This window comes from Pectobacterium araliae (genome assembly GCF_037076465.1).
GTDB lineage: Bacteria > Pseudomonadota > Gammaproteobacteria > Enterobacterales > Enterobacteriaceae > Pectobacterium > Pectobacterium araliae.
Genome location: NZ_AP028908.1, coordinates 807,401 through 865,071 on the forward strand (window position 1 = coordinate 807,401; position 57,671 = coordinate 865,071).

Genomic DNA, 57,671 nt, shown 5'->3' on the forward strand with positions numbered 1-57,671 from the left:
GCTCACGCGCTATGTGTTGAGCGATAACACGCTGATAAAGCTCGATACGCCGATAAATAACGGTGCAGGCTCCACTCATCTGTTGCCGGTTGACGGCGGCCTGATTACCGTTGGCAACGGCATAACCGTGTTGGATGAAGCCTCCAGCCTGCCGATTTACCACGTTGATGGTCCGGCGGTTATCGTCGCGCCAGCGATTGTCCTCAGTGATGCGGAACTGGATGCCCTGAACGGCGGGGCGGGGAATTATCAGGGGGCGTCGATTACGCTACAGCGCGGCGAAACGGCTTCAGCAGGCGATCGTTTCGATTTTACCGCGGGCAATGGCTTCACCTTAGCGAATGGCGTGATTAGCAAAGAGGGACAGGCGGTTGCGACCTTCACGCAGGTGCATGGCAAGCTTACTGTTACCTTCACGGCTGCCCTTTCCCGTGCGGATACAACGGCGCTAGCACGCCAGATTAGCTGGGCGACGAGTGCAGCGTTGACGGGGAATACGACATCGCTGACGCTGGTGCTCAATGACGGTGAAGCCGATTCGGCGGCGCAAACGTTAGGTATTACGTTATCGAGAGAAGTGAACCTGCCGCCGGTTGGTCATGCTGAACTGTTCACTCCGCCTACAGCACAGGCTGGCACGAACTGGGTTTATGCCTTGCCCGCAGGTTTGTTTAGCGATCCTGAGAATGACACGCTAACGGTACGTCTTGACGCTGCACAACTGCCTAACGGGGTGATCTTTGATAGCGCAACCCGTACTCTCAGCGGCACCCCGTCAACGGCGGGAACATTCAACCTGACTATTACCGCCACGGACAGCGCGGGCAACGCGACGGTGCTGTCCGTGGCGCTGACGGTTAATGCCGCTTCGACACCGGTTGATCCCGGTACACCGACCGAGCCCGTCAATCCTGATAATACCGCGGCTGTGGCACCCGTGATTTTGGTGCAGCAGAGCGTGAATCTGCCTATTGATGCGGGTGAAAGAGAACACGAACAGCCGTTGGGGGCGATTGTCGCCGATCTGTCTCGCTCAGAAACACAGCTGTCACCCGCTAACACCAACATCGAACCGATACGCCAGCGCGATGCCGATACGGCACGCCAGTCGGATGCGCCTTGGGTACTCGATCCTGTGATGTCACAACTGATGCCGACGTTGGATCAGGTCAACTTCTCGTCTCGCGATAACACCGCGGTGCGTGACAGTTCGGCAATTTCTCCGGCGGACTCCACCCTGTTCCTGAGCGTACGCGGTCAAACAACCTCACTGGAATCGGCGTTCAGCAGCGTGCAGGGCGCGTTACAACCGGATGCTTCTGGCGCACTCGCCTTTAGCCTGCCGCAGCGCATGTTCAGCGTGCGCGAAGGCAATGCCACGTTGACGCTGCAACTGGCGAATGGGCGTCCGCTACCTGCGTGGGTGCAGTTTGATGCCCGCAGCGGCGTGGTACGGATTACCGATGCCAGTGCAGTGCAGGTGAATCAGATCCAACTGGTGCTGAAAGCGCAAGCCGCAGACGGCACCAGCCGGACGGTGCCGATCACGCTGCAAATCGGTCAGGGCGATGGTGCAGCAATGGCGACCGACCGTGGCGCGAGGCAACTGCCTTCACATGCTACTCAAAACGACGAGGTGGAGCGGTTAGCGCCGGCGGGGAAAACCGCCTTTACCGAACAGTTGCGTCAACATCAGCCGGAACAAGATGCGTTGCTGGCAGCGCTCAGTGAATTGAGCAGCCTGCGTGCATAGCACACGCAGACTGAATATTGAGACGAGATTTTATTTACTTAACCATTAACCCAGGCGCTTGCAGGTGGTAATCAATCCACCGCCTGCAAGAGGAAGGGAACAAACAAATAGAAGATGGGGAGAACCCGGGTGAATCAGCACATAGCGCATTTCTGGGATAGCCAGCAACACGACAGTCAGCAGCAGAACGTTCAACACGAGGCTATACCACGCACCGCAGGTTCCCGAGCGTTACGGATCGCAGTGACCCTCGCCTGTCTGGGGTTGGCTGGCTGCGCCGTCAAACCAGAACCGGTTACGGTCGAGCAGCAGGTTGCACAGGCATTGAGTGACAGAACGCAGATGTTCGCTAATCAGGAGCCGGTACGCGGCACGATTACGCTGGATGAGGCGATTGCCCGTGCGCTGAAATATAACCTGCAACAGCGGGTTGCGCTGATGGAACAGGCAATGGAAGATGACCTGTTAGGCGTACAGAATCTGGATATGCTGTTACCGAAACTGACCGCCCGCGCCGGGTTGCAAACTCGCGATAATGTGGCAGGCTCTAGCAGCCAATCGGTCACCACAGGGCGACAATCTCTGGAAGCTTCCACCAGTCAGGATCAGACCCAGCGCACTGCCGATCTGACGATGAGCTGGAACGTGCTGGATTTCGGTATCAGCTATTTCAATGCCAAAGTACAGGCGAACAAATCGCTGGCAGCGGAAGAGCGTCGTCGTCGCGTGGTGGCGGATATTACCCGTCAGGTGCGGACCGCTTATTGGGAAGCGGCAACGGCACAGCGGTTGCAGCCGGAAGTAACGACTGCGCTGACGCAGGCGCGTCAGGCGCTGGAATATGCGCGTCAGACCGAACAACAGCGTCTGCTGGCACCGGTTGAGGCACTGCGTTTCCAGAAAAACATGCTGGAGATGGTGCGCCAGTTGGAAATCGTCGACAGCGATCTGGTGGTGGCAAAATCTCGTTTGGCGGCGCTGATGAACCTGCCGCCGTCCAGCAAGTACGATGTCGTCGTGCCGAGCGAAAGCAGTCTGGTCGCACCGAAGATGGCTTACTCGCTCGACGATCTGGAAAACTTCTCGATGGTGAAACGCCCGGAAGTACGCGAAGAAAGCTATCTGGCACGTAATAGCGTACTGGAAACCCGTAAATCACTGCTGCGTCTGTTGCCGGGCGTGTCGCTGTTTGCTGGTATCAATGGCGACAGCAACAGCTATCTGGTCAATCACCAGTGGGCGAATGCGGGCGTTCAGGTCAGCGGCAACCTGCTGAACGTGCTGTCATGGTCATCGGTGAAACGTGCCGGACAGGCGAATGAAGATCTGGCGGAAGTTCGTCGTCAGGCGCTGCGCATGGCGGTGTTGACTCAGGTGAATGTCGCGTGGCAGGAGTATCAACAGAGCACGCAGATGTTCGGTCGCTATCAGGAACTGGCGCGGATTCAGCGCGGCATCCTCAATCAGACTACGCTCAGCGTACAGCATCGTGCCGAAACGCAGATGGAACAGGTGCGCGTCAGCACGGAAACCATTCTGACTACCCGCGCACGCGATCGCAGCTTTGCCGATGTGCAGAACGCATTGGGCGCAGTGTATCAGGCCGCAGGTCTGGACGTGCTGCCGGATAACGTGAACGATGTCAGCCTGGCGGCGCTGAGTAACTCGATTGCCCGCACTACGGGGAGTCTTGAAAAAGGCGGCGTTGCGGTACCGCGTCTGTCCTTGGCAACACCTGCTACGCCTGCCACCACGACGGCTTCTACCGCGCCAACATCGTCAACCGCTGCACCAGTGACGAAACCTATCGTGCCCGCAGCCGTTACGCCTGCGGCTAACGCGGGCAAACCTTACCGCGTGGTGAATACGGATATGTGGGATAACCTGCAATCTCTACAGGCGGGAGGCTCGCGTTAATGGCTGTCGGCATCATGCGTCCGCTGTTGCTGGTCAGTGCGTTAAGTCTGCCCCTCTGGGGGCAGGCTGCGACGCAGGGCGATATTCGCGTGCAGCTTAGCGCACAGCGCTATACCGTGTTGTCCAGCGAAATTGCCGGGAAAGTGACGGATATTGCAGTAAAAGAAGGCGAACACTTCAAACAGGGTGACACGCTACTCACGTTTGACTGCACCGTGCTGCGCGAAAAACTGAACTACTCAAACGCGGCAGAGAATGCTGCTCGTAAGAAACTGGCGATTGCCGATCGGTTGGATAAACTCAATTCGATCAGCCTGTCTGATGTCGATCAGGCACGATCGTCGGTGTCGATGGCGCAGGCCGAAAGCGGCGTCAATCGCGCCATGCTGCAACGCTGTGCTATTAAAGCGCCGTTCTCTGGCCGCGTAACGGAAACCAAGGTGAAGCGTTGGGAATCGGTGCCGGAAGGCAAAGAACTGCTGGCGATCTATGATGACAGCGCATTCGAGCTGGAAATGATCGTGCCGTCGCGCTGGCTGGTGTGGTTAAAGCAGGGCAGCGCTTTTCAGGTCACGCTGGATGAAACTGGCCTGAGCTATCCGGCTGAAATCAGCCGTCTCTCGTCGGCTATCGACCCGGTTAGTCAGTCGGTAAAAGTCTTTGGTCGGATTACCCAATCCACCGCCGGATTGCTGCCGGGGATGAGCGGTGTGGCGCAAATTGTGCCGCCTGATGCAGGCAGCGTGTCGCCATGACCGCTCGAAACACCACGACAGCAGCGCAAACCGAACAGGATACCCGGCTGGTGCTGCTGGCTGAGTTGTTACAGTTGCAGAGCCGCGCCAGAGCGCGAGAAACGCTGGATGAACTGGCGTTTTTCATCGTCAATGAAACACACAATCTGGTGAAATATCGTCAGGCGCTGTTGTGGGATAGTGATAAACGGCGTTTGCAGGCGGCCTCTGGGCTGGCTTCGATCGATCATAACGCGCCGTTTTGCACCGAATTTAGTCGCCTGTGCCACCAGTGGCAGGAAGACGGTCGTCAAACGCAGGCGCTCAGTTTTCAGGATCTACCCACGGACGATCGTCAATTGTGGCAGGAGCATCTGCCGGAATTTTTACTCTGGCTACCGCTTCGTTTAGCGCAGGGCGATACGCCGCTGGTGCTGGTGTTAGCACGGGACAGCGCGTGGCTGCCTGCCGAGATTGTGCTGCTGGAAAAATTGGCGGAAGCGTATGCCCATGCGTGGGCGAGTTTGCAGAAACAACGTCGGCGGCAGACGAATACCAGCCCGAAGAAGCGTCGTTTGATTCTGGCCGGGATCGTGGCGCTGGCGCTGATCTTATTGATCCCGGTTCGACAGTCGGTGCTGGCTCCGGCGGAGATTGTCGCGCATCGTCCGGTGATGGTACGCGCCCCTGTAGCGGGTGTGGTGGATGATATTCTGGTTCGTCCCAATCAAGCCGTTAGCGCTAATCAACCGCTGGTGCGACTGGATGTGCGCGAACTGGAAAATCGGTTGGAATCCGCGCGACAGGCTTTTGCGACTGCCGATGCCCAGTACCGTCAGGCACAGCAACAGGCGTTGTTTGATGCCAACAGCAAGGCCAGTCTGGCCGTGCTGCAAAGCCGCCGCGAGCAGGCGCAGAGCGACATGGATTTTCTGCAACGTCAGCAGGAACGTATGCAGCTTGTTTCCCCGCGTGACGGTGTGGCGATCCTTGATGATGCCAGTGACTGGATTGGGCGCTCGGTAGCGGTAGGCGAACGTATCATGATGATCGCCGATCCACATGATGTGGAGTTGGAAATCCAATTGCCTGCGACAGATGCGATTGCGCTGGAAAATGGCGCGGATGTACGTCTGTTCCTCAATGTGGCACCGAACTCAGCACAGGAAGCGCGGCTTGAACAGATCGGTTATCGCGCTGCACCAATGCCGGATAATGTGATGGCCTATCGGCTGCGCGCGCGTTTTACGCAGGATGATCCACAGCAGCGCGTGGGTCTGAAAGGCACGGCCAAGCTATACGGAGAGCGCACCGTGCTGTTTGTTTACCTGCTGCGTAAACCGCTGGCCTCCCTGCGCGTCTGGCTGGGCGTGTAACGATGGCTGGAAGTCCTACACCTGCCGCTGGGCTTAGTCCGTTGCGCGATGAACTGATTCTCCACGCCGGGCCAGCTAACCGCGACGGATCGCCCAGTTGGACGCTGGAAGATCCGCTGCGCGGCCTCTATTTTCGTATCGGCTGGGCAGAAATGGCGATGCTATCGCGCTGGTCGATGGAGAATGCCGCGCAGATCGTCGCCGAGGTTAACCAAACTTCTGCGTTGACGCTGGATGACAGCGATGTGCAGTATTTCAACCGCTTTTTGCAGGCTAACAGCCTGACGCGGGTTTCCGGCGATGAGGCGCTGGCGCAGTTTACTCGTCAGGTGGAACAGTCGCGTGTCTCGATTTGGCGCAAGCTACTAAAGAACTATCTGTTTTTCCGCATTCCCTTATGGCATCCAGATCGCTTTCTGGGCGCGACGCTGCCGTGGATTAAGCCCTTTTTCAGTCCTATTTTTCTCAAATTGACGCTGCTGGTGGCCGTGTTGGGGCTCTTCCTCGCCGGACGCCAGTGGGAAACCTTCAAACATACTTTTCTGCATTTCTTCACGCTGGAAGGGGCGGCGCTGGCAGGTCTGACGCTGTGCTTTACTAAGATTTTGCATGAGTTCGGTCACGCCTACACCTGCAAGCGTTTTGGTGCGCGGGTCGCCACCATGGGCGTCGCGTTTCTGGTGATGATGCCAGTGCTGTACACCGATACGTCCGGTTCGTGGAAGCTCACCCGCCGCCGACAGCGGATGGCGATTGGTGCAGCGGGTATGATGACCGAACTGGCGTTGGCGGCATGGGCAACGCTGGCATGGAGCTTCTTGCCGGACGGCATGCTGCGCAGTGCTGCGTTTATGCTGGCGACGACAACCTGGATCATGACGCTGGCGATTAACCTCAGCCCGTTGATGCGCTTCGACGGCTATTTCCTGCTTTCTGATGGGCTACAGGTGCCAAATCTGCAAAATCGAGGCTTTGCTATCGGACGTTGGCAGATGCGGGAATGGCTGTTCGGTTTGGGCGATGCGCCGCCGGAGCACTTTCCCCGTTGGCTACAACGCACGCTGGTGGGTTATGCCTTTGCGGTGTGGATATACCGTTTCTTTCTGTTTACCGGTATCGCGATTCTGGTTTACCACATGGCGTTCAAGTTATTAGGAATGCTGCTTTTCGCGATTGAAATCGGCTACTTCGTGGTGATGCCCGTGGTGAATGAAGTACGCGAATGGAGTAAACGCCGTAAGGATTACCGTATGAACCGTAACATGACGACAACGCTGGCCGTAAGCGCCGTGGTTCTGCTTTTGCTGATAATTCCCTGGCAGCGCAGTGTGTACGCACCGGCGCTGCTGCGGGCGGAACAGCAAAGCAGCCTGTATATGCCCGTACCTGCGATGATTCAGCGCATTGAGGTGGAGGTCGGTCAGCCTGTGCACGCCGGGCAGACGCTGTTTACGCTGTCGTCTGACGCATTGGTGCATGAACGGCAACAGCTTGAACGCCAGATTGCCACATTGAGCTGGCAAAGCACGTTTCAGGTATTCAACAAAGAAGCCGCGGGCGATCACCAACGGGTGAAGCAGGAGCACGACGCGGCGCTACAAAAGTTGCAGGTATTGCAGCGCCAGTCTGAACAACTGACGGTGCGTGCGCCGATAGACGGTGTAGTGGCCGATATGGCAACACCGCTGGATACGGGCGAATGGCTGGGGCAGGGCGAATGGCTGGCGGTGGTGACCAAACCAACCGGCGGACTGGTAGAAGCCTTTGTGTCGGAGAAAGACTGGCAGCGGCTCAGCACGGGCACAAAAGGCACGTTTTATTTACAGGATGTCAGTCGTTCGTCGCTGCCGCTCACGATTGTGGAAATCGCCAGTACGGCGACCCGCGATCTGAATGCGGCACCAGAGCTTGCCTCGGTGTATGGTGGTGATATTGCCACGCTGAGTGATTCACAGCGCAAGCTGCACCCTGAGCAGGCCGTGTATCGTGTATTGCTCAGCTTGCCTGCCGATTATCGTGCTCAGCCGCAAGTGCTGCGCGGCACGGTGGTGATGGATGGTGAGGCGCAAAGCTTGTTGATTCGCGGCTGGAAAGTGGTGTCTGCTGTGCTGATCCGCGAGCTGTCATTCTGAGTAGTTTTGATTTCTGCGATGTCGATCCTGACTTTCTTCCCGCTATTGCCAGATTCTTGTTGTTGCTGGCAGTGGCGTGAAGGAGGGCGCTTATCTCCTCGATTATGTTGTTCCTGATGTTTCTATCCTATCTATTTAAAATGGCAGGAATTTTTAGATATCTCAGGCTACACCCAATGCCAGATATTAGGGGAAACACGGTGATGAGGTTCCCGCAGGGATGCCTCGCACCGTGGTAGCCCCGTGTATCTCGATATTGCAGCGGCTGTGGCCTGAACGGATGCGATAAACGTTTCTGTCTAACCAGTGGAACACAAGAGGGCTGACTGTGAAGCGATCTGTCTTGTTGTTGGTGGGAGCCATGCTGGCACCCTATGGCTATAGTGCGCAGGATAATGCCGTGTCGTTATCCGTTTCGGGTTTGAATACCGTGCTGGATAATGGCTTGCTGAAAGTCACATTCGGTGAGGATGGCAGTGCGGTGAGCATGGTGACGGGGGGTAAAAATATTGTCACCAACCTGTCCGGTGCGGCGCGTGACCCGAGCAAAACCCGTAGTGCTTACCTCGACTATTACGTTAAAGGCGTCAAAGATTTTGTCCCCGAGCGCGTAGAGGTGCTGCGCAACGATCGTGAGATGGCGCATGTGGCCTATATTGACGATCGCGGCGGACTGCTAAAGCTCGAATACCACTTGATTATGCGGCGCGGCGTGAGTGGGCTTTATAGCTATGTGGTGGCCGAAAATAGCGGAAGTCAGAATGTTAACGTCAGTGAACTGCGCAACGTTTATCGCTTCGATCCTGCGCGGTTAGACCACCTCTACAGCGGTGTTCGTCAGGGCAAACCGCTGCTTTATCGTCAGCTTGAGGCTTCGCCAAAGGTGCAGGATGAAACCTGGAGATTGCCGGATGGCAGCATCTATTCCAAATATGATTTCGCTGGCTACATGCGTGCCGCGCCTTTCTGGGGCGTTTTCGGTAACGGTGTCGGCGCGTGGCTGATTCACGGCAATCGGGAATATTTCTCCGGCGATGCGCTCAAGCAGGATTTACTGGTGCATCAGGATGCGATCATTCTGAACTATATGACAGGTTCACACTTTGGCACGCCGGATATGAAAGCCCCGCCGGGCTGGAAAAAATTCTACGGGCCGTGGCTGCTGTACATTAACCAAGGCGATACCGAGCAAATGCTGGCGGATGCACAGCGTCAGGCGCTGACGGAAACGGTCAACTGGCCATACAAGTGGGTGGATGATGCTCGCTATGCGCTCAAGCGCACACAGGTGAGCGGACGCGTTGCCAGCCAGCAGCCCGTCACCGTCGTGCTTTCATCGTCATTGGATGAGCCGTTTGATGTGCAAACCCGTGGTTATTCGTATCAGGCAACGACAGACTCGCAGGGACATTTTACGATCCCATACGTCCGTCCGGGTAATTACCATCTGGCGGTATACGCTAATAGCGGTACGCAGCCGGGGATTTTGGCAGAGCAAACATTATCCGTTTCCGGTGATAAGCAAGCGCTGCCAGTGATAACGCTGCCTAAAGCTGAACCCATTGTCTGGGCGATTGGACAGGCAAATCGGCAGGCGAGCGAATTCCGTTTTGGTCATGAGGCACGTAACACCCGCTGGCAGCATGAGGTTCCGGCAACTCTGACGTTTGATATTGGCCGCAGCGACTATCAGCGTGACTGGTATTATGCGCAGACCAAACTGGGAAAATGGGATATCCGTTTTGTTTTACGGCCGGAGAAGAAAACCTATTTCCTCAACATCGCGCTGGCGGCGACCAGTAACAGCGGCATGAGTGAACCGACCACACCGCAACTGGCGGTAATAGTAAACGGCAGGACGTTGGAAACGCTGACTTACGAGAACGATAAAGCCATCTATCGTGGCGCGCTACAGAGTGGTCGCTATCACGTTGCTCGTATCCCCGTATCATCCGGTTTCCTAAAAAACGGTAACAACACCATCACACTGCAATTAAAAGGCGGCAGTGTGATGTATGACGTGGTGACGTTAAGCGAAGAATAAATTCAGTTTCAGTAACATGAAGAGAGTGGGCAGGGATAGCCCACGATAAAAAATTATTTCTGTTCGCTGTGGAGCAGTTGTGCCATTTCTTCATCGGATAGCTGGGTAACGCGCTGAACTAATTCCTGCTCCATCTCACTTTGCAGCAACTGGCGGGCGATGTTTAGTGCGCTGGCCTTCATCCCTTCTTGTTTTCCTTCCTGCATCCCCTGCTCAAATCCCCTTTGGTGTAATTGTTGTGCAATGGTCATTGTGTCCTCCTTATGCGTTGACAGGGGCTCAGCCACTGAATCAATGAACCTGTCTATGTCAGATGTATTGCCCACTTTCGCAACGTACAGTAATAACGCGTGCCGCAGTGGCAAAGACAGGTTCCAGTGTTCAAATAATAGCCCGATGTCGTGTGCCAATTCCAGCATATCCCGTGTTCTGATGTGTTTCTGCACGAGCTCCAGCAGTGCGGCACGACGGTGCGTTTTGATCTCTTCATCTTGAATGACGGTCAGGTCTATCAGTGGAAAGGCATGGTGGTAAACCTGTTCCGCCAGCATTGGATCGGTGAAATGATCCAGCCACTGCATACTATACGGATAAGGGCTGCGTTTGCCGTGATAGAACAAGAGTGGAATAACCACGGGTAACGACGGATGTCCTTGAGATAAATGCTGTTGCATCGCATCAAGGCAATAACGTAATAGCCGGAAAGCCATGAGCTTGTCGGGGCGGCTTTGATGCTCTATGACGCAATAGATATATCCAGAACCAGAGCGAGTTTGCAGTGAGTACAGCATGTCTGACAGACGAGAACGTAATGTGTTTTCGATAAACGATGCAGACTCCAACTGCAATGTACTGAAATCGCACTGCTGCTGAATAGCCGTTGGCAAATGGGCGGCAAGAAAATCTCTGGCGATATCAATATCGCTTAAGAACTGTTTGAAGATGGCATCGTGAGGCTGCATCGCATCCTTCCCTGTGATGTGTATGCCGTTACCATAGCGAATCGCGCAGCGCTGGAAAGCGTACGGGTTACTATTGGGAATCCGCCCCGCAAAAAATCGCAGGAGCGATTTTCAACAACGCAAAGCGTTGGGTTCCAAATAAGAACTGGCCCGTATTTCGCGGGCCAGAGAGAAGGGAAATTAGTGGGAACTGCCTTTTGATGCGCCGACGCCGGTTTGTGAGCGGACAAACTGTGCATGGAAGCGTGCGCGTTCCTGCTGTCCGGCTTCGGAACGATCGGTGATGGAGAAGAACCAGATACCGATAAATGCGACCAGCATGGAGAATAGCGCTGGATAGTCATAGGGATAAATTGGCGTGGCGTGGCCGAGGATTTTCACCCAGATCGTGGGTCCCAATATCATCAAAATGACGGCGGTCAACAGACCCGCCCAACCGCCAATCATCGCCCCGCGTGTGGTCAGCTTCGACCAGTACATGGAGATGATAATGATCGGGAAGTTACAGCTGGCAGCGATAGAGAACGCCAGCCCGACCATGAAGGCGATGTTCTGATTCTCAAACAGGATACCGAGCGAAATCGCCACGACACCCAGCACCAGTACGGTGATTTTCGAGACTTTCAGCTCATCGCGTTCCGTCGCTTTCCCTTTCTTGATCACGTTAGAGTAGAGATCGTGGGACACGGCAGAGGCACCTGCCAGCGTCAGCCCAGCAACGACGGCCAGAATGGTGGCAAAGGCCACGGCGGAGATAAAGCCGAGGAAGAAGTTGCCGCCGACGGCATCGGCTAAATGCACTGCCGCCATATTATTCCCGCCGATGAGCGCACCTGTCGCATCCTTAAACGCCGGATTGCCGCTGACCAACAGGATGGCTCCAAAGCCGATGATGAAGGTAAGGAAGTAGAAATAGCCCATGAACCCCGTGGCGTATAACACGCTTTTCCGTGCTTCCTTAGCATCGCTGACGGTGAAGAAGCGCATCAGAATATGCGGCAAACCAGCCGTACCGAACATCAGACCCAACCCAAGAGACAAGGCGGATATGGGGTCGGAAACCAGTCCACCGGGGCTCATGATCGATGCCCCTTTCGGGTGAACGTCTATCGCCTGTTTGAACAGTTCGTTAAAGCTGAACCCTACGGATTTCATTACCATGACGGCCATGAAGGTAGCACCGAATAGCAGCAGGACGGCTTTAATAATTTGTACCCATGTGGTGGCGAGCATGCCGCCAAACATGACGTACATCACCATCAGAATGCCAACCAGCACCACGGCGACATGGTAGTTGAGGCCGAACAGCAGCTCTATAAGTTTCCCCGCACCGACCATCTGTGCGATGAGGTACAACGCCACAACCACCAGCGAACCGCAGGCGGAGAGGCTGCGGATCGGGCGCTGTTGCAAACGGTAGGACGCGACGTCCGCAAAGGTGTAGCGCCCGAGGTTGCGCAGCCGCTCTGCGATCAGGAACAGGATAATCGGCCAGCCGACCAAAAAGCCGAGGGAATAGATCAGACCGTCGTAACCGGAGGTATAGACCAGTGCGGAAATACCGAGAAAGGATGCCGCTGACATGTAGTCGCCCGCAATCGCTAGCCCGTTCTGGAAGCCCGTGATATTGCCGCCAGCCGTATAATAATCGCTACGTGAGCGGGTTTTCTTCGATGCCCAATAGGTGATATACAGCGTGCCGCCGACGAATAGCAGAAACATCACGATGGCCTGAATATTCAACGGCTGGCGCTGGACATCTCCCGTGAGGGCATCTGCCGCCCACGCAAGCACTGGCAGCATCAACAGTCCGAACAGCATCATAAAGCGTATTTTCATTGCTTTACCTCATCCAGTAACTGCTTGGTCAGACGATCAAATTCACCGTTAGCGCGATACACATAGACGCCAGTCAGAATGAAGGAAATCGCAATCAATCCCACACCAATCGGAATGCCGCGGGTAATGCTGGAGCCAGGGCTGATAGGTGTTCCCAGCCAGCCAGGGGCAAAGGCAATGAGCAGAATAAAGCCGACATAAAGCACCAGCATGATCAGCGAGAGAAAAGCAGCGAAACGCTGCCGCTTATTGACCAGTTCTCTGAATAAGGGGTTACTTTCAATCCGTTGATAAATGGCATCATTCATCGTAAGTCTCCAGTAATCTGTAGGGTTGAGTGCTACCGCGACGTCACCGCCTGATTTATCGCCAGCCGCATCCCCGCAAGCCACGTCATGGCTTACGGGAATGAAGAGAGCGGTGGGTCAGGTCGTTATTGAGAGGCGGTACTCATGGCCTGCTTTTCTTCGAGCAGTTTTTCGACGACGCCAGGATCGGCCAGCGTTGAGGTATCCCCCAGATTGCTGGTGTCACCGGCGGCGATCTTACGCAAAATACGACGCATGATTTTGCCGGATCGCGTTTTGGGTAAGGAGTCTGTCCAATGTAGGATGTCCGGCGTGGCAATGGGGCCAATTTCTTTACGCACCCAGTTGCGCACTTCCGTATACAGTTCACTGGACGGCTCTTCGCCGTGGTTTAGTGTGATGTAGGCATAAATGGCCTGCCCTTTCATATGATGTGGGATGCCGACTACGGCTGCTTCGGCAATCTTGGGGTGGGCAACGAGCGCCGATTCGATTTCCGCCGTCCCCAGACGGTGTCCAGAAACGTTCAGCACGTCGTCAACGCGGCCGGTGATCCAGTAATAGCCATCCTCGTCACGGCGTGCGCCGTCGCCGCTGAAGTACATGCCTTTAAAGGTGGAGAAGTAGGTTTGCTCGAAGCGATCGTGATCGCCAAACAGGGTTCGTGCCTGACCCGGCCACGAATCCACGATCACCAGATTACCTTCGGCAGTGCCTGCCTGTGGGTTGCCGAGGTTGTCGACGAGCGCAGGCTGGACACCGAAAAATGGGCGCGTTGCGGAGCCCGCTTTCGCCTCGATCGCACCGGGGATCGGGGTGATCATGAAACCGCCCGTTTCCGTTTGCCACCAGGTGTCGACGATAGGGCATTTTCCATTGCCAATTTTGTTGAAATACCACTCCCAGGCTTCTGGGTTGATCGGCTCGCCGACGGAACCCATGATCCTGAGCGATTCACGCGATGTACCCTCGATCGCTTTATCACCTTCAGCCATCAGGGCGCGGATCGCGGTCGGTGCGGTATAGAGGATGTTGACCTGATGTTTATCGACCACTTGGGCCATACGGCGGGCATCAGGCCAGGTTGGCACACCTTCAAACATCAGCGTAATCGCCCCGCATGCCAGCGGGCCATAAAGCAGGTAGCTATGCCCCGTGACCCAACCGACGTCCGCCGTACACCAGTAGATGTCGCCGGGGTGGTAGTCGAAGACGTACTTGAAGGTCAGTGCAGCATAAACCAGATAGCCGCCAGTGGTGTGCAGTACGCCTTTGGGTTTACCGGTCGAACCTGACGTATAAAGGATAAAGAGAGGATCTTCCGCATTCATCTCTTCTGGCGGGCAATGGTCGTCTGCTTTTTCAACCAGATCGTGCCACCACAGATCGCGCCCCTCTTTCCATTCACCGATCTTTCCTGTACGACGGAAAACGATAACGTTGGAAATAGTGGTGACGTTGGGGTTCTTCAACGCCTCATCAATATTCTTCTTCAGCGGGATCACTCGTCCGGCGCGTATGCCTTCATCGGCAGTGATGACCAGCTTGGCGCTAGAATCGATGATACGCCCGGAAATTGCTTCGGGAGAGAAGCCTCCGAAGATTACCGAGTGAATCGCGCCGATTCTGGCACAGGCCAACATTGCCACAGCGGCTTCCGGCACCATCGGCATATAAATGGCAACGACATCACCTTTCTTGACGCCTTGTGACTTCAGTACATTGGCGAAGCGGCACACAGATTGGTGCAGTTCTCGATAGGTGACCTTCTTACTTTCTGTTGCGTCATCGCCTTCCCAGATAATGGCAGTTTGATCGCCACGCTCGGCCAGATGACGGTCCAGACAGTTTGCTGCCACATTAAGTGTCCCATCCTCAAACCAGCGAATACGGATGTGGCCAGGGTCGAATGAGGTGTTCTTAATCGTTTCATAGGGTTTGATCCAATCGACGATCTTTCCTTGTTCACCCCAAAAGGTGGCGGGATCGTCAACGGACAGCCGATACATATTTTCGTATTGCTGGGCATTTATCAGTGCATTTTTCACAATTGCAGCGGGAATGGCGTGTTTATTATGTTGTGTCATAGCGCTTCTCCTTAAACATGTTAATGCTATGTCAAATAATGGTTAATTGTAGTTAACCTGTTATCTTTGTTTCTTTTTTGCGCGATTGATCACGCAATGCAGGAAAAGCAATGAAATGTTACTTAAAAGATAGTCTTTTGGTTCAGAAAACAGGTTGCTTTTTTTCGGTAGCAAAAATGTGATAAGTGATGTGTGTCACAATATGAAAGTCAGTAGAATTATCCAGGTTGTTATAATGTCATTAACGATCAATTCATTGTTTTCAATAGATTATGTCTATCGTTATCAGGTTTTTGATCGCCCTTTACGATCAAATGGTATAAAGATCCTGCTTATTCAGCCGATAGTAAAAATCCTGTTCAGAGTATATTTCTACCTGAGTCTGCCAGTAGCGCGCTCAACGCTGTTCCATATGTTGATATTTTGTTTCATTTGTTAATTATATGTAGACTATTAATGAAATAGATTTATCTGATTATCAACGGGCAGATAAGTGTGAATAATCTACACTCTAGGAAGTTGCATAGGACAAATGCAGACCTCCTTAAAAAGAGTAAAGATGCCGCTCAGCAAGTTGCTGACAACAAAAAAAGCGAAATGTTATTTTTGTGCCTTATTCAGAAATATCCTGTTTCCAAAAATAAATAACAGATATATACCCAATATCACTGACGCTGAGTAAGGCGGCAGATGTTTGAGCCTTGGTAGCCTAAGAACATGTAAAGGGTTCTGGTTAGTGAATTCGCTTTCTTCATTAAGTGATTTCCTGGGGTAGGGAAGAACACGATTAATCCGGAAATTTTTTGTATTCCGGTAGGTTGATTGCTTATCAATGGTGCACCGTGAGGTCATGGTGTGCTGTGAGATATCTTTTTACATAGCATGATGCAGAGGAAACAATGAGTCTGATATTTGGCCGGAATGAGATTTTAGGCATGCTTTCTCAACCAGTTCAGAATGATCGGCGTGCTGTGGCAGTGATTGACGAGAAATGTAAAGTCGTCTGCGCAAATTCTGCCTTCAACGCCCATTTTGGATTGCGTGCTGAAATGAATACGCCCGTCTCAATTGATGATGTGCTACCTATCAATGTAAAGTTTGCTTATCACGATTTTATGACGAATGCGAATGTGTTGAGTACACGCGTGGTGTCGGATCTGTTGTCTGATGGCTTTACTAAAAAGCAACTGAGTACGCTGTCTTTTTCTAAGCTGAACGTTGAAAACCGGGTGCTTTCTTTGCTAATCCTGAACCAGGATACGGCTGAACCCTCAACAAATTTGGCTTCATAAGTTTGAAGAGTCGTAGATTATCTGGCTGGAAGAATAGACTCGCGTATTTTCCAGTGGGAAATAATAGCAAAAGAAAAACTGTTGTTATTAATAACGCCATTATTACGAATATAGGTGAATTTTATCAATAGCAAACGATTGCTTCCCTGCACGCGTTTACGGCCAGTAAAGCGATAAAACAGCAGCTATTTTCCTCGAATGGAGAATAAAGGCCTGCTTCATTAGTCAAAGTAATGTGAAAAACCAAGTTAAAATAAAGGGTTAACTATTTCATAGTATGTAGCATGCCTTTTTAAAATAAGCAGCGAAACGTTTCGATTTCATCCTGTTTTCCTCTCTATTCCCTTGAGCTTGTTCATGAATTATTCCTTTAAGCATCACTGTTTATTAAATACGAATCATAGGTTCTTAAAAACTTCTTCATTTTTAGCGTGTTGAACCCGAAATGGCGGTAAGTGACATAAGTAGACTCTCGTCTACTTGTTGATGTAATTAAGCTTATATAACCTTTCCGACCATGCAGTACATGTTGATGAGAATGACGTTATTTTTTTGCTAGCACAGGTATGGTTGACCAATATTGACAACGCGTTTCCGGTAATAATTTTATTCATAATCTATCATTTCAATTATTTTTCGATTTTTAGTTCCCTTTCTTGCCCGCTCAAGTGGCATAGCTTCTGAAAACAAGTGTTTCTTATGCGATAGGGGATAAATAATGGTCAAATTTCGTACCCACCTGTTGGCGCGTACTTTACGTGCCGGGGTACTTGGGGCATCGTTTGCCTCAGTGCTGCCAGTGGCAGCGGTCTATGCGGCATCTGCGGCATCTGTCCAACCATACGCGGTGTCATCTGGTCCGCTTAATCAGGTACTCAATCAATTTGCGCAACAGGCTGGGGTATTACTGTCTTACGATCCGGCATTAGTCGCGGGTAAACGTGGCGCGGGGTTACGGGGGGACTACAGCGTTGAGCAAGGTTTCCAGCAGATTCTTGGCAGCAGTGGCCTAAGTGCACAGTACAGCACCGATGGCAGTGTGACGTTAGTACAGCGTACGGCGAGTGAACCCGTGCCAGTTTCAGCGCCCATTACTGCTAAAAACGATCGGATCGTTGTCACCGCGCCACCAAATACTGCGATGAAGCTGGATGTGCCGATTTCAGAGACCCCCCGTGCGGTTTCGGTCGTAACAGAGCAGCAGATCGAAGAACGCGGTGCGCAAAAGATCGATCAGGCGTTGCGCTATAGCAGCGGTATTCTGGCAACGACATACGGGCCGGATAATAAAGCTGAATGGGTGACCATTCGTGGATTTAGCGATCAGTCCCGGTTCCAGAATGGCCTGGCTACGCTGAATGAAGATGGGTTCTATGGTCAGCAGATTGAGCCATTTGGCGTCGAGCGTATCGAAGTGCTGAAAGGCCCAGCTTCTGTTCTGTATGGGCAAAATCCACCGGGTGGCCTGGTTAACGTCATTACTAAACGACCTACGCGTTTGCCGCAGGGAAAAGTGGAGCTGGAATACGGCTCTAACGACTATCGCCATTTGGCCGTCGACAGTGCGGGTCCGTTAAACGATGACGGCTCAGTGCTGTACCGCGTTGTCGCGCTGGCGCGTGATACCTCGGGCGAGATGGATTTCTCGAAGAGCAAACGTTTCTATTTAGCGCCAAGCGTCACGTTCCTTGGAGAAAACACGGAGCTGACCGTGTTAGCCAGCTACATGGATACAAAGTCTGACACGACCAACGGCTTTAAGCTGCCGTACGGTACATTACATGGCACGCCGTTTGGCAAAGTGGGCTATAAAACGTCGCTGGGCGAGCCGGGTATCAATCGCCACGATACCCGACAGTTCAACCTGGGCTATGAGTTTACGCATCATCTGAACGATACCTGGACGTTCCATCAGAACCTGAATTACACCTATCTGAATTTGGATTTACGCAATGCTTATGCAATCGGTATGGTGGATGAACGCCGCGCCAGCCGCGGGCTGACCTACCGCGATGGCTTTGCGCAAAACTGGGCTACGGATAACCGTTTAGTGGGCGAATGGCAGTGGGAAAATATTGAAAATACCCTGTTGCTCGGTTTCGACTATCGCCGAGCCAATGCACAAAGCCGCGATGCGAACCTCTCCTCTTTTGGCCAACCTATTGACATCTTCAATCCGGTTTACGGCAACTATACGTCGCCTGACAGCCAACTGTTCGCTCACCGCTCTGGCCGTCATCAGACGGGTTACTATATTCAGAATCAGATCAAATATGATGAACGTTTGATCTTTTTATTGGGCGGACGTTACGACGTGGCGAAGTCTCGTGACCGTAATTTTTCATCAGGCGCGGATACTCGCACCGACGATACCAAATTTACCAAGACTGCTGGGGTAATGTACCTGTTTGATAACGGTATTTCTCCTTACATCAGTTACTCCGAATCCTTCCTGCCGGTATCGGGTCGTGATGGTTACCAGCGTCCTTATGTACCGGAAGAAGGCCAGCAGACGGAACTTGGTGTGAAATATACGCCGGAAGGTTTTAACGGCTATGCTTCTGCTGCCCTATTTAATCTGGAACAGAAAAACGTTAAAACGACAGATCCTAAAAACCCGAATTTGACTATTCAGGCGGGTGAAGCGCGTTCACGCGGCCTCGAACTGGAACTGAGCGGTGAGGTTTATCGCGGTCTGACGCTGACAGCAAACTACACATACAACGAAGTGGAGACGACCAAATCCGGTTCAGTGGGTGAGGTGGGAAAACGCCTACTGGGCCTGCCTGAACATATTGTGTCTGGTTGGGCAACTTATGCCTTTAATGGCACGCTGGAAGGGTTAAGTATTGGAAGCGGTGTGCGCTATGTGGGCAGCGCTTACGGTGATATTGCTAATACAGAGGATATGAAGGTTCCGGCCTATACGCTGTGGGATGCGATGATTGCCTATGATTTCAGTAAAGACTGGCGGTTGCAGGTTAATGCCACCAACCTGACAAACCGTGAGTATGTCAGCGCCTGTAACTATTGGTGCTACTACGGCGAAGGCCGTAACATCAATGCAAATATCAGCTATCGCTGGTAATCTTCCTTCTCGACTCTCACTGAAAGAAGCCCTCGGGCTTCTTTCTTGTTGCATGTACGCCATGCAGCGCCCTCCTTTTTACCGTAATCGGCACGATTGGCGTGAATAGTCGTTGACTTTGCTGTTAATGATAATGAAAATCATTTCATTGCTGTCACATTGAGCGAATACCGTGAAGAGTCCCGCTGCTGTTTGCCCCAATCAGCCTGAAACCTTAAGCGTTCAGCAAATTTACCATGACCACAATGCCTGGTTGCAGGCATGGTTACGTCGGCGTTTGGGGTGTTCACAGCAGGCGGCGGATTTGGCACAGGATACGTTTCTACGTTTGATCTATCAGCATCAGACCGATCGCATCCGTGAACCGCGCGCCTGGCTGACGACCGTAGCCCACGGGCTGATGGTGAACCACTGGCGACGCAAAGATATTGAGCATGCCTACCTTCAGGTGCTGGCAGAGCAGGAATTTACCTTTTCGCCCTCGTTGGAGCAGCAGGCTATGGTCGTTGATGCGTTGCTGGCTATAGAACAGATGCTGTCGACGTTGCCGGGTAAAGTGCGTCAGGCATTCTTGCTGGTGCATCTTGACGGCTTGACTTATCGACAGGTGGCTGAACAATTAGCCGTTTCCGAGCGGATGGTGAAAAAATATATGGCACAGGCAATGCTGAATTGTCTATTGTGTCAGGACTTATGATTTCCTCTATCCCGAAAGACGTTCTGTATGCCGCCGCTGAGTGGTATGCCACGCTGTATGACGAAAACTGTTCCGAACACGATCGTCATACATGGCAGCATTGGTTACATCAAGATGAATCCCATCGTCTTGCCTGGCAGCAGGTTGAACAGATTCATGCCCGCTTCCATACGGTAGATAGCCAACTAGCCTCCTCGGTGCTGAGTAAGCGCGGCGAAGAACGTCGGCGTATGCTCAAATTATTGGTGATTACCAGTATCACTGGTGGCATTGGCTTTAGTCTGCCGTGGGAAAGCTATGCGGCGGATTACCGAACTGGGACGGGAGAAACTCGTGAACTTAGCATCGAAAAGGGGATGACCCTCTGGCTCAATACAGACTCGGCATTGAATCAACAGGGCAATCCTGCGTTGTCTCAGCCGCTGACGTTTCAATTGATCAAAGGTGAGTTGATGTTGGATAACCAAACGCCCCATGCTGTCAGGTTGACCACGCCGCATGGCGATCTCGCTGCTGCGGCGCACTCCTGCCAATTGGCACTACGCTATACGTCCGCCCACTGCGTTCTTTCCGTTTTTCGCGGTGAGGTTTTGCTACAAACATCAGTACCCGCCGCGCCGCGCGTGACGGCAGGGCAGCAGGTTATCTTTACCCGTGACAAGTGCAGTGAGCCTGCGCCCGTTGAGAATTTCCGCCAGAGCTGGCGCAAAGGACAACTGGTGGCGGACAGTATGCCGCTAGGGCAATTCATCAATGAAATTTCCCGTTATCACAGTGGGTATTTTCATGTTGATTCTGCTGTGGTGAATCTACGGATTTCGGGTGTTTTTCCGCTACAAGAAACCGATCGCTTGCTTGATGCAGTGACACGGACGCTACCCGTGAAGGTGACAAGGCGTTTTTCCTGGTGGATTGATATCCGTCCGAGCTAAAACACCGCTGGCATTTCGCTGATAAAACACCAAAAATATCCCTCGTTTGTTATCTGGTTGGTTATCGCTCGCAGAATAGACATAAATCTAGCGCATATATATCAATCTGTTGATGCTGAAAAAGGCGTAGCATACTCCACAAAGGGTATTCTCGGCGTTGCCTCTTCATACAGGATGTCATCATGCAGTTACTGAATCTGAAACAAGCTCGCCTGCTGAGCTTTTTCTTTATCATGGGTGGCCTGTTTATATTGCTGCCTTTACGCTTGCTAGCCTGTTTTATTGCTGGCTTTTTGGTGTATGAAATTGTCAATTTGCTGACCCCCTATTTTCAACGGGTCATCAGCGGCAAACGCGCCCGCTGGATTGTGGTCGCAGTAATCAGCACGCTGGTTGTCAGTTTGCTGAGCCTATTGTTCGGCAGTTTGGTCGGGTTGTTGATGCAGGAAATGAAGGATACCGCTGCGTTCAACGTGCGTATTGGTTATATCCTCAATGATATCCAGCAGCAGATAGTCCACTACTTACCGGGATATTTGCCAGTCAGTATCGAAGAGCTTCAGCATGAGTTGCTGCAATGGGTTCAGGCGCACATTGTGATGTTGCAGAACATGGGGAAAAGCTTCCTGCATGGGTTTGTGACAATGCTCATCGGTATGGTACTTGGGGCGATTGTCTCGCTTTATAACGTCGATCAGGATACGGAAAAACCACTACTAAAAGCGGAGTTGATGCGCCGGGTTTCACTGTTGTCGGCATCGTTTCGCAACATTGTTTTTGCTCAGGTAAAAATCTCTGTGGTTAACACGACCCTGTCTGCCATTTTTATTCTTGGCGCTCTGCCGCTATGCGGTATCCATCTGCCGTTTGCCAAAACGCTGGTAGTGCTCACCTTTGTGTTTGGCCTGCTGCCGGTGATTGGCAACTTGATCTCTAATTCGATCGTTTTTCTGTCTGGCTTATCCCTTTCGTTGCCGATCGCGTTGGTTGCGCTGGTGTATTTGATGCTGATTCACAAGCTAGAGTATTTCCTGAATGCACAAATTGTCGGGACGAGGATCAAAGCACACGCGTGGGAAATTCTACTGGCGATGCTGGTATTTGAAGCGGCATTTGGTTTGTCCGGTGTGATTGCAGCCCCGATATACTACGCTTACCTGAAAAGCGAATTGAAAGAAGCCTCGTTGATTTGATCCTGCATTTTGGCAGGCGATTGATGCGATCGTCTGCCATATCCTGTCTGCTCTGTTAATCAAAATACGAAGCTCTAAATAAATCAGCCCAATACGAGATTGGGCTGATTGTTTTTAGTTGATGATAACTTTTAGTTGATGCCAGTTTTCAATCGATGCTTGTTTTCAATAAACGATCGTCTTCGATTAATGCTGTGCCGTTGCAACCTGAGGTTTCGTTTCTTCTGACTGAACACCTAACGGGTTGTTGCCCCAGCACTTCTCATATTCCCAACCTGTCAGTTCTTCTGCGACTGCACGAGCATGAGCGGGGATATCGGCAATGGCGCCGCCCGCTTTGATGCGTGCAATTTCTTCCAGCAGAATGGCGTGGTTCTTACGATCCAGTTTCATCTGCGTCGTGTAGTAAATCGCAACCAGTGCAAGAGCGATAACGCCTAGTGAGAACACGCCAACAATCGCCTGTACGGCAGATTCCGGCTGTACTGACTGCCCGGAGACAAAGCCGAATTGGCTCAGCGTCCAACCCATAGCGAAGACAATGACGGAACGCACCATTTTGCCAGCAAAGGTCATTGCACCTGCGTAAATACCTTCACGACGACGTCCAGTCAGTACTTCATCCACATCGGCCAGGAAGGTATAAACCGTCCACGGAATGTAGTAGATACCGCCCGTGCTCAGACCAAATACAGCAGTAATGGCAAACAGGACGAAGATGGTCATGTCTTCTGACCAGTTTGCAAAATAGAGTGCGGCATAGGCCAATACGCTGACAATCACCACCATCAGTGCCAGACGGAACGGCCGTGCAAAGCCCATTTTCACGCAAATAGCGATAAAGGCGGCGGTAGAAATAAGCTGCATAACGGAGCTGAAACTGTTGAGGTGTGACACGAGCGCCGTGTTTTGTTTCAGGCCAAAGACGATGAAGTAGGTAAACGCGGAAGCGAAAAGCCATTCAGCGCCGAAGCCAAACAGGTACATCCCCAGATGCTTGCGGAAAATACGCAGGCGGAAGGTGGAGGCCATATCCACGCTTAGCTTTTTCATGGCCTGCCACAGGCTGGATGTGCTTTCACGTACGATTTCGTTTACCGGACGCTCCCAAGAGGTCATATACAGTGCGATCATCGCCGTACACATAATGGCGCCGTAGACCAGCCCGGTATAGAAGAATGGCGTTGCAGAGTCTTTACCGTAGATGGCAATAAACTGTCCTGGAATGAACGCGGCCAGGAAGTTGGCGATTTTACCGAAAATGGCTTTAGAACCTGTCAGCTTAGAGCGCAGTTTGAAATCGGAAGTCATTTCGGTAGCCAGCGTCTCATACGGCACCATGATCGAGGTATAAATCAGCTCGAACAGCACGTATGTTGCCAGATAGTACCAGAAGCCAAAGCCTTCAACCCACAGCATGGGGTAGACCAGTACCAGTGGTGCACCCAGCAAGATAAAGAAGCGGCGGCGACCAAATCGGCGACCAATACGGGTGTTGTAGAAGTTATCGCTGATGTAACCCATGATAGGGTTACTGATAGCATCAATGATGCTGGCGACGGAGAAAATAGCAGCAGCCTGAACCAATGTTAACCCACAAAATGTGGTGTAAAAGTACATCAGCCATGCGCCGCTGATAGCGAGCGCGCCACTGCCAAGCAGGTTTGCGCTGCCGTAGCAGAAGGTGTGTTTAAAAGAGATTAGTTTATTCATGATCAGCCTAATTACAAAAATGAAACAATATTTCAGTTCGAATGAACTGTCATTTCTTTATAATTTGCTCTATTGAAAAGAAAGTAAACTGACGATCACGCTTTTGAGCGCTTTTAATGACGATCTGTCAGGTTGATCATGAAATTAGATATTTTAATTTGCTTTTTATTATTTTTTGATTTCTCGTTTGTGTTCTTAATTTACAAAATGTGTAGATTTATTACGCTGAGGGGCATTGGCGTGCAAACGGGTGACGAGGCAATATTGAGCGCTGCCCCACAAATCGATAACGTGGTGTGCAATAACGCATTGACCTTATAGAGGAAATGTCGTCATCATCCCGAGCCGTGTGCTTTATCGAATTCCCTCATCAGGAGCTGTAGCGTGAGTCATTTGCTGGTCTATGCCATTATTTATGTAATTTTTATTGCCGTGGTTGGGTTGTTTGCTTTTCAGGCGTGGTTACCTGCATCCGCACCGCGTGGGTTGAGAGATCGTGCGGGTATTTTGGTCGGGGTATTACGCTGCGTTACATTTTTCCTTGTGGTTTCTGCGTTGCAAATTCTGTTTCCCAATTCGCTGCTGGATAAGCTTGTCTGGCTGATTGCCGTTGCGATGTTGGTCATTGCGGTTATCGGTGGGGGAATGAGCTGGTCAGCGCTGCCGTGGCTGGATGACACAAAAGGTAAAAGCCGCACTCTGGCATTGGGTGCCCAAAGTGCGGTATATCTTGCGCTGCTGGGGCTTATCGTTATTTAACGTCTTGTATCAGCGCAGCTACGGTGTTCTTGGCACCGTGATCGCGTAGTTTCAGATAAGCCTGTGCGATAGCGTTAAATACATCGTGGTTTGCTGGCAGATCTTCGCCGAAAATAGGGCGAAGATTGAGAAACGCACTGACCCGTTCGGCGCTATCTGAGGTTTCCGCAACGAGGTGCTTGAGCTTGTCAGCCAGCGGATCGCGAATTTCGATCGGGTTGCCCGCATCATCTTTTCCGCTGACGTAGCGCATCCAACCTGCGATCCCCAATGCCAATGCACGATAGTCTCCTCCATTGCGCACATGCCAACGTAGTGATTCCAACATACGTTGAGGCAACTTCTGTGAACCGTCCATCGCGATCTGCCAGGTACGATGCTTGAGTGCCGGATTGGAAAAACGGGTAAGTAATTGCACGGCGTAGTCTTTCAGATCGATATCCACCACGCTGAGCGTCGGTGCTTGCTCCAGCAGCATCAGGTGGGACACGACCCGGCGATAGTTCTCGTTATTCATACAATCGCTGACGTGATCATACCCAGCAAGATAGCCAAGATAGGCTAAAAATGAGTGGCTGCCGTTCAACATGCGCAGCTTCATTTCCTCAAATGGCAGGACATCGTGCACCAACTGTACGCCTGCCTTTTCCCACTCTGGTCGTCCGGCAGTGAAGTGATCTTCAATCACCCATTGGATAAAGGGTTCACAGGCTACCGCACAGGGATCGGCGACGCCAAGGTGATCGGCAATTTCCTGCAACGCTTCAGGCGTCGCAGCAGGGACGATGCGATCCACCATTGTGTTGGGGAAAGAGACATTCGTGTTGATCCAATCGATCAGGCTCTGATCGTTGATCCCCGCGGATTCCAGCACGGCGGCTTTGGCCGTTTTACCATTTTTTGGCACGTTATCGCAGGAGAGTACGGTGAACGGCGCAATCCCACGTTCGTGGCGCAAGCGCAGCGCTTCCGCCAGTAACCCCGGTACGGAGGCAGGATGGCGCGGATCGACAAGATCCTGTTGAATCAGTTTATTGGTACGATCCAGCTTGCCGCTCGTACCGTCCATGCAATAGCCTTTTTCGGTAATCGTCAGGGAGACGATGGCCGTTTCTGGCGCAGCAAGTTTCTCAATAATGGCGTCAATGCCTTCTATTTTGGCATGTAACGATTCGCACACGGCACCGACGACAATCGCTTGATTGCCCGTTGCGGCTTTTTCCAGCACGGTAAATAGATGGTCCTGCTGACGAAGTGCATTGATCATGGTGTCGTCGCTGAATAGCACGACTTCACAAATCCCCCAGTCTCCTCCCCCCATATTCAACACGCGATCGGTGAGCAGCGCCTGATGAGCGCGATGAAAAGCGCCAAAACCAATATGGACGATACGCGGCTTCAACACCTTACGATCGTAGTAGGGGAATTGGACGCTGGCAGGCAATTCGCAGGCAGCGATATTTTTTATTTTATCAGTCATTTATTGCGCTTTCGGGTGGGGAGAACCATGACGTTAAAAGTAGCTGTGATTTGCAAGCGGTGCAATACGCGACGCACAGATAGGTTATGGTGCGCACGTTTTTTTCTGAACAAATTTTAGTGTTTTTTCAGATTCGGTTCAGCGGCAGCACGCGGTTGTGTGAATTTATCGGGGAATCCGGCGGGAAATGAATCAGCACCCTCTGGTGACGTGAGTGAACTATGGCGCATTGCCGGATAGCCATACAAAGCGAACTGCGACAAAATTACTTCAGGTAAGGCCGAGATTATCAGCTTTGGCATTAAAGGTGGGAAAGCGTCGGGCGTTTGAGAAACGCGTTGGAAATCTGAATCGGTTTCCAACGCGTCACCGCGATTACGAACGGTTGGCGTTGGCCTCTGCCGTCGTCGTTTGTGACTCAACTGGTGCGGCATTTTGATCCGCATTAAGGCTATCTTGCTGCTGTGCTTCTGGAGCGATTGGCGCAGCAACCGATTCAATGGGAATCGCAGGCGTGGCTTGTTCGATCAAACCATTGATTTTGGTTGGCATACCAGAACGTCTCTGGATTGCCTGATCCACTTCGCTGGTGTTCACGCTAGCATCAGCCAGAACTTTGCTCACTTTTGGCGTCATGCTGATTGGTGCCGGAGAAGCAGAATGGAATTCTTCTACCGTGCGGGACAGTGGGTTGTGAACTTCGACATAACGTGAACCATCAGGCTCAACGGTGGCTTTCACGGGTTCATTGATGAACTGAACGCGTGTACCCACTGGAACGGTGTTGAACAGATATTTAATATCGTCTGCACGCAGACGAACACAGCCGTGGCTGACGCGCAGGCCAATACCGAAATTGGCGTTGGTGCCGTGGATGGCGTACAGGTTGCCGATGTACAGCGCATACAGTCCCATTGGGTTATCTGGGCCTGCGGGGAAGACTTTTTGCAGTGTTTCACCGCGTGCCGCATATTCTGCGTGCATCTTGGCGGTTGGCGTCCAGGTCGGGCCTGCTTTCTTGCGCTGAACGGAGGTTGTCCAGTTAATCGGCGTATCTTTACCTAACTCGCCAATACCGATTGGCAGCACGACCACAGTCTTAGAGCCTTTCGGGTAGTAGTACAGACGCATTTCCGCGCTGTTGATGACAATGCCTTCACGCGGTGCATCTGGCAGAATTAACTGATGAGGAATCACCATTTTGCTGCCAGGAACAGGCAGGTAGACGTCCGCATCTGGGTTAGCTTCCATCACGTTACTCAGCCCCATTTGGAACTGTGATGCAAAATGCTCCAACGGCTGCGTGCTATCTTCCGGTACGGTGATTTCGATATTCTCGCCTATCAATCGGCTGTTAGCCGCAGGCAGAGGATAAACAACGGCAAAAGCGGCCTGGCTAAATGCGGCAGCTGCAAGAACTAAAGTAAAGATCGCGCGAATACTCATTTTCATTTCTTTATTTGAGTGATAAATGCGCCTCCGAACAGGGAGGCCGGGCTGCTAGGGTCGATAAAGACCGGATGCGCATTATATGTGCAGAATGGTCTTCTAGGGAAACAACATGTGTAACTAATCACACTTTTTGACGCGTCATGAGAGATCCAGCTTATCCAGTATATCGCTGACTCAGTTTTCTCCTTCCAGCATGGGTTTTTGAAAGCGTCGATTAGCGAGTACCGGAAGAACCTGACGGGCGTGTGCCAGCCGTTCTGGCTGAATATTGGCATAGATGAGTGCGGGGGTTTCCGGTGCCTGAACCACAACAACGCCTAAAGGATCGACGACCATACTGTTGCCGATATTCTTGACGCCGCATTCGCCAACGGCAACGAGATATGTGGTATTTTCCAGTGCTCTTGCGCGCACCAGTAGCTCCCAATGCGCTTCTTTCAACGGCCCCTTAATCCAGGCGGAAGGGAGAACAAGTACATCTGCGCCGTCCAGTACCAGGCGGCGTGCAAACTCAGGGAAGCGAATGTCATAGCAGGTCATTAGCCCGACGTTCAGTCCGGCGATGGTCAACAGCGGTGGAACTTCTTCGCCGGGCAGAACGTTTTCCGACTCTTGTACGGAAAAGGCATCGTACAGATGCAGCTTCCGGTATTGCGCAATAATCTCACCGCTACGCAGTGCTAGCAGCGTATTCCAAACTTTCCCTTCGCCATTTGGAATATGCACACACAGCATGGTTGTCATGTCATTGCCTTTGCTGGCCTCCAGCAGGTACGACACAAACGGGCCATCAAGCGGTTGAGCGGCGGTGAGCACCATATTGGGATTGGTGATATCGCGCGCCAGCACACCCTCAGGCAGCACCAGCAGATCGGCACCGTTTTGCTGTGCTGCCGACATAAACTCAGCGATTGTTGCGGCATTCTTCTGCCACTCGCGGTCAACGGCGAATTGTCCCAGCGCGACTTTCATTTTTGCTCCTTGGCTGCCTGATTAATCACGCTTGGCTGGCATCATACGCAGTAGCGTGTTGTCTTTCATAACATAGTGGTGGAACAAGGCGGCTGCGGTATGCAGTGCAATGAGCCAGTACCCTAGCGGTGCCAGCGTTTCATGCCAGCCAATCAGCGTTTCGGCCAGTTCGAAATTCGGCGTACTTGACGTTGGCATACCGAGACCAAAAAGCATCCAGTCCCGGCCATTATAGTAGCGTGAAGCAACGCCTAAAATCGGCAGCGTGATAAACAGGAGATAGATGATAGCGTGGGTGAGTGAACCCAGCGCACTCTGCAAACGGGATGGCGGTGGCGTAATCGCGGGGGCAGTGTGCTGATGGCGTAACAACAGGCGAGCCAGCATCAGAACTAATATAGCTACACCACAGCTAAAATGCGTAACAATCATTACGGTGCGTAGCAACGAACCACGTTCAGCAAATCCACGTAGCTCTATCGTAGCGTAAGTGATAGCAAGCAACATAAAAACCAGCCAGTGCAGTGCAATCTGTGAGGGGGCGAACTTTCCTTTCATGTTTCTTCCTCTGCGTCTTTGAAGGTGTTTTGACACCGTAATGAGCGAATAATCTTATAAAATATAAGGTAACTCGTTTCTTGTCAGCCCCTCTTTATCCTGCCTGACAAACTGGTTATCAGCGTTGGGTTCTTCGGTATTAACCCTTGTTGGATAGGGGGAACCCGAAACGGCCCGTAAGGGGGGCGGCCAGGAGTAGCACGCCATAAAAAAACCGGCCGAAGCCGGTTTGGAGGGACAGGTTATTCCTGTGGGCTTTTATCTGCCTTGCCTGCCATCATGGTCAGGAAGTCAAAGCGGCGGCGCAGATCCAGTTCAGCCTCTTCATAGAGCTGTGCGGTTTCTTCCGGCATCATGCTATTCAAGCGGCGGAAGCGTTGCTCTTTCAACAGCGTTTCACTCAGGCTGCTGGATGGCGGACGAGAATCTGTCACCAACGCGGCTTTACCTTCTTCGGCGCGGCGCGGATCGAAGCGATAGAGCGGCCAGAAGCCGGTTGCCGTCAACTGGCGCATCTGATCGTGGCTGAATGCCAGATCGTAGCCGTGTTCTTCACATGGGCTGTACGCGATAATCAGTGATGGACCCGGCCAGGCTTCGGCTTCCTGAATCGCTTTCACCGTTTGGTTCAACTGAGCACCCAGTGAGATCTGCGCAACGTATACGTGGCCGTACATCATGACGTTGATGCCCAGATCTTTACGCGCTTTACGTTTCCCTTTCTCACCAAATTTAGTCACTGCGCCTAGCGGGGTGGCTTTGGACTGCTGGCCGCCAGTATTGGAGTAACACTGCGTATCCAGTACCAGCACGTTGACGTTTTCACTCAGGCTCATCACGTGATCCAATCCGCCGTAGCCGATGTCATACGCCCAGCCGTCGCCCCCGATGAGCCAGATGGATTTATCGACAAAGTGGTCGGCTTCGCTCGCCAGCACGTTGGCATCGGTATCATTGATGGCTGCCAGTAACCCACGTAGCTGCGCAATTTGCTGACGGCGCAGATCGGGCGCGATAGACGCTTCCTGCAACGCGTTCACCAGATCCGGCGGCAGTTGCGGTGCCAGTTTATTGAGCAAGCGCACCGCACGCTGGCGATGTTGATCGACGCTCAAGCGGAAGCCCAGACCGAATTCGGCGTTATCCTCGAACAGCGAGTTAGCCCAGGCCGGGCCACGACCATTGGCATCGGTCGTCCACGGAGTGGTGGGGAGATTACCGCCATAAATAGACGAACAACCTGTGGCATTCGCCACCAGTAGACGATCGCCATAGAGCTGCGTCAGCAGCTTGATGTACGGTGTTTCACCACAGCCGGAACAGGCACCAGAGTACTCGAATAGCGGTGAAATCAACTGAGAGGTACGAATATCGATACGTTCCAGTGTGGACTTGTCGATCTCCGGCAATTGCAGGAAGAAATCAAAGTTCTCTTTTTCTGCCGTCAGATTATCAAGACGGGATTCCATATTGATGGCTTTGATTTCTGGGTTCTGACGGTCTTTGGCCGGACAGACTTCTACACACAGATTACAACCGGTGCAGTCTTCTGGAGCGACCTGCAACACGTATTTCTGGCCGCGCATGTCGCGTGCTTTTACATCCAGCGATTGCAGTGAGGCTGGTGCATTTTCCATTGCGTCTGGCTGAACGACTTTGGCGCGGATAGCCGAGTGCGGGCAGGCGGCAACACAATGGTTACACTGCGTACAAAGCTGCGGCTGCCATAGCGGAATCTCTTCCGCGATATTGCGTTTTTCCCACTTGGTGGTGCCCGTCGGCCACGTGCCATCGGGTGGCAGGGCAGAAACGGGTAGCGTATCGCCTAGCCCAGCTAGCATCGCGGCTGTGACGGTCTTGACGAAATCGGGTGCGGCGTCGGACACCACTGGTGGGCGTTGCGGGCTGTCTGGGTTGACGGCTTCTCGCGGAACGTCTGCCAGTGCTTCCAGCGTGGCGCTTAGCGCCTGCCAGTTACGCTCAACCAACTCCTGACCTTTACTGCCGTAGCTCTTGGCGATGGCGGTGCGCAGTTTTTCTACCGCGACATCCGCTGGCAAAATCTGTGACAGGTGGAAGAACGCCATCTGCATAACGGTGTTAATACGCGCGCCCAGATGGCATTCGCGGGCAATCTTGGCTGCGTTGATGCAGTACACGCGGGCATTGCGCTGGTTAAGCCCCGCCTGCACTTCCTGTGGCAATCGGTGCCACAGGTCGTCGCTGGTATACGGCGAGTTAATCAGGAAAATACCGCCGGGCTTCAGCCGTTCGACCATACTGTACTTGTCGATAAACTGCCACTGATGGCAGGCGACAAAATCGGCCTGATCGATCAGATAAGCTGAATTGATCGGATGCGGGCCAACACGCATGTGGGAAACGGTCAGGCTACCGGCTTTCTTCGAGTCATAGACAAAGTAGCCCTGTACAAACATCGGCGTAGTTTCACCGACAATTTTGATTGCGTTCTTGGTCGCAGAAACGGTGCCGTCACTCCCCAAGCCGTAGAACAGGGCTTCGAGTGACGCACTGCTTGGAAAGTGCTGTTCCGGCAGCGGCAGAGACAGGTTGGTGACATCGTCATAAATCCCGACAGTGAAGCGCGGTCGTGGGTTAGCAAGCGCTAACTCATTAAAGATGGCCTGTATGCACTGCGGGGTAAATTCTTTGGAAGACAGCCCGTAACGCCCGCCAATCACCCGTGGCATAAGTGAACGCTCACCAGCGGAGAACGCCTCGGCCAGCGCAGTCATCACATCGAGATATAGCGGTTCAGCCAGCGCACCCGGTTCTTTAGTACGGTCCAGCACCGCGATGCTCTTCGCCGTTTGCGGAATGACGGCCAGCAGATGCTTGGCAGAGAACGGACGATACAGGCGGATTTTCACCACGCCGACTTTCTCGCCGCGCGTCAGCAGCGTATCGATCACTTCTTCGCAGGTGCCGACGCCGGAACCCATCAGGACGACGATTTTGGTCGCTTCCGGGTGGCCGTAGTATTCAAACGGCTGGTACTGGCGTCCTGTGGCTGCGGCGAAATCGTTCATCGCCTGCTCAACGTGCTCATAAGCTGCGTCATACCAGCGGTTGGTTGCTTCACGCGCCTGGAAGAAAGTATCTGGGTTAGATGCCGTACCACGAATCACCGGGCGTTCTGGTGTGAGTGCTCGCTCACGGTGTGCATCAATAGCCTGCTGTGGTAGAAGCTGGTGGATAACCTCATCACTCAGTGGCTCAATTTTATTAATTTCGTGTGAGGTACGGAAACCGTCGAAGAAATGGATAAACGGTAGGCGACTGTTCAAGCTGGCAATCTGTGAAATCAGCGCGAAATCCTGCGCTTCCTGCACATTGCTGGCGCACAGCATGGCGCAGCCCGTCTGGCGTACAGCCATGACGTCCGAATGATCGCAAAAGATGGAAAGTGCATGCGTCGCGACCGTACGGGCAGCGACGTGCAGGACGAACGGCGTTAACTCACCAGCCAGCTTATACAGCGTGGGGATCATCAGCAGCAGACCCTGCGATGAGGTAAACGTGGTAGCGAGTGTGCCCGTCTGCAATGCGCCGTGGACGGTAGCGATCGCACCGCCTTCCGATTGCATTTCAACAACGCGGGGCGTGTCTCCCCATATGTTCAGCCCTCCGTCGCTCGACCAGGCGGCCGCGTGTTCAGCCATGCTGGAGCTGGGAGTGATGGGGTAGATGGCGATGACTTCATTGCTTCGCCACGCCACAGAGGCGACTGCGTTATTACCGTCGGTGGTGATCATGACTTATAGCCTTTTTGCTCACTAAACCCTTTATTTTACATGGTCTTTTCAGGCGATGAAAATGACTGGGCATAAAAGAAAATACGATTTTTATCGGCGGATTATCGCATTTCAGGAAAAAAGAGGGTGGAACGATGTGTGCGGAGTTGTATCAAACTGTGTTTTATCCCCGTCATACTTCAAGCGATCTTTCTACGTGTGGCTTTCGTATGAGGGAGAGCCTGCGTTTCCTAAAATTGGGCATATTATACACCGCTGAGCGGGTTGATGTCTTTTTGTACCTATTGAAGGGGGAACCGCCGTATGATTTTGTTTGCTCATTACTGCCATGACAGGTAGCGTTCTTATACTAAAATAACATCTGGAATCAATGAATGTATGAAGGAACCGAACGATGGCAAATGATGAAATAAAAAATAAACTGGTTTCCGTACTGGCTTCACAACAGGCGCAGGGAAAAACGCCAGAACAGGCCGTCGAACACATCCTTAAGGCATTGGGGGGAAGAGCGGGTGATGTGTCCCGTATTTCGGTTTTGACGTCGACATTAATTGCCGATGTGCTTTATACCGTGTATCAGGAGGCGACCACACATCAGCAGATTGCGGTAATTTTACGCAAGTTGTGTTACGCCGCTCGCGACATTGCCGTGGCATCACACGGCATCTATCCGCAGCTAACCGTTCAGGAAATTGGCCAGCTTTTGCAGAGCCCAGAGATTTATCCGACGATCGATCGCACCGCATTGCTTGATGCGCTGACCTACGCGAACTTTTCCAAAGTGGAAAGTGAGCAGGCTGCGGATAATCTCGGTGTTTAAAAGAAAAAAACAGCCAGATTGATAACCTTCCTATCGCCACTCTCGTGCTATTGAGTGAGAGCGGCGAGCTTGACATTCTCAACCTAACGTATTTCCTCCTTCTCTCTATGACTGAAGTCGTCATGTCGTTGTGTAACTGATTTTAAATCCGGTAGCATGGCAAGCTTTGGTTATTGTTGGCATTGGAAAAATTAGCACAGGAGAAGAGAGCCCTTATGAATACTGCTTCTATAAATATTGTCATCCGCCCCGCCCAGAAATCAGATGCGAGCGTGATTCTGGATTTAATTATTGAACTGGCCGTGTACGAGAAGGCACGCCACGAAGTATTAGCCTCGCTTGAGGATATTGAGAACTCGTTATTTGGTGAGGGGGCGACGGCTGAAACGCTGATCGGTGAGATTGATGGCAAGCCCGTCGGCTATGCGATTTTCTTCATGAGCTATTCAACCTGGCTGGGGAAATATGGCATCTATCTGGAAGATCTCTACATCGCGCAGGCGTATCGTAATGCAGGCGCGGGCAAAGCGCTGCTGAAACAGGTTGCATATCTCGCGCAGGAAAGGCAGTGCGGACGGCTGGAATGGAGTGTGCTGGACTGGAACCAACCCGCGATCGATTTCTATAAAAGCATTGGCGCGAAGCCGCAGGATGAGTGGGTTCGCTATCGGCTGGATGAGAAGGGTATTGCCGATTTTGTCACGGCATCGTAAAAACCGTTGCTCCTGTTGGCCTGAAGGCGGCAGGAGCCATGTTTCTTAACGCGTCGACGCTGCCAGTGTGGTGCCTGCCAGAATAAAGATCCCACCCGTTGAGCGGTTGAACAGCTTGATGCGGCGTTGATTGGAAAACAGGCCTGATAAACGGCGGCCAGTGCAGGCATAGATAAACATGATGCTGAAATCGAAGAAAGCCCAGGTCACCGCCAGAATGATGAGCTGTAAGGCGTGCGGGGCGCCAGTATCGATAAAATTTGGGAACAGAGCAGCGAAAAACAGCAGATCTTTAGGATTGCTGATCCCAACCAGAAAGCCCTTTCGGTATAGCGAAAACCAGCCTGGAGCCCCTGTTTCCTGCACATCCTGCTCCGCGGTGGTCATATCTTTGGAACGCCATGATGCGATACCTAACCAGATGAGATAAACCGCACCAATAATTTTTAATACGATAAATGCGGCAGTTGACGCGGCGAGGATGGCACCTAGCCCCAATGCTGAACAGGACATTAATATCATTGCCGCGCTGACGCCGCCGAGCACGGTGGCCGTTGCGCGTGAAGCGCCGTAGCGTAAACCGTGGGACATGCTTATGAGGGCAGAGGGGCCCGGAATGGCAATCAGGGCGATGATGATACCTGTATAAGCCAGCCAGAGGTGAAGGCTCATGATTTCTCCTGCGTGTCGTTCGTTGTGAAAGCGTGCTTGAGAGCGGCGATGTGATGCGAGATATATTCACATACATACCGCTATTTTCCAACGCGCGATAGTAACAGAAAAGGGGACTGACGGCGCCCCCCTTCTTATCAACATTCTGTTGCTAACGCAGGTGTGAGTGGAATATCACTCACTGCCAGGCTATGAGGAAACATTAGTTCTTAAACACGACCTTTTGTTCATAACCGTTTTCTTCGATCACACAGTACGTGGTTTCCGGTGGGGTCGCTATGATCGTATTCACTTTTGTCAGCGCACAACTTTCTTCATAGCTGACTTGATATTGCAGTTGGTCAAAGAAATGTCGCAGCAGTGGCCTGATTTTCCCAATGACGAATGGATCAGTGCTTTTTATGTAAAAGGGGGCGATATCTAATTGCTCCGTCATTCCAACATGGAAATCGACAATGAAATAGGTGTCGGGGAGCGAAGCAGAACGGTACACCCAAATGTCACCCTGACCACAGACGACATCATCAAAATAGTAATCGCACAGCGAGCACAGGTTCACATCAATATCTAACAAGGTTAGAACGTCCTGCATGATTGGGTTGGGAACAGCAATATCATCATTGTTTGGATAAATGACGAGAGCGCCAATACAAGTGCTAATTGAAAAAACGATTACGGGTATCGTCTGCATTTTCTTACCTGATTAACGTGCTGGCGTATAATTAAAGACAAGCGATTTTCATCCTACAGTACATTCAAAATGACATGAGCGAAAAAAATACTGAAAGTGAGGTTATTCAATATCTCATGGAGCATTACCTTATTAGGACTCATTGGTTTAAATCTGGTATTCGGCAAGTCACTAAAGACTGGACATTGCAGGACGATTATCAGTTTCTGCCGGAAGATGCGCACGATTTTCTGCTTGATGTATTCGGACACTTTACTATCGATTATTCAAATTTTGAGGGAAGAAATTATTTTGCATACGAGTACCCAATCTGGCAAAAAAAACCACTACCGGAAGCGTTAAAACCGCTCACTGTAGGGATGATTATTGAGTCAGCTAAAGCAGGGAAGTGGTTATACGATTAGAGGCATCCAATCATTGACGTCGTATTGCTGTGTTAGTTTGACGCGAGCTCACACTTTGGCAGCCTGTCGGCATCTGATTCGTCTTTCAGCTCAACGCTAGTTTGTATACTTTGTTTACGACTAATCGTCACTGAATCTAGCCGGACTATTTCGGACAATCACAGACACAAAAAAGCCCGCGCTGGGGGAAGTTGAATTTATTGCCTATAATTTTGATTAGATGGTTTATTCCTGATTCAATTTTTGTTTTATGGGCCTAAGTGTGGGCCTAAATATTTTTTGCTGGATTAAAGTGGAAACTGTGGGACTCATTTGTGACATGAGTGGCAAAAAGATTTTCAACCGAGGAATCGAATTATGTGTTTTATAGCCATATTGATGTGCTCTCCATAGATTAACACAATACCTGCTTCTCGTACTCAGTTGCCAGCAAAAGTTCCATCTGGCGGCTATGAGCGAGGGGGGGGATTAGTATTAATCAGCCACCTAAAAAATGACTATCTTAGCTGTGGCAATTCAACTGACTGGAAAAAACCCTCTGCTGAAGAGGGCTATTTTTGATATAGGCTTGTTATTATCTCACTTAATTCCAAGTGAATCGAGCTGGCTTTTCAAGCCTTCTAACTTAATCAAGCTTTGAATCAGCATATCTCTAGCACAAGAAATACAGTAGTAAGATTCACCTTGCGTTGGGTTCTTTACACTCAACCTGAATTCACCTTTGGTAATTACGTGCTTTTTGTCGTGTTTACAGGCAGTTTTTCTAGAAGCAACCTCAAACTTAGCACCAACAATAAGAGACTTGAATTTAGCCATTAGACCATTCCTGCCTTATGTCTTCAGCTAAGTTGGGAATTGCCGATTTAGCTTCTTCAACCTGTTCTAAACTTAAATTTTCTCTATCACCGCTATTACAACCTATGTGCTCATTAACGAGATTATGGAGTTCTCTTACAGCCCAAGCATAGTTATCTTGAGACTTATTAAAATTTCTACCTTTTGTCTTAAATCCAAGCTGGTTAATGAGTAACCCCGCATGATGATTAACAAGATCGTTAATAGCCTGTCTTCCTGCTCTTCTCTGGTCTTGCTTACTCAACCTAGATTTGCGTAAAATCTCTATGGCTTCATTCGTTGTCATACCTAAAGCTGCAAGTTCATTTTTGAGCTCCTGAAAATCCCCAATTGGATCTAATTCGGAAGCTATTACACCATCAGTGCTAGTAATCTCTACAGGAATAAGCCTGTTGTATCCTCCAGTTTCATCAGGATCTCTGTCACTTGTTCCATCAGAACCAAAAGATACATCTTCAACTTCTGGTAGCAAGTCAGCGAAGAAATCCTGGTCAGCTTGGCTGAAATTCCTAAAGTCACTCCACCTATTGGCAATATTTGCACCAACATGAAAAACAACCACACCTCTATTAACTGAATCTCCAGGGGCGTTCTGTTTTACGACACGCATAACTCGACCAACAAACTGAACAAATGGACTTAGATTAGAAAAAATGCTACCGACCATAGCCACGGATAAGAATCTATGGTCGAAACCTTCACCAAGCATTTTGGATTGAATTATTACATCCAATTCATGATTTTCTAATTTAGAGAAAACCTTATCATTAACCGAACCATCTTCATTAGAGTGTACGTAATCAGCACGTAAATTTCTGGCAAGGAATGCTTCTTTTATCTGGATGCAATGTCCATAATTAATAGCGGATGCAATTATTTTTAATCGTTTCTCTCCAGACTCTTGTCGCAGTCTGTTTAGCTCCTTGATAGAAAGATCAACCAATGTACTAAGAGTCTCATCAGACATGAGAACACCACGTCTGAATGATGCTTCTTCTTCACCTAAACGCTTAATTTCATCAGGGCTTGCTAAGGTTATTTCAGTACCATCGCTATTAACATAAACTAATTTTGATGGACTAATCATTTTTGCATGAAGTCTTTTTATATAACCCTCCCTGATTGCTTCAACAACAGGAAAACTATATATAATCTCTCCACTCATCAATTGACCGTCACTCCTCATAGGCGTAGCACTGTAGTTTACTACTTTAGCCCTTGGGAATTTTTCCTTAACCTTAATCCATGTGTTTTCTTTATTATGATGGGCTTCATCAACAATAATAAAATCAAAGAAATCGGCATCTAATTGCTCTAACCACTTATTATCATCACCAGCTATTTGTTGAATATTTGAAACGACAATATCACTAGATCTTATGTCATGGATATTAGTCTTGCCGCCAGATTCAATTATACAGACCTCTGGGTAATCATCCACCGAATCAAAAAAATCACATTTATTGTAAAAGTTATCAGGTTCACTAAATTTCATATCTTTAGCCAACTGATCTCTTATCTTTTTGCCAGGGGCAATTATAAGAACTCGACTAGATTCTGTTGCATATGGAGTGATTGATATCAAACCAGACTTTCCGCAACCAACAGGAAGTATTATCCCAATCTCATTCAAACTTTTATTTTCGTAGTGTTCTCTTATCTTACCGAAAGCCTCAATCTGTGGCCTTCTTAATTTACTTTTTGCTGTAATATCTTTTTTTTTAAATGGCACTTTAATTTTCCTTTTTTATTGGTAGATCGACTATTACCCATGTCTAACCATGGCTCCTGAATTCAATAGTTTTAATCATCTACATATCTTCTGCTACCTTACTCTTTCTCCCAATTCGATCTCTAACTGATTAGATGTAAGATGATCGAATTGTCTAACAATATGAAAAAAGACGATTTTTACAAATTTTTATTAGTCCACTTAGCAATAATTTTAGCCAGACCACTCACTTCATTTCATCCAGAAGTGTGGAGAAGTACATGTTGTAGACGCTGACACACTCGTAGCAAGCTTACAGTCACGGATCACACAAACGGTGGCCCTGACGGATGACATGCTACGACTACTTGCGTGTTTTATCGAACAGAGTGCATTCTCACGCGATCCTATCCGCTTCTGGCACATAGCCGCCTGCTGGATTAGATTGCGCTCAGATCAGCAAAAGAGCCAGATCGAGCATGGGTCAGTGCACGCCGATTTATTCAACGACGCTCTACAGCGCTTTCCCATAAACCCGCTCCACATACCGTCCATCACCATGTCCTAAATTCATCGACACCGGAGTACTCGCTTCCTGATTTTTGGAATTCTGTCACCAGTAACAACGCATCGGATACTGCGACCAAACATAATGCAGTATATGTGGTGAGTATTGCCCCTTTAGCTGCCCAGTGTCGTTTGTGAATATCTGCGATTTAGCGTGTTTTTCTGATAATACTAACAACTATAGATTGTTTTCCTACCTCTCGCCTCATCACGTCGCCCCATGTTCTCGTCCCATGGTATAGGGCGAACGGATGAGGCGAGAACATGGGGCGAAAGAGCGTGGTCGTTTTACGACCATGAGCCGGAAAGTATACTTTCCGGCACGAACGACATGAGCCAGTTCATGCGGGCTGAACGCCCTAATTGCCTGGCTCATGGGGGTAATGTCGCGGCTGGACGCCACGCCAAAACCCCCAAGGTCAACGGCGGCACACCGTCACGCGCGACCAACCCCTTTAAGACGCGCGTTTTAGCCTGTTATTTCGCTTCCTCGCAGGCTCGGTGCGGAATAACGGGAAACGCAGCTTTAAATGGGTTGGTCGCGCCACGCTACCGGCTTATGGCCGGAGACTTAGCGGCGACGGTGTGCGGGGCTAACGCCCCCCAAATAAACCGACGCGTGGGCGCGTCTTTTTGCTCGCTGGGGCGGCAAAATTTATTCGGCTCCCCCCGACCAGCTCGGTTCACTTGGGGTGAACGCTCGCCAGTGGGCTCGGGCGACGCAAATTAACAATTTCTGCGAAATTGAATTTACTCGCCTTACGCCACTTTTTAATCCATGCCGGATGCATGAATTAAAAAGCCTAAAGTCGTTACGTTCTGTGCGAGCCTACCCAGATACTACTCAACTTTTTCGTGTGGGATGATTGTATTTACTATGCGGTGAGTTCTTTTATTACATACAACAAAGAGCCTGCCGTTATATGCAGCAGAACGGCAGGGTAATCTTCGCGATTGCTATCATCCTCTAATCTGAAATTCCATTTCTGTATTTCCTGTGCTGCCCATCGTTATACCGCGAAGGCCAGATCTCTTCAGGACGTCTATGCAAGGCTTCGGCAATTAAACGTTCTCCTTTAGGCCAATGTCGTGTTAGTGCGTTTGCCAGTGTGGATGATGCGAGTCCCGCCTCTCTGGAAACCGCTGCCAGCGTTGTACCTCTTTTTCTTAAACCAGCGATGATATCTGCTGGATGCCAGTCTTGTTCAATCATCGGAAGTTACCCACGGTTATAGCTTATAGATAGAGCCAGAGAAGAATTCTCTTCTGGTCTGCCTGTGCTTGCTTCTTCTTTAGTAACTCTAAAGATAATGAATCTTAAGGAATGCTAAAGATGCTGTCAACTTAGTCATCAGTGGCAGATCCTTATGATCCCTGAACGTCTTAAAAATGCGAGGCTACGGGCTAATCTGACGCAAGAGCAGCTTGGCGTATTAGCTGGCATTGGAGAAGAGACGGCCTATTCTCGTCTCTCACAGTATGAGAGTGGAACGCATACGCCCTCGTTTAAAACGGTTTGTGCTTTTGCGCACGCATTGAACGTGCCGGAGAGCTATTTCTACACGGTGGACGATGACTTTGCCGAGGCGCTTCTGAAGTTGTATGCCGGTGATACCGTTCAGTGGCAACGCACACCAAATGGCAGATAAAGGGTAAACGGCACGAAGTTCGCAATCATCTTTATAAACTCTAAAGAAAATTCATATTGAGGAATGCTAAAGATTACCGCAATACATCAACTGCCGGTAATAACTGAATGATTCCTAAGCGTTTGAAGGCAGCCAGATTAAGAGCGAATCTCACGCAGGAGAAGCTTGGTGTACTGGCTGGTATCGAAGAGGCGACCGCCTATTCACGGCTGTCTCATTATGAAAATGGCACGCATAAACCCACGTTTGAACTCGTCTGCGAATTTGCCCGTGTGCTCAATGTACCGGAGTGCTACTTTTACATTGTTGACGATGAGTTTGCGGAAGATGTGCTGAATTTGTACCTTGATCGAGTTCGTCGCAAAGAAAAATAACACGTCTCCGATTTCACACCATCACTTGCTTATGGTGTGAAATCGGAGAGAAACACGGCTTCATATTATCACCCAATCGCCTTCAGTCCTCGGATTCCGCCTTCCAGCACACTGCCATTATCCGCCGCTTTCACAAAGTCAGCCCACCATTGCATCATGGGGCGGCGTTGTTCAAGGTAGTCGCTGCGATTATAGGCTCGGCGTACTTCATTCTTATCCACATGGGCGAGGGCGGCTTCGATAACATCGGGCGGAAAGCCTTGCTCATTGAGAGCAGTGCTGGCGATTGAGCGCATTCCGTGTGATACCAGAATGCCGCCCAAGCCAGCACGTTTTAGTGCGGCATTGACTGTCTGACTATTCATTGGCTGTAACGGCTTAATACGGCTGGGAAACACATATTCCCGATGGCTGCTTAAAGGCCGCATAAGTTCCAGAATAGCTAATGCCTGTTCTGAAAGTGGAACGATATGTATCCGCTTCATTTTCATGCGTTCTGCTGGAATACGCCATTCTCTAGCGTCCAGATCGATCTCTTGCCAGCGTGTATCGGACGCTTCAGCAGGACGGGTAAGGGGGAGGAGTTGCCACATGAACAGACAGCGGGTTGGTAACTCGATATTTGCCAGCCGCATCGTTTGCATCAGTTGCGGTAGTTGATCCGGTCGGATGCTGGGCATGTGTTTTTTCTGCGGTTTCTCGAATGCTTTGCTGATGTTGACGCTGGGAGCTGCATCGATCAAACCAACGTTCATGGCATAGATCATCACCTCATTAATCCGCTGACATAAGCGCCTTACTGTTTCCAGTGCGCCTCTGGCTTGTACAGGTTGGATAGCATGCACCAAGGTACGTGCTTTAATGTCTGTAATACTCATTTCACCGATGGCAGGAAAGATATCCTTTTCGAGTGAGCGCCAAATATCTGAGGCATAGTCAGCGGTGATGCTGCTCTTTTTTAACTGTAGCCATTGTTCAGCAACGATCTTAAAGGTGTTAGATTTGGCTTCTAGTGCTTGCTTACGCAGGGAATGTTGGTGTTCGTAAGGATCGATATCTTTTGTCAGAAGGGTTCGAGCTTCGCGGCGACGTTGCCGGGCATCGGCTAAGGTGACTTCGGGATAAGGGCCAAACGTAAGTTTGGCTCGTTTTTGGGTGAAAGGGCGAAAATAGCGGTATTGCCAGACTTTCTTACCGTTGGTTTTGATCAGCAGTTGCAGGCCATCACCATCATGTAGCGTGTAATCTACTTCTTTAGGCTTGGCGGTTTTTATCTCTGTATCCGTGAGCGGTTTTGTCAGACGAGCCATAGGTACCTCTACGATTTAGGTACCCGATAGTTAGGTACCTAGCTGCTGGGTACCTAACAAGGTACCTAAAGGCACCGGAAGTCACAAGACATTCGAAGATGTCTAAGGACACAAAAAAGCCCGCAGGGCTTGTGCCGTGCGGGCTTTCTGGATTTCACCGGACGTATCCGGATCATAATGTGGTGGAGCTGGGGGGATTTGAACCCCCGTCCGGAACCACTCTACCGTCGGTACTACATGCTTAGTCTATCTTTACATTCGCTTGCCAGCTGCGAATAGACACGCCACTAACAAACTAGCCTGATTAGATTTAGTGCTTCAACCCCAGGCAAGGCATCCACACGATCTCTTTTGGGTTTGACCTCTCTTGATCCCCGTCCTAAGAGCGGAGGCTAGGGAGAGAGGGCTATAAGCAGGTTATTAAGCTGCTAAAGCGTAGTTTTCGTCGTTTGCGACTATTTTTTTGCGGCTTTTTACGAGGCAAACCGCCCCTCGGCATGCACCTTGGGCTTTGCAAATCCCGTCGAATCCAGAATCAGCCCCCAAGAAACTGTCATTAGTATATCAGAACTTACTATTGTTAAGCCAGTAGCTTAACGATTGGCGTTCTTCATGATACGGGCTTTATCTAACTTCCATTCACGTTCTTTAATGTCATCACGCTTGTCGTGATCTTTTTTACCTTTCGCCACGCCGATTTTGACTTTGCTCCAGGCATTTTTCCAATACATGGACAGCGCGACGACCGTGTAGCCATCGCGACTGACTCGACCAAACAGCGAATCCAGTTCGCGTTTGTTGAGTAAGAGTTTACGCGTGCGGGTAGGATCGCAAACGACGTGTGATGAAGCCACATTCAGCGGCGTGATGGTTGCGCCAAATAAGTAAGCCTCACCGTTCATGAAGGTGACATAGCTGTCGCTGAGGTTTGCTTTGCCTGCGCGCAGTGATTTGACTTCCCATCCTTGCAGTGCAAGACCAGCCTCAAATTCTTCCTCAATGAAGTATTCGTGACGGGCGCGCTTGTTCTGCGCAATGGTGGCGGAACCGGGTTTGTATGCTTTTTTCTTTGTCATAGTACCGTCATTATACTGGATGTCATCGGGAATGAAATCCCCGCCGTGCGTCCGTGTCGTGGTTAATGATATCGTGCGATCTGCTTCGCAGAATTTTTGTCTGTTGGCCTATCAGTGCTATTATTTTGCGCGTTTTATGAATCTCGGAAAATAGTATGCCAAAGATAAGTCGTTCAGCACTGGTGCCATTCAGTGCTGAACAGATGTACAAGCTGGTGAATGATGTCGCTTCCTATCCCGCGTTTTTACCGGGCTGTACGGGGAGTCGCGTGCTCTCCTCGTCAGAAAGGGAGATGACTGCCGCAGTCGACGTTTCCAAAGCCGGTATCAGCAAGACATTTACTACACGTAATTCGCTGACGCACAACCAGAATATCAATATGCAATTGGTCGATGGCCCATTCCGTCAGTTAGGGGGCGACTGGCATTTTACGCCGTTGAGCGCTGATGCCTGCAAAGTCGAGCTGCACCTGGAATTTGAATTCACCAATGCCTTGATTGAACTCGCTTTTGGCAAAGTATTCAAGGAACTGGCAGGAAATATGGTGCAAGCTTTCACGCAGCGAGCAAAAGAGGTCTACCGTGTCCGCAGTGCAGGTTGATGTGGTGTACGCCTTGCCAGAACGTCAGTACCTACGCACGGTGAAACTGGAAGAGGGCAGTACGGTTGAGCAGGCTATCATCGCATCGGGCCTGCTCGAACTGCGCCATGATATCGATTTGCAGGTGAATAAAGTTGGGATTTACAGCCGTGCAGCGAAACTGGCTGATGTGGTGCAGGATGGTGACCGCGTAGAGATTTACCGTCCTCTCATTGCCGATCCGAAAGAGCTACGCCGCCAGCGGGCGGAGCGTTCTAAGAGCAAATCCTGAGTTATGTCATTAAACGACATAGGGTGTTTCCACCGATTGCCTTAGCCGATATGTCCTTACAAAAAAACACAGGCAAACCTGAACGTTTCAGATTTGCCTGCTGTTATTCCTGCCATACATCAAACGGTGTATGCGCCGATTTCCCTAAGAACGCTGCCCCATTGTGGGCTTCGTCTTAACGCGTTAGCTGGCTGCCAGGATTGCTCATCTTGATTCAATTGAGCTGCGTGGAGCGTACTAATTCAGCGCAGGCTTGTTGTTTATGTTGGTCAGAACACCACTGCCGCCGAAGGTGAGCGTCAGCGTCTGCTGTTTTACTGATTCATGACCAGGCTGCTGGCGGAAAACGTAAAACCAGGTGTCGCTGCCAAACGGGTCCTGCATCATAGGTGTACCCAGCGTATAAGCGACCTGTTGTTTGGTCATGCCGGTGTGAATTTTTGCAACGTCAGCCGGTGCCAGATAGTTTCCCTGATTGATGTCCGGCCGATAGACCACCTTTTCCAGTGTGGAACAACCGGCAGTCAGCATAACAACCACCGCGGCGACGACAGTCAGCGTTTTACAGCGCATAGTGATTACATTCCTTAAGGGCATAGGTTGCCGATGATAATAGACCTTGCAGGACTTGGAAACCTACAAGGCGATTGTATGACCTCAGGAAGGTAAAAAAGTTGAGCTTTTTTACCTGTGATGCGTCTTTCTCGTCGTTGTTGGCGGTGAATTTTAGGCCGCCAGCAATTCTTTGGCGTTCGCCAACGTATTTTTGGTCACGGCACTGCCGCCCAGAAGACGGGCCAGTTCCTGTAACCGTGCGCGTTTATCCAATGACTGCATCAGGGTTTCCGTTTCTGCGCCATCTGTTTGCTTACTCACGAAGAAGTGCTGATGACCGCAACCTGCGACCTGCGGCAGGTGCGTCACACACATAACCTGCGTGGATTCGCCGAGCTGACGCAGCATCCTGCCGACGATGGCGGCAGTTGGCCCGCTGATTCCCACATCGACCTCATCGAAGATCATGGCAGGGGTATCCATTTTCTGCGCGGTGATGACCTGAATAATCAGCGCGATACGCGACAGTTCGCCGCCTGATGCCACCTTCGCCAGCGTCTGGTGTGGTTGACCGGGGTTGGTGGTGACGCGGAATTCGATACTGTCGGCACCGGTGGCCGTCAGGTTGTCCGGCGTAAACTTCACATCAATGGTGAAGTGACCGTGCGGCATTGCCAGCTCGCGCATATTCGTGGTGATGAGCTGCGCCAGCTCGCTCGCATGGTGCTGACGACGCACGTGAACCTGTTGTGCCAGATGCAGTGCCTGCTGGTGATATTCGCCGACGGAGGCGCTGAGCGCGTCATGGTCGCTTTCCTGCTGTTCCAACTGTTGCTGTTCTTCCAGTAGCTGCTGATGGAACGCTGGAAGCGCCTCTGGAGCTACATGGTGTTTGCGTGCCAGCGTAAGCTGGCGCGACAAGCGTTGTTCTAACTCATATAGCCTAATCGGGTCGAGATCCATCTGTTCGCTGTAGTGACGCAGTTCATCGCTGGCTTCGCTAAGCTGAATGCCCGCTTCTTCGATCATGGACAGCACGCCGGACAGTTTGTCATCCATATTGATGAGTTCGCCAAGTTGGTGTTTTACGCTATGCAGCATGCTGATGATGTTCTGCTCGTCGTCTTCGCTCAGCAGTTGCATAGCTTGTTGGCTCATCGTCAGTAGCTGACCGCTATTTGCCAGACGCTTGTATTCAACGTCAATCTGCTCGTATTCACCGGGCTGTGGGGATAATTCATTCAGCTCTTTTAATTGGTATTGCAGTAGTTCCCGGCGGGCTTCTCGCTCAATAGCCGCCTGTTGCAGCTGCGCCAGTGCGCGGCAACTTTGGTGCCACTGATGCCAAACCTGCTGCATGGCAACGAGCAGTTTCGGTTCATCGGCATAGGCATCTAGCAGGTGTTTTTGATGATCGGGACGCAGCAAGCGCTGATGAGCATGCTGACCATGCACTTGAATCAGGTGCTGGCCAAGTTCACGTAATTGAGACAGCGGCACGGCGGTGCCGTTAATAAAACCCCGTGAACGACCATCGGCGCTAATGACGCGGCGTAGCAGGCACTCGTTGCTGTCATCCAACTGGTTTTCTTCCAGCCACTGACGTGCCGTCGGGGTATCCGCCAGCGCAAAGCGGGCACAAATGTCGGCTCGGGCAGCGCCCGGCCTGACCATGCTGGCGTCAGAGCGATTTCCCAGACATAAGCCGAGGGCATCGATCGCAATCGATTTCCCCGCACCGGTTTCCCCGGTGATAACGCTCATCCCTGACTGAAAATCGATCTCTAATTCGCGCACGATGGCGAAGTTACTTATAGTGAGTTGCGCCAGCATGATGGTTTTCCTGTATGAGAACTGTGTTTACATACAGTATAAACTGGTTTTATATACAGTAAAGTAGATTAATAGAATCTTAGAATAATTTTTTTGACCAGCCGAGTTTTGAACTTAGTGTATTGAAATAACTGTAATTTTCTGGATGAATCAAATTCAGATGATGTTCGCTGCGGCGAATCAGGACTTCTTCGCCCTCTTGCACTGGTAGCGCAATCTGGCTGTCGCAACTGATTTCCAGATCGTTAGTGATGCAAGAAAATTTCAACCGAATGGTGCTGCTACTGTTGATGACCAGCGGGCGGGCAGACAATGTGTGTGGGAACATGGGTACCAGCGAAATGGCTTCCAAAGATGGCGTTAAGATAGGGCCACCAGCGGAAAGCGAATAGGCGGTTGAGCCTGTTGGCGTGGCGATAATCAGGCCGTCTGAACGCTGGGAGAAGGCGAATTTGTCGTCAATATAGACTTCAAATTCAATCATGTGTGCGACTTTTCCGGGGTGAAGCACCACCTCGTTAATGGCGGTACTGATGCTATCGGGCTGGTTTGCGCGGCAAACGTGCGCTTCCAGCATGAAACGCTGTTCGCTCAGGTAATGGCCGTCGAGCACGTCAGAAAGCTGCTGCTGGGCATGATCGGGATCGAGATCGGTTAAAAAGCCGAGATTACCCCGGTTTACGCCGATTACTTTGATGTCATAGCGCGATAGCACGCGTGCTGCGCCCAGCATGTTGCCATCACCGCCGACCACCACGGCCAGATCCGCCTGCTGACCGATGCCGGCAAGGCTCGCTGTCGGTGCGTCTTTCAGGTTAAGTTCCCGCGCAATCTGTTGTTCGATCAGAACGGAGTAACCTTTTTCGGTGAGCCAATGATAGAGCATCTCATGCGTTGCCAACGCCGTTGGGTGGCGCGGGTGGCCGACAATGCCAATACAATTAAACGGCCTGTTCATTGTAAGCGGTGTGTTCATTGCTGTTTTGTCCTCAGCGTGGTGTATCGGCAGCGGTGGGAACCAATATATGACAGGTTCCCTTGAATCCCCGATTTTGATCCCCATAATAAGCAACTAGCGAGATTAATGCTAAACCGCGGAGAATTTCATGAGTAGTAAAGAACAGAAAACGCCTGACGAGCAAGTCCTGGATCAAAAGGAAGCAGCAAAAGGGCAGCAAGCGGATGCCACGCCAGAGACGGCAGACGTAGCTGACCCGCGTGATGCGCGCATCGCCGAACTGGAAACCCAGTTGAGCGAATTGCAACAGCGTGAACGTGACAATATGCTTCGCGTCCGTGCTGAAGCCGATAACGTTCGCCGCCGTGCGGAAATGGATATCGAAAAAGCGCATAAGTTTGCGGTAGAGAAATTTGCCAGTGAAATGCTACCAGTTATCGACAATCTGGAACGTGCGCTGGATATGGCGGACAAAGCCAATGAATCACTGGCTGCGATGATTGAAGGTGTCGAACTGACGCTGAAATCGTTGCTGGATGCCGTGCGTAAGTTTGGCATCGACGTTGTGGGTGATGTGGGTGTGCCGTTTAACCCAGAAGTGCATCAGGCGATGACGATGTTACCTTCGGCCGATCATCAGCCGAACCATGTCATGATGGTAATGCAAAAAGGCTATACGCTGAACGGCCGTTTGCTGCGTCCGGCGATGGTTGCCGTATCAAAAGCACAAGACTGATACACGTACTTTACAACGTATCTTTATTCCGAACCCCATGCCCACCACATGGGGTTTTTTGTTTATATCTTGTTAAGATTTGTTTGATAAAAAAGATGTTTTTTAAGTTTTGAATGACTCATCATCTTTAACTATCAAAAGAATTGGTATCACCACTCTAAATGCACTTGATAATCATTATCGTTTTTGTGAGAGTAATAAAACAACAGTGTTAGAAGGGTCATACTATGCCGGGTAGCCGTGTTATTGAGTCAACAAGCCGTACATCAAGGAAGGTCAAACTTTCTTTGATGGGCCCGGCGTTTATCGCGGCGATTGGTTATATTGATCCGGGTAACTTTGCCACGAACATCCAGTCTGGCGCAGCCTATGGCTATACGTTGTTGTGGGTGGTGGTGTGGGCGAACCTGATGGCGATGCTGATCCAGCTGTTGTCTGCCAAATTGGGGATCGCAACCAGTAAGAACCTGGCTGAGCATATCCGCGATCGCTTCCCGCGCCCGGCCGTTTGGGCATATTGGGTGCAGGCCGAAATTATTGCGATGGCGACCGATTTGGCCGAGTTTATCGGTGCGGCAATTGGTTTCAAACTGCTATTGGGCGTGTCGTTACTGGAAGGCGCGATTCTCACCGCTATCGCTACTTTCCTGATTCTCATGCTGCAACAGCGTGGGCAGAAGCCGTTAGAAATGGTCATCGGCGGGCTGTTACTGTTTGTGGCAGCAGCGTATATTGTCGAACTGGTATTCTCTCAGCCTGAGCTGTCCGCGTTAGCCAAAGGCATGGCAATCCCAAGTCTGCCTACCTCCGATGCCGTGTTGCTGGCCGCCGGTGTGTTGGGGGCGACCATTATGCCGCATGTGATTTACCTGCACTCTTCCCTGACGCAGCATGAGGGCAACCACACCCGTGCCGAGCGTTATTCGGCAACGAAAGTCGATGTCGCGATTGCGATGACCATCGCCGGATTCGTCAATCTGGCGATGATGGCAACGGCTGCGGCGGCGTTCCATTTCAGCGGCAATCAGGATATTGCCGATCTGGATAAAGCCTACCTAACGCTGGAGCCGCTGCTGGGTAAAGCGGCTGCGGTCATTTTTGGTCTGAGTCTGGTGGCGGCGGGTCTGTCTTCTACCGTCGTCGGTACGCTGGCGGGGCAGGTGGTGATGCAAGGGTTTGTGCATTTCCATATTCCACTCTGGGTACGTCGCACAGTGACTATGTTGCCATCGTTTATCGTGATTCTGTCCGGTATGGATCCGACGCGAGTGCTGGTGCTGAGCCAGGTGGTGCTGAGTTTCGGGATTGCGCTAGCGCTGGTTCCTTTGCTGTCCTTCACCGGTAACCGTGAATTAATGGGGACGATGGTGAACGGAAAATGGGTACAGCGCATTGGGCAACTTATTGTTGTACTGGTGGTTTCCCTGAATATGTATCTGCTGATGGATACGATGTTGGGGATATAAAACGGGTGCCACTCAGGTGGCACCATTTCACTATTTACTGGCTTTTCTCAGCTCCGTCACTGGCACGCCGCCGATCCCCCAGTTGTCCGTTTCAACTTCATCAATCACGACCACGGTGGTTTTTGGGTTTTTGTTTAGCACATCAACCAGTAACTGAGTGACGCCTTCAATCAACTGACGCTTTTGTTCAGCGGTGACGCCTTCATTGGTGATTTTGATGTTTACGTATGGCATAGATTCTCCGGTATTAGGGTAGTGGTCGACGGTAGGGGAAGCAAAGCCCTGCCGCGATGAAAAGAGCTGCTGCGCTACACAGGATCGCTGGCGCGACAGCGTTGGTATTCGTCAGGGCGCTGGTGAGCAGTGGGCCAAGAATCTGACCTATGCCATAAGTGAGCGTCACCAGCCCAAGCAGGTTGATACCGTGTGGTGCATGTAGCCGTTTGGCTAAAGGCATCACCAGCGAGGTGGTTCCCATAAAAGTAGCACCAAAGCCGAGGCAGCTGAATATCAATGCCACGGGGGAGTGGTTGAATAGCGTTAACAGGACGCAGCCTCCCTGAATCAGCAGGTTTGCCGTCAAGCAGGGCAAGGTTCCCCAGCGGCTGGCGGCCCATAGCCAGAAAAAACAGCCGGGAATAACCGCCAGCCCAACCAGCGACCATAAATGCAGAGATAAATGCGGTATGCCGAGCGACGTCACCATCAGCGGCAGATAGGTAGCGATGATGATATATCCAAAGCCTGCGAGACCGTACAGCAGCGAGAGCCGTCGCCAACCAAGGTGCGGCGGTTCATCGACATTGACCATGTGTTGCTGCACTACGGTTGATTTATGCGGTGAAAGGATGAGTAAGACGAGTAGCAGTAGCACGGCGATCAGCGCCGCACCCCACCACAATAGCTCGGCGGTGAGGGCGTAATGTTGTCCGATGATGATGTATTCATTGCCTAATACGATTCCTACGCCAACCCCGGCATAGAGCGAAGCGATAACGCGAACATGCCTTGTGTGGTGCAAAATAGTCAAAGAACCGAAAATCATCACCGCCGCGCTGGCTATCCCTGCAATGAAACGAATGATCATGACCAGCGTAGTATGGGTGGTCAGTGCCATCGCGAAGAGCAAAACGCCCGTTGCGGCTGCGGCGATAAACAGCAGGAACACGGGTTGATTGGTTGAGGTGCGACGGCTGAAAGAGAAAAACAGACTGCCGAACAGGTAACCTGCGTAGTTTGCGCTGGCAATATAGGAAAGCTGACCGAAAGTGAAGTGACCTTCCTCCAGCATCACGGGTAGCATCGGCGTATACAAAAAACGCCCCAGTCCCATTCCTAATGCCAGCACGATCGTCCCGAAAAGGGCAAGCATTAGCGTATCAGATAGCGCGATAAAGCGAGGGTGTTTCGTCATTCGATGGCTCAGGGTTGAGAGAGTATGCCGCTATCCTGCCCGTTTTCTCATCAAATGAAAGTGAATAGTAATGAGTAGGTTGATGACGCAGAGAGAACGTTTTCTGGCAGGAATACGGTAGGGATAGGTGTGCTTGTTACATCAAGCCCGACTCCATTGCGCAGATCTCGCTGGAGTCAGGCTTTTTACCGCGGCTGCGATTAACTAATCGTTTTGCTGAATGCATCGACGGCGACAATGGCGTGGGCGACATCTTCTGCCGTTAAACTGCTATCCAAATTTTTCAAGGTATCGGCATCACTGCATGCCAGTTCACCCACTTTGACCAGATTGTCAAACGACTCATTTTCCAGATGCAGATCTTTTAGCAACGTTGGCATGTTAATCGCGCGGTAGAAACGAATGTAGCGTGCGATTTCCTCATCAGGACGTTGCTCCAACACCATATGTGTCAGCGTGCCGTAGGCGACTTTTTCCCCGTGTGTGAGGTGGTGAATATCGCCCTTGATCGCGGTAAATCCGTTGTGAATAGCGTGAGCACCCGCCAGTCCGCCATTCTCGAAGCCCAAGCCGGAAAGCAGCGTGTTGGCTTCCACCACGGATTCTACCGCTGGCGTTACCGCACCTTTTTCTACTGCTTTGTAAGCACTGTAACCGTAGGTTAGCAGCGTTTTCTCGCAGGTTTCGGCAATCGCCATGCCCGCCAGCGTAGGTTTACCGCCCAGCATGGAAAGTGCGTGAGAGCGCAGAACCGCCTGCGCTTCTACAAAGGTTGCCAGGCCATCGGCAATGCCGGAGGCGAACAGGCGTGCGGGGGCTTGCGCGCACACGGCGGTATCGACTAGCACCAGATCGGGGTTCTTATCGTAAAAGCGGTAGGACTCAAACACGCCTTCGTCGGTGTAGATGACGGACAGCGCGCTGCATGGTGCATCCGTTGACGCCACCGTTGGGACGATAGCGACATTGTGTTTCAGCTCATCGGCGACAGCTTTCGCCGTATCCAGCGTTTTACCACCGCCTAACCCGACGACAATGTTTGTGCCCGCGTCGCGCGCCAGCTTGGCAAGGCGGGTGATTTCGTTGCTGGATGCCTCACCGTTAAAACGTTCGTAATGGTGGCCGATGCTTGCCTGTTTGAGGGACGCATCAACGCGCTGGCCGATAATGTCCCAAACAATGCCGTCCGCCATCAGAAATGCTTTCGTTCCCAGCGGCTTGAGTTGTTCACCCAGTTCATCCAGCACGCCGCGACCCTGAACATATTTTCTAGGTGAAGAGAAAATGAAATGGCTCATGTTATCTACCTCGATGATGTGGTTTGAGAAGTGATGCGGTATTGAATTCGAGTGAATCATGGAAGGCGGTTGCGGTAGCGCGTCATGAGAATTGACAGTGGTGATGGGAAAAACGAAAGCGCTGCGCGACTTCCTGAAACGTGACTGATTTAAGGTATAGCATAGTCGATAAACGAAAGATGGACGAAAAGAGCGGAATGGTATAAATGATGTTATTTTATATAAATCATGTGGTTAATATATTTTTTCGCCATGGATTTCGTTTAATACATGCTTCCTTATCCGTTTATGCCGCGGTTAAAAGGGGATATGATAAATTCACGTTTGTATAAACGAGCCTTCCCTCTAGCCATCGATCACCGAGGTGTTTGCATGTCGTCTCCCATTGATATCGTCGAAAAGAAGCTGCTATCCGATAACTGGTACATTCTGAATAAATATACTTTTGATTTAAAAAGAAATAATGGCGGCATCGTTCGCCAGGTGCGTGAAGTTTACGACCGCGGTGATGGCGCGACAATTTTGCTGTACAACCGGGCGAAAGGCACGGTGATTCTGACACGGCAATTCCGTATTCCCACCTACGTTAACGGCAATGAAAGCGGCATGTTGCTGGAAGCCTGCGCCGGTTTGCTGGACGATCATTCGCCTGAAGAATGTATCCGCAACGAAGCAATCGAAGAAACCGGCTATGCGGTCGGCAACGTGGAAAAGCTGTTTTATGCCTACATGTCGCCGGGTAGCGTGACGGAGCGCGTGCACTTTTTCGCTGCGGAATACGATGAGTCGCTGCGAGATAATCCGGGCGGCGGCGTGGAAGATGAAGATATCGAGGTACTGGAGCTGCCATTTAGCGAAGCCGTTGCAATGATGAACGATGGCCGGATTAAAGACGGTAAGACCATCATGCTATTACAGCATGCGATCATTCGCGGCTGGTTTGCCTAGGTGGCAGTGTATTTTATGGCACACAGGCATCTACGTGTGCCGCTTGATTTGTCGTGGTAACGTTTTTATTTCTGGGTAATACCGTGATGGTGGTGTGATGATGGCTACGACTATTTGAGTAAACTTTTTATTTATTTTCTTATGATTGGTTTTTTATTTTTATTTCAATGCTATGAATTTATTTTAGGTTGTTTTTTAGTCTATTTTATCGATCAGATAGGGGTTTTTTCTGAGGAAATTTTTCCTAAATTTTTTGTATTGAGATCGAATATTTAGTTATTTCTCTCCTTGTTGTGTGACCCGTATCACTGGATAACAGAATGTAAGCGGTGTAACTCGTTGCTTCATTATGCAGTAACTCACATTCTCTCTTTACAAAAAGTAAAGAAGGGCTGCTCTGATGAAGATCAAGAATAAAGTATCTACCCTATTTGCAGTTTCATTCCTCACGCTGGGTCTATCGAGTCAAAGCCTGGCTGCTGAAGTCACCGTATGGGTCTGGGATCCTAACTTCAATGTTGCGGCAATGCATGAAGCTTCTTCGATATATACAAAAGCCGATCCAAGTTTTAGTCTGAAAGTGATCGACTCAGGTAAAGAAGATATTGAGCAGAAACTCAATACGATGTTGGCTTCGGGTGTTAAATGCACGTTACCACTGGTTCAGTGGGGACGGGCGCTGTTTTACTCTGGAGTGATGCGGACGATATGGATAATCAGGTACAGCATTTCATCGTTAGAAATGTCGATATTGAGCAGGTTATGAATATAGTCTTTGATCAGTCGACTGCACTTATAGGCATCGGGATATTCTTTGGTGACTTGCTCAAAAATAAAGTCATCATTTGAATGAATCAGGCTATTTTCCAACAGACGCTGAATAAAGAATTGCATGTGCGTTAGGAAGCGGGAGTAGTTAATCGACTCTTTATCAATGACGATATGGAAGTTGTACTGGATGATATTAAAGATATCTTTCAGCATCTTGACCGACTGGAGCGTGTTTTCCATATTCTGGACGTCGGTTTGAGCGTTGACTAAATGAAAGGCGATATTGCCCGCTTCCTCTTCGGGCAATTCCAGCATCATCTGCTGGTTAATGTCGTTGAGCGCCCGCGAGGCAATCGCGAATTCCTGCGGATAAAACCGCTTTACCTCATAAAGCAGACGATTTTGTATGCTGATGCCTTTGCGATAGCGCTCAATCGCAAAGCTGATATGGTCGATCAGCGTAAAAAAGACCTGCTCGCTCAAGCGACCATGAAGCTGCCGGTTCGCATCATCAATAATCTTATTCACGATGTGAACATATTCTTCCCCAACGTGTTCAATCAGACGGGCAAATTCGCGTGGCGATGTGCCATCCTTGAGAATAAAAGTCTTCTCAATTTTAGCCGGATCGAGAATATCTCCGGTCTTGCTGTTAAAGCCGATTCCTTTCCCCATAACAATGATTTCGTTGTTATCTGCATCGGAAGATAACACCAGGCTATTGTTCAGTATTTTTATTGCTTTTATCGGTTCAGCCATCATGCGTTTCTTGAGAGAGTCAGTGGGAAAATCAGTGAGATAAACTCGCCCTATGATTTATCACGTTGCGGGATAGAGGCGTCCTGCAACGTGATATATCCGGCGTCGTGCTCATCCCTGTTTTAACAACGTGTCGTACTGGGTATCGGTATCACGGGACGCTGGAAAATAAGCGTGCTCCATTTGATTCTATGACACCTTGATACCAGTAAAAACTTTTCTTTTTGATGCGGCGTAGATCTTTCAGATCGAATTCGTCGCGGTTCACGTAAATAAACCCGTAGCGCTTACCGTAGCCCTGATGAGTGCTCACTACATCGATCGCCGACCACGGACAATAGCCAATAAGATCAACCCCATCGCTGATGGCGAGCTGCATCTGTTCAATATGACGGGCAATAAAATCGATGCGATATTGATCGTCGATTGTACCGTCTGCCTCGAGCTTATCCGGCGCGCCCATGCCGTTTTCCGTAATCAGGATCGGCAGATGATAGCGCTCGTAAGTTTTCCGCAGCGTTAAGCGCAAGCCAATAGGATCGATCACCCAGCCATAAGGCGTTTTATCAACGTGTGGGTTTTCCGCTGCACGATAAACACCGGGTTCGCCCAGCATGATTTGCTGATCGCCCGCGCGGGCGCTGACATCCGACGCATCGCCTTTGCTGGCAGCAATGGTGGCGGTGGAGTAGTAGTTGATCGCCACGTAGTCGGGCTTGCCTGACTGTAGGATATCGTCATCGCCGGGTAATGTTTCCGGAGTCAGACCGCGATCTTCCAGATAACGCCAGGCCAGCGCGTTGTAGCGGCCGTGCACGGCAACATCCAGAAAACTCCAGCAGCGCAGCGTTTCCCAGTTGTGTGCGGCGATAGCATCTTCCGGTTTGCTGGTGGCCTGATACATAGACGTGGTGTTGATCGCCGGACCAATCAGGCCGTTGGGCGCGAGTTCGTGACACAAGGCCATGACCTGAGCCTGCGCCAACATCATGTGGTAGTTTTGCTGATACAGCACTTTTTTAGACGGTAAAACGCCACCTTCCGGCAGGCCAATCGCGCCGGGATGCAGAATCATGGTGTTCTGCTCATTGATTGTCAGCCAATATTTTACCTTGTCGCCGAAATGCGTAAACAGCGTGCGGGCGTAGTGAACAAAGGCATCAATCGTGGCGCGATTTTGCCAGCCGCCTTGTGCCTCAAGGCAATAAGGCAAATCGAAATGGTAGAGCGTGACGACGGGCTCGATATTGTGCGCGTTCAACTCATCAATCAGATTGTTGTAAAACGCGATACCCAGCGGATTGATGGCACCAGTGCCATCGGGAAGAATACGTGTCCAGGCGATAGAGAAGCGATAGGCTTTCAACCCCAGTTCAGCGAAAAGCTGCACATCTTCTTTAAACCGATGGTAGTGATCGCTAGCCACGGTGAAGTCAGCTGTGCTGTCCGGGTGCTGGCATTGATCAATGATCGACGGGCTTTTCCCATCGGCCAGCCAGCCGCCTTCTACCTGATAAGCCGACGTCGACGCTCCCCACAGAAAACCTGCCGGGAAGTGTTTTTGCTGTTGATAGTGCATATTTTTCTCACATACAGGGAGACTGAAAAGCATTGGGCAGGGTGCCCAATGCTTTTATGGATCGTCAGGCGTTCACTTTAATGATGGTATCCATCGGGGCGATCGGCTGCGGTGCGGTGCAGACGATGCTGGCGTACTCATCGCTATTGATAATCACGACTGGCGTAACCGGGTCATAACCCAGACGCGTGATTTCATGCAGATCGAAGCTAATTAGCCTGTCGCCAGCGGTGACACGGTCGCCCGGTTTGATATAGCCGGTAAAGTGCTTGCCGTTGAGGTTCACCGTGTCCAGACCGACGTGAATCAGCAATTCCAAACCGTTGTCAGCCCGGATGCCGATGGCGTGTTTAGATTCAAGGAACGTGATGATTTCGCCACTGACGGGCGCGACCACTTCACCGTTGTCAGGAATAATCGCCACGCCTTGTCCCAGTAATCCCTGAGAGAATACGTCATCGTTGATGTCACTCAGCGCGACCAATTTGCCGGACAGCGGGCTGAGGATAGTTTGTGGTTCCGCGCGGTTTTCTGCTGTCTGCGATTTTTGCGCGGTATAGGCTACTGGTGACACT

Annotated in this window: 49 protein-coding genes and 1 other RNA gene (2 of these 50 running past the window's edge); 22 read left to right on the forward strand and 28 right to left on the reverse strand. The window is 50.8% G+C overall.

Annotated elements, in window-relative coordinates:
* From AACH44_RS03665 to AACH44_RS03690, 6 genes are all read left to right on the forward strand, one after another.
* A protein-coding gene (locus AACH44_RS03665; RefSeq protein WP_338659507.1) for a beta-propeller fold lactonase family protein crosses the window boundary here: on the forward strand, positions 1–1,753 show its end. It extends 3,554 nt beyond the left edge of the window; only the last 1,753 of its 5,307 coding nucleotides appear in the window; its start codon lies off the left edge, out of view; it ends in the stop codon at positions 1,751–1,753.
* A 129-nt stretch (positions 1,754–1,882) separates the two neighbouring features.
* On the forward strand, positions 1,883–3,670 hold the full coding sequence (locus AACH44_RS03670) for a TolC family protein (RefSeq protein WP_261847200.1): 1,788 nt from the start codon (positions 1,883–1,885) through the stop codon (positions 3,668–3,670).
* On the forward strand, positions 3,670–4,425 hold the full coding sequence (locus AACH44_RS03675; RefSeq protein ID WP_261847201.1) for an efflux RND transporter periplasmic adaptor subunit: 756 nt from the start codon (positions 3,670–3,672) through the stop codon (positions 4,423–4,425). The genes AACH44_RS03670 and AACH44_RS03675 overlap by 1 nt, the downstream gene beginning before the upstream one ends.
* Positions 4,422–5,780 carry an efflux RND transporter periplasmic adaptor subunit gene (locus AACH44_RS03680; RefSeq protein WP_338659508.1) on the forward strand — a complete coding sequence of 453 codons (1,359 nt, stop codon included), beginning with the start codon at positions 4,422–4,424 and terminating at the stop codon, positions 5,778–5,780. Before AACH44_RS03675 ends, AACH44_RS03680 begins: the two co-directional genes overlap by 4 nt.
* A 2-nt stretch (positions 5,781–5,782) precedes the next feature.
* Positions 5,783–7,912: an HlyD family efflux transporter periplasmic adaptor subunit gene (locus AACH44_RS03685; protein ID WP_338659509.1), complete on the forward strand. Its 2,130-nt coding sequence runs from the start codon at positions 5,783–5,785 to the stop codon at positions 7,910–7,912.
* A gap of 328 nt (positions 7,913–8,240) precedes the next feature.
* Positions 8,241–9,956, forward strand: a complete 1,716-nt coding sequence (locus tag AACH44_RS03690) for a polysaccharide lyase family protein (protein WP_261847204.1) — start codon at positions 8,241–8,243, stop codon at positions 9,954–9,956.
* Positions 9,957–10,009: 53 nt separating this feature from the next.
* Here the strand turns inward: AACH44_RS03690 and AACH44_RS03695 are convergent, their stop codons facing one another.
* The 4 genes from AACH44_RS03695 to acs form a co-directional block, all read right to left on the reverse strand.
* Positions 10,010–10,918 (reverse strand): Rpn family recombination-promoting nuclease/putative transposase, encoded by a 909-nt coding sequence (locus AACH44_RS03695; protein ID WP_261847205.1) that lies wholly within the window; start codon positions 10,916–10,918, stop codon positions 10,010–10,012.
* Between the two features lie 180 nt (positions 10,919–11,098).
* Positions 11,099–12,757 (reverse strand): cation/acetate symporter ActP, encoded by a 1,659-nt coding sequence (actP, locus tag AACH44_RS03700; RefSeq protein WP_261847206.1) that lies wholly within the window; start codon positions 12,755–12,757, stop codon positions 11,099–11,101.
* Positions 12,754–13,065, reverse strand: a complete 312-nt coding sequence (locus tag AACH44_RS03705; RefSeq protein WP_107170383.1) for a DUF485 domain-containing protein — start codon at positions 13,063–13,065, stop codon at positions 12,754–12,756. Before AACH44_RS03705 ends, actP begins: the two co-directional genes overlap by 4 nt.
* Positions 13,066–13,190: 125 nt before the next feature.
* The gene (acs, locus tag AACH44_RS03710; protein WP_261847207.1) at positions 13,191–15,152 is read right to left on the reverse strand and encodes an acetate--CoA ligase; all 1,962 of its coding nucleotides are present in this window, start codon (positions 15,150–15,152) and stop codon (positions 13,191–13,193) included.
* Positions 15,153–16,051: 899 nt separating this feature from the next.
* On the opposite strand from acs, the gene AACH44_RS03715 reads away from it, so the two are divergent.
* The 5 genes from AACH44_RS03715 (at position 16,052) to AACH44_RS03735 (ending at position 22,354) form a co-directional block, all read left to right on the forward strand.
* The gene (locus AACH44_RS03715; protein WP_261847208.1) at positions 16,052–16,444 is read left to right on the forward strand and encodes a transcriptional regulator; all 393 of its coding nucleotides are present in this window, start codon (positions 16,052–16,054) and stop codon (positions 16,442–16,444) included.
* A gap of 718 nt (positions 16,445–17,162) precedes the next feature.
* Positions 17,163–19,532 carry a TonB-dependent siderophore receptor gene (locus AACH44_RS03720; protein ID WP_261847209.1) on the forward strand — a complete coding sequence of 790 codons (2,370 nt, stop codon included), beginning with the start codon at positions 17,163–17,165 and terminating at the stop codon, positions 19,530–19,532.
* A gap of 172 nt (positions 19,533–19,704) precedes the next feature.
* Positions 19,705–20,229, forward strand: coding sequence for a sigma-70 family RNA polymerase sigma factor (locus tag AACH44_RS03725; protein WP_261847210.1), 525 nt, complete (start codon positions 19,705–19,707; stop codon positions 20,227–20,229).
* Positions 20,226–21,161, forward strand: coding sequence for a FecR domain-containing protein (locus tag AACH44_RS03730; RefSeq protein ID WP_261847211.1), 936 nt, complete (start codon positions 20,226–20,228; stop codon positions 21,159–21,161). The genes AACH44_RS03725 and AACH44_RS03730 overlap by 4 nt, the downstream gene beginning before the upstream one ends.
* A 182-nt stretch (positions 21,162–21,343) precedes the next feature.
* On the forward strand, positions 21,344–22,354 hold the full coding sequence (locus AACH44_RS03735; RefSeq protein ID WP_261847212.1) for an AI-2E family transporter: 1,011 nt from the start codon (positions 21,344–21,346) through the stop codon (positions 22,352–22,354).
* Between the two features lie 186 nt (positions 22,355–22,540).
* Here AACH44_RS03735 and AACH44_RS03740 read toward each other — a convergent pair whose 3' ends face one another.
* Positions 22,541–24,067: an MFS transporter gene (locus AACH44_RS03740; protein WP_261847213.1), complete on the reverse strand. Its 1,527-nt coding sequence runs from the start codon at positions 24,065–24,067 to the stop codon at positions 22,541–22,543.
* A gap of 384 nt (positions 24,068–24,451) precedes the next feature.
* On the opposite strand from AACH44_RS03740, the gene AACH44_RS03745 reads away from it, so the two are divergent.
* Positions 24,452–24,826: a hypothetical protein gene (locus AACH44_RS03745; protein WP_261847214.1), complete on the forward strand. Its 375-nt coding sequence runs from the start codon at positions 24,452–24,454 to the stop codon at positions 24,824–24,826.
* On the opposite strand, the gene AACH44_RS03750 is transcribed toward AACH44_RS03745, so the two are convergent.
* From AACH44_RS03750 to nifJ, 6 genes are all read right to left on the reverse strand, one after another.
* On the reverse strand, positions 24,819–26,306 hold the full coding sequence (locus tag AACH44_RS03750) for a mannitol dehydrogenase family protein (protein ID WP_261847215.1): 1,488 nt from the start codon (positions 26,304–26,306) through the stop codon (positions 24,819–24,821). The two genes, AACH44_RS03745 and AACH44_RS03750, sit on opposite strands and share 8 nt — an antisense overlap.
* A gap of 116 nt (positions 26,307–26,422) precedes the next feature.
* Positions 26,423–26,668, reverse strand: coding sequence for a hypothetical protein (locus tag AACH44_RS03755; protein ID WP_261847216.1), 246 nt, complete (start codon positions 26,666–26,668; stop codon positions 26,423–26,425).
* Positions 26,669–26,681: 13 nt separating this feature from the next.
* Positions 26,682–27,752, reverse strand: a complete 1,071-nt coding sequence (locus AACH44_RS03760) for a L,D-transpeptidase family protein (RefSeq protein ID WP_261847217.1) — start codon at positions 27,750–27,752, stop codon at positions 26,682–26,684.
* A gap of 180 nt (positions 27,753–27,932) precedes the next feature.
* Positions 27,933–28,730 carry a deaminated glutathione amidase gene (locus AACH44_RS03765; protein ID WP_261847218.1) on the reverse strand — a complete coding sequence of 266 codons (798 nt, stop codon included), beginning with the start codon at positions 28,728–28,730 and terminating at the stop codon, positions 27,933–27,935.
* A gap of 21 nt (positions 28,731–28,751) precedes the next feature.
* Positions 28,752–29,288 carry a cytochrome b561 gene (cybB, locus tag AACH44_RS03770; protein ID WP_261847219.1) on the reverse strand — a complete coding sequence of 179 codons (537 nt, stop codon included), beginning with the start codon at positions 29,286–29,288 and terminating at the stop codon, positions 28,752–28,754.
* A gap of 242 nt (positions 29,289–29,530) precedes the next feature.
* Positions 29,531–33,064, reverse strand: coding sequence for a pyruvate:ferredoxin (flavodoxin) oxidoreductase (gene nifJ, locus AACH44_RS03775; RefSeq protein WP_261847220.1), 3,534 nt, complete (start codon positions 33,062–33,064; stop codon positions 29,531–29,533).
* A 394-nt stretch (positions 33,065–33,458) separates the two neighbouring features.
* On the opposite strand from nifJ, the gene AACH44_RS03780 reads away from it, so the two are divergent.
* Together AACH44_RS03780 and AACH44_RS03785 are read left to right on the forward strand one after the other, a co-directional pair.
* Complete coding sequence (locus tag AACH44_RS03780) at positions 33,459–33,884, forward strand: hypothetical protein (RefSeq protein ID WP_261847221.1); 426 nt, start codon at positions 33,459–33,461, stop codon at positions 33,882–33,884.
* A gap of 230 nt (positions 33,885–34,114) precedes the next feature.
* A complete protein-coding gene (locus AACH44_RS03785) occupies positions 34,115–34,597 on the forward strand; it encodes a GNAT family N-acetyltransferase (protein ID WP_338659600.1) in 483 nt (160 codons plus the stop codon).
* 45 nt (positions 34,598–34,642) lie between these two features.
* Here the strand turns inward: AACH44_RS03785 and AACH44_RS03790 are convergent, their stop codons facing one another.
* Together AACH44_RS03790 and AACH44_RS03795 are read right to left on the reverse strand one after the other, a co-directional pair.
* Positions 34,643–35,269, reverse strand: a complete 627-nt coding sequence (locus tag AACH44_RS03790; RefSeq protein ID WP_261847223.1) for a LysE family translocator — start codon at positions 35,267–35,269, stop codon at positions 34,643–34,645.
* 202 nt (positions 35,270–35,471) lie between these two features.
* Positions 35,472–35,960 carry a hypothetical protein gene (locus AACH44_RS03795; protein ID WP_261847224.1) on the reverse strand — a complete coding sequence of 163 codons (489 nt, stop codon included), beginning with the start codon at positions 35,958–35,960 and terminating at the stop codon, positions 35,472–35,474.
* A gap of 74 nt (positions 35,961–36,034) precedes the next feature.
* On the opposite strand from AACH44_RS03795, the gene AACH44_RS03800 reads away from it, so the two are divergent.
* The gene (locus AACH44_RS03800) at positions 36,035–36,364 is read left to right on the forward strand and encodes a DUF1493 family protein (RefSeq protein ID WP_261847225.1); all 330 of its coding nucleotides are present in this window, start codon (positions 36,035–36,037) and stop codon (positions 36,362–36,364) included.
* 579 nt (positions 36,365–36,943) lie between these two features.
* Here AACH44_RS03800 and AACH44_RS03805 read toward each other — a convergent pair.
* The 3 genes from AACH44_RS03805 to AACH44_RS03815 all read right to left on the reverse strand — a co-directional run bounded on the left by AACH44_RS03805 (position 36,944) and on the right by AACH44_RS03815 (position 40,710).
* Positions 36,944–37,180, reverse strand: coding sequence for a hypothetical protein (locus AACH44_RS03805; protein ID WP_039548373.1), 237 nt, complete (start codon positions 37,178–37,180; stop codon positions 36,944–36,946).
* Positions 37,173–38,951, reverse strand: a complete 1,779-nt coding sequence (locus AACH44_RS03810; protein ID WP_261847226.1) for a DEAD/DEAH box helicase — start codon at positions 38,949–38,951, stop codon at positions 37,173–37,175. The genes AACH44_RS03805 and AACH44_RS03810 overlap by 8 nt, the downstream gene beginning before the upstream one ends.
* Positions 38,952–40,464: 1,513 nt before the next feature.
* Positions 40,465–40,710 carry a helix-turn-helix domain-containing protein gene (locus AACH44_RS03815; RefSeq protein WP_261847227.1) on the reverse strand — a complete coding sequence of 82 codons (246 nt, stop codon included), beginning with the start codon at positions 40,708–40,710 and terminating at the stop codon, positions 40,465–40,467.
* A 154-nt stretch (positions 40,711–40,864) separates the two neighbouring features.
* Between AACH44_RS03815 and AACH44_RS03820 the strand changes: the two genes are divergently transcribed.
* The gene (locus AACH44_RS03820; protein WP_039323772.1) at positions 40,865–41,146 is read left to right on the forward strand and encodes a helix-turn-helix domain-containing protein; all 282 of its coding nucleotides are present in this window, start codon (positions 40,865–40,867) and stop codon (positions 41,144–41,146) included.
* A gap of 107 nt (positions 41,147–41,253) precedes the next feature.
* Positions 41,254–41,520 (forward strand): helix-turn-helix transcriptional regulator, encoded by a 267-nt coding sequence (locus tag AACH44_RS03825; RefSeq protein WP_103164664.1) that lies wholly within the window; start codon positions 41,254–41,256, stop codon positions 41,518–41,520.
* Between the two features lie 68 nt (positions 41,521–41,588).
* Here AACH44_RS03825 and AACH44_RS03830 read toward each other — a convergent pair whose 3' ends face one another.
* The 3 genes from AACH44_RS03830 to smpB all read right to left on the reverse strand — a co-directional run bounded on the left by AACH44_RS03830 (position 41,589) and on the right by smpB (position 43,906).
* Positions 41,589–42,830, reverse strand: a complete 1,242-nt coding sequence (locus tag AACH44_RS03830) for an integrase domain-containing protein (protein ID WP_261847228.1) — start codon at positions 42,828–42,830, stop codon at positions 41,589–41,591.
* Between the two features lie 180 nt (positions 42,831–43,010).
* Positions 43,011–43,373, reverse strand: a transfer-messenger RNA (tmRNA) gene (ssrA, locus tag AACH44_RS03835).
* A gap of 50 nt (positions 43,374–43,423) precedes the next feature.
* On the reverse strand, positions 43,424–43,906 hold the full coding sequence (smpB, locus tag AACH44_RS03840; RefSeq protein ID WP_039281975.1) for an SsrA-binding protein SmpB: 483 nt from the start codon (positions 43,904–43,906) through the stop codon (positions 43,424–43,426).
* A gap of 155 nt (positions 43,907–44,061) precedes the next feature.
* On the opposite strand from smpB, the gene AACH44_RS03845 reads away from it, so the two are divergent.
* Both AACH44_RS03845 and AACH44_RS03850 read left to right on the forward strand, forming a co-directional pair.
* Positions 44,062–44,508: a type II toxin-antitoxin system RatA family toxin gene (locus AACH44_RS03845; protein WP_261847229.1), complete on the forward strand. Its 447-nt coding sequence runs from the start codon at positions 44,062–44,064 to the stop codon at positions 44,506–44,508.
* On the forward strand, positions 44,489–44,779 hold the full coding sequence (locus AACH44_RS03850) for an RnfH family protein (protein WP_261847230.1): 291 nt from the start codon (positions 44,489–44,491) through the stop codon (positions 44,777–44,779). The genes AACH44_RS03845 and AACH44_RS03850 overlap by 20 nt, the downstream gene beginning before the upstream one ends.
* A 237-nt stretch (positions 44,780–45,016) precedes the next feature.
* On the opposite strand, the gene bamE is transcribed toward AACH44_RS03850, so the two are convergent.
* From bamE to nadK, 3 genes are all read right to left on the reverse strand, one after another.
* Entirely contained in the window at positions 45,017–45,352 is a 336-nt protein-coding gene (gene bamE / locus AACH44_RS03855; protein ID WP_261847231.1) for an outer membrane protein assembly factor BamE, read from the reverse strand.
* A gap of 153 nt (positions 45,353–45,505) precedes the next feature.
* Positions 45,506–47,167: a DNA repair protein RecN gene (recN, locus tag AACH44_RS03860; protein ID WP_261847232.1), complete on the reverse strand. Its 1,662-nt coding sequence runs from the start codon at positions 47,165–47,167 to the stop codon at positions 45,506–45,508.
* 79 nt (positions 47,168–47,246) lie between these two features.
* The gene (nadK, locus tag AACH44_RS03865; RefSeq protein ID WP_261847323.1) at positions 47,247–48,125 is read right to left on the reverse strand and encodes an NAD(+) kinase; all 879 of its coding nucleotides are present in this window, start codon (positions 48,123–48,125) and stop codon (positions 47,247–47,249) included.
* Positions 48,126–48,273: 148 nt separating this feature from the next.
* On the opposite strand from nadK, the gene grpE reads away from it, so the two are divergent.
* Complete coding sequence (grpE, locus tag AACH44_RS03870; protein ID WP_261847233.1) at positions 48,274–48,861, forward strand: nucleotide exchange factor GrpE; 588 nt, start codon at positions 48,274–48,276, stop codon at positions 48,859–48,861.
* Positions 48,862–49,088: 227 nt separating this feature from the next.
* Entirely contained in the window at positions 49,089–50,327 is a 1,239-nt protein-coding gene (locus AACH44_RS03875; protein ID WP_261847234.1) for an Nramp family divalent metal transporter, read from the forward strand.
* 30 nt (positions 50,328–50,357) lie between these two features.
* On the opposite strand, the gene AACH44_RS03880 is transcribed toward AACH44_RS03875, so the two are convergent.
* The 3 genes from AACH44_RS03880 to AACH44_RS03890 all read right to left on the reverse strand — a co-directional run bounded on the left by AACH44_RS03880 (position 50,358) and on the right by AACH44_RS03890 (position 53,039).
* A complete protein-coding gene (locus AACH44_RS03880) occupies positions 50,358–50,561 on the reverse strand; it encodes a 2-hydroxymuconate tautomerase family protein (RefSeq protein ID WP_010282462.1) in 204 nt (67 codons plus the stop codon).
* A gap of 13 nt (positions 50,562–50,574) precedes the next feature.
* The gene (locus AACH44_RS03885) at positions 50,575–51,741 is read right to left on the reverse strand and encodes an MFS transporter (protein WP_261847235.1); all 1,167 of its coding nucleotides are present in this window, start codon (positions 51,739–51,741) and stop codon (positions 50,575–50,577) included.
* 200 nt (positions 51,742–51,941) lie between these two features.
* Positions 51,942–53,039, reverse strand: coding sequence for a glycerol dehydrogenase (locus tag AACH44_RS03890; protein ID WP_261847236.1), 1,098 nt, complete (start codon positions 53,037–53,039; stop codon positions 51,942–51,944).
* A 372-nt stretch (positions 53,040–53,411) separates the two neighbouring features.
* Here AACH44_RS03890 and nudK point away from each other — a divergent pair, with 372 nt between their 5' ends.
* Positions 53,412–53,987 (forward strand): GDP-mannose pyrophosphatase NudK, encoded by a 576-nt coding sequence (gene nudK / locus AACH44_RS03895; RefSeq protein ID WP_261847237.1) that lies wholly within the window; start codon positions 53,412–53,414, stop codon positions 53,985–53,987.
* Between the two features lie 684 nt (positions 53,988–54,671).
* On the opposite strand, the gene licT is transcribed toward nudK, so the two are convergent.
* From licT to AACH44_RS03910, 3 genes are all read right to left on the reverse strand, one after another.
* Positions 54,672–55,517, reverse strand: a complete 846-nt coding sequence (gene licT / locus AACH44_RS03900; protein WP_261847238.1) for a BglG family transcription antiterminator LicT — start codon at positions 55,515–55,517, stop codon at positions 54,672–54,674.
* Positions 55,518–55,668: 151 nt separating this feature from the next.
* On the reverse strand, positions 55,669–57,096 hold the full coding sequence (locus AACH44_RS03905) for a glycoside hydrolase family 1 protein (RefSeq protein ID WP_261847239.1): 1,428 nt from the start codon (positions 57,094–57,096) through the stop codon (positions 55,669–55,671).
* A gap of 64 nt (positions 57,097–57,160) precedes the next feature.
* Positions 57,161–57,671 carry the final stretch of a beta-glucoside-specific PTS transporter subunit IIABC gene (locus AACH44_RS03910; RefSeq protein ID WP_261847240.1) on the reverse strand. Its footprint extends 1,421 nt past the window's final position, so only the last 511 of its 1,932 coding nucleotides appear in the window; the start codon falls outside the window, past its right edge — the gene reads right to left on this strand; the stop codon is at positions 57,161–57,163.

What these genes read in the sequence shown, in the direction of transcription:
- recN (WP_261847232.1), bottom strand. Translation starts at nt 47,167, where the DNA reads ATGCTGGCGCAACTCACTATAAGTAACTTCGCCATCGTGCGCGAATTA.
- AACH44_RS03685 (WP_338659509.1), top strand. Translation starts at nt 5,783, where the DNA reads ATGGCTGGAAGTCCTACACCTGCCGCTGGGCTTAGTCCGTTGCGCGAT.
- AACH44_RS03845 (WP_261847229.1), top strand. Translation starts at nt 44,062, where the DNA reads ATGCCAAAGATAAGTCGTTCAGCACTGGTGCCATTCAGTGCTGAACAG.
- AACH44_RS03705 (WP_107170383.1), bottom strand. Translation starts at nt 13,065, where the DNA reads ATGAATGATGCCATTTATCAACGGATTGAAAGTAACCCCTTATTCAGA.
- AACH44_RS03790 (WP_261847223.1), bottom strand. Translation starts at nt 35,269, where the DNA reads ATGAGCCTTCACCTCTGGCTGGCTTATACAGGTATCATCATCGCCCTG.
- AACH44_RS03675 (WP_261847201.1), top strand. Translation starts at nt 3,670, where the DNA reads ATGGCTGTCGGCATCATGCGTCCGCTGTTGCTGGTCAGTGCGTTAAGT.
- nadK (WP_261847323.1), bottom strand. Translation starts at nt 48,125, where the DNA reads ATGAACAGGCCGTTTAATTGTATTGGCATTGTCGGCCACCCGCGCCAC.
- nudK (WP_261847237.1), top strand. Translation starts at nt 53,412, where the DNA reads ATGTCGTCTCCCATTGATATCGTCGAAAAGAAGCTGCTATCCGATAAC.
- AACH44_RS03805 (WP_039548373.1), bottom strand. Translation starts at nt 37,180, where the DNA reads ATGGCTAAATTCAAGTCTCTTATTGTTGGTGCTAAGTTTGAGGTTGCT.
- AACH44_RS03825 (WP_103164664.1), top strand. Translation starts at nt 41,254, where the DNA reads ATGATTCCTAAGCGTTTGAAGGCAGCCAGATTAAGAGCGAATCTCACG.
- AACH44_RS03875 (WP_261847234.1), top strand. Translation starts at nt 49,089, where the DNA reads ATGCCGGGTAGCCGTGTTATTGAGTCAACAAGCCGTACATCAAGGAAG.
- AACH44_RS03800 (WP_261847225.1), top strand. Translation starts at nt 36,035, where the DNA reads ATGAGCGAAAAAAATACTGAAAGTGAGGTTATTCAATATCTCATGGAG.
- AACH44_RS03720 (WP_261847209.1), top strand. Translation starts at nt 17,163, where the DNA reads ATGGTCAAATTTCGTACCCACCTGTTGGCGCGTACTTTACGTGCCGGG.
- cybB (WP_261847219.1), bottom strand. Translation starts at nt 29,288, where the DNA reads ATGAAAGGAAAGTTCGCCCCCTCACAGATTGCACTGCACTGGCTGGTT.
- AACH44_RS03760 (WP_261847217.1), bottom strand. Translation starts at nt 27,752, where the DNA reads ATGAGTATTCGCGCGATCTTTACTTTAGTTCTTGCAGCTGCCGCATTT.
- AACH44_RS03740 (WP_261847213.1), bottom strand. Translation starts at nt 24,067, where the DNA reads ATGAATAAACTAATCTCTTTTAAACACACCTTCTGCTACGGCAGCGCA.
- bamE (WP_261847231.1), bottom strand. Translation starts at nt 45,352, where the DNA reads ATGCGCTGTAAAACGCTGACTGTCGTCGCCGCGGTGGTTGTTATGCTG.
- AACH44_RS03880 (WP_010282462.1), bottom strand. Translation starts at nt 50,561, where the DNA reads ATGCCATACGTAAACATCAAAATCACCAATGAAGGCGTCACCGCTGAA.
- AACH44_RS03715 (WP_261847208.1), top strand. Translation starts at nt 16,052, where the DNA reads ATGAGTCTGATATTTGGCCGGAATGAGATTTTAGGCATGCTTTCTCAA.
- acs (WP_261847207.1), bottom strand. Translation starts at nt 15,152, where the DNA reads ATGACACAACATAATAAACACGCCATTCCCGCTGCAATTGTGAAAAAT.
- AACH44_RS03735 (WP_261847212.1), top strand. Translation starts at nt 21,344, where the DNA reads ATGCAGTTACTGAATCTGAAACAAGCTCGCCTGCTGAGCTTTTTCTTT.
- AACH44_RS03680 (WP_338659508.1), top strand. Translation starts at nt 4,422, where the DNA reads ATGACCGCTCGAAACACCACGACAGCAGCGCAAACCGAACAGGATACC.
- AACH44_RS03750 (WP_261847215.1), bottom strand. Translation starts at nt 26,306, where the DNA reads ATGACTGATAAAATAAAAAATATCGCTGCCTGCGAATTGCCTGCCAGC.
- AACH44_RS03815 (WP_261847227.1), bottom strand. Translation starts at nt 40,710, where the DNA reads ATGATTGAACAAGACTGGCATCCAGCAGATATCATCGCTGGTTTAAGA.
- AACH44_RS03730 (WP_261847211.1), top strand. Translation starts at nt 20,226, where the DNA reads ATGATTTCCTCTATCCCGAAAGACGTTCTGTATGCCGCCGCTGAGTGG.
- actP (WP_261847206.1), bottom strand. Translation starts at nt 12,757, where the DNA reads ATGAAAATACGCTTTATGATGCTGTTCGGACTGTTGATGCTGCCAGTG.
- grpE (WP_261847233.1), top strand. Translation starts at nt 48,274, where the DNA reads ATGAGTAGTAAAGAACAGAAAACGCCTGACGAGCAAGTCCTGGATCAA.
- AACH44_RS03905 (WP_261847239.1), bottom strand. Translation starts at nt 57,096, where the DNA reads ATGCACTATCAACAGCAAAAACACTTCCCGGCAGGTTTTCTGTGGGGA.
- AACH44_RS03695 (WP_261847205.1), bottom strand. Translation starts at nt 10,918, where the DNA reads ATGCAGCCTCACGATGCCATCTTCAAACAGTTCTTAAGCGATATTGAT.
- nifJ (WP_261847220.1), bottom strand. Translation starts at nt 33,064, where the DNA reads ATGATCACCACCGACGGTAATAACGCAGTCGCCTCTGTGGCGTGGCGA.
- smpB (WP_039281975.1), bottom strand. Translation starts at nt 43,906, where the DNA reads ATGACAAAGAAAAAAGCATACAAACCCGGTTCCGCCACCATTGCGCAG.
- AACH44_RS03765 (WP_261847218.1), bottom strand. Translation starts at nt 28,730, where the DNA reads ATGAAAGTCGCGCTGGGACAATTCGCCGTTGACCGCGAGTGGCAGAAG.
- AACH44_RS03820 (WP_039323772.1), top strand. Translation starts at nt 40,865, where the DNA reads ATGATCCCTGAACGTCTTAAAAATGCGAGGCTACGGGCTAATCTGACG.
- AACH44_RS03795 (WP_261847224.1), bottom strand. Translation starts at nt 35,960, where the DNA reads ATGCAGACGATACCCGTAATCGTTTTTTCAATTAGCACTTGTATTGGC.
- AACH44_RS03890 (WP_261847236.1), bottom strand. Translation starts at nt 53,039, where the DNA reads ATGAGCCATTTCATTTTCTCTTCACCTAGAAAATATGTTCAGGGTCGC.
- AACH44_RS03885 (WP_261847235.1), bottom strand. Translation starts at nt 51,741, where the DNA reads ATGACGAAACACCCTCGCTTTATCGCGCTATCTGATACGCTAATGCTT.
- AACH44_RS03830 (WP_261847228.1), bottom strand. Translation starts at nt 42,830, where the DNA reads ATGGCTCGTCTGACAAAACCGCTCACGGATACAGAGATAAAAACCGCC.
- licT (WP_261847238.1), bottom strand. Translation starts at nt 55,517, where the DNA reads ATGGCTGAACCGATAAAAGCAATAAAAATACTGAACAATAGCCTGGTG.
- AACH44_RS03780 (WP_261847221.1), top strand. Translation starts at nt 33,459, where the DNA reads ATGGCAAATGATGAAATAAAAAATAAACTGGTTTCCGTACTGGCTTCA.